This is a genomic window from Faecalibacterium sp. AF28-13AC (assembly GCF_003478405.1).
In the GTDB taxonomy this organism is placed as follows: domain Bacteria; phylum Bacillota; class Clostridia; order Oscillospirales; family Ruminococcaceae; genus Faecalibacterium; species Faecalibacterium prausnitzii_E.
The window spans coordinates 164665-222335 of sequence record NZ_QUFG01000005.1 but is presented as its reverse complement, the minus strand read 5'-3'; the positions used below and the strand labels follow the sequence as shown (position 1 = coordinate 222335).

58 protein-coding genes (1 of these 58 running past the window's edge) are annotated in these 57671 nt (G+C 49.3%); 26 read left to right on the top strand and 32 right to left on the bottom strand.

Annotation, left to right across the window (positions count from 1 at the left end):
- Nucleotides 1–13: 13 nt before the first annotated feature.
- From spoIVA to DWY95_RS09165, 6 genes are all read left to right on the top strand, one after another.
- Nucleotides 14–1510 carry a stage IV sporulation protein A gene (gene spoIVA / locus DWY95_RS09190; protein WP_097792082.1) on the top strand — a complete coding sequence of 499 codons (1497 nt, stop codon included), beginning with the start codon at nucleotides 14–16 and terminating at the stop codon, nucleotides 1508–1510.
- A 132-nt stretch (nucleotides 1511–1642) separates the two neighbouring features.
- Nucleotides 1643–1789: a six-cysteine ranthipeptide SCIFF gene (gene scfA / locus DWY95_RS09185; protein WP_015563834.1), complete on the top strand. Its 147-nt coding sequence runs from the start codon at nucleotides 1643–1645 to the stop codon at nucleotides 1787–1789.
- A gap of 68 nt (nucleotides 1790–1857) precedes the next feature.
- On the top strand, nucleotides 1858–3309 hold the full coding sequence (scfB, locus tag DWY95_RS09180) for a thioether cross-link-forming SCIFF peptide maturase (RefSeq protein WP_118553293.1): 1452 nt from the start codon (nucleotides 1858–1860) through the stop codon (nucleotides 3307–3309).
- Nucleotides 3306–4724: an amino acid decarboxylase gene (locus DWY95_RS09175; protein WP_118553292.1), complete on the top strand. Its 1419-nt coding sequence runs from the start codon at nucleotides 3306–3308 to the stop codon at nucleotides 4722–4724. The genes scfB and DWY95_RS09175 overlap by 4 nt, the downstream gene beginning before the upstream one ends.
- 156 nt (nucleotides 4725–4880) lie before the next feature.
- Nucleotides 4881–5600 (top strand): ABC transporter ATP-binding protein, encoded by a 720-nt coding sequence (locus tag DWY95_RS09170; protein ID WP_118553291.1) that lies wholly within the window; start codon nucleotides 4881–4883, stop codon nucleotides 5598–5600.
- Nucleotides 5590–7194, top strand: a complete 1605-nt coding sequence (locus tag DWY95_RS09165; protein ID WP_118553290.1) for a hypothetical protein — start codon at nucleotides 5590–5592, stop codon at nucleotides 7192–7194. Before DWY95_RS09170 ends, DWY95_RS09165 begins: the two co-directional genes overlap by 11 nt.
- A gap of 70 nt (nucleotides 7195–7264) precedes the next feature.
- Here the strand turns inward: DWY95_RS09165 and DWY95_RS09160 are convergent, their stop codons facing one another.
- The 6 genes from DWY95_RS09160 to rpmB form a co-directional block, all read right to left on the bottom strand.
- On the bottom strand, nucleotides 7265–9838 hold the full coding sequence (locus DWY95_RS09160; RefSeq protein WP_118553289.1) for a heavy metal translocating P-type ATPase: 2574 nt from the start codon (nucleotides 9836–9838) through the stop codon (nucleotides 7265–7267).
- A 41-nt stretch (nucleotides 9839–9879) separates the two neighbouring features.
- On the bottom strand, nucleotides 9880–10281 hold the full coding sequence (locus DWY95_RS09155; RefSeq protein ID WP_118553288.1) for a metal-sensing transcriptional repressor: 402 nt from the start codon (nucleotides 10279–10281) through the stop codon (nucleotides 9880–9882).
- 294 nt (nucleotides 10282–10575) lie between these two features.
- A complete protein-coding gene (locus DWY95_RS09150; RefSeq protein ID WP_118553287.1) occupies nucleotides 10576–11412 on the bottom strand; it encodes a sugar phosphate isomerase/epimerase in 837 nt (278 codons plus the stop codon).
- Nucleotides 11405–12175, bottom strand: coding sequence for an alpha/beta hydrolase-fold protein (locus DWY95_RS09145; protein WP_118553286.1), 771 nt, complete (start codon nucleotides 12173–12175; stop codon nucleotides 11405–11407). The genes DWY95_RS09150 and DWY95_RS09145 overlap by 8 nt, the downstream gene beginning before the upstream one ends.
- 18 nt (nucleotides 12176–12193) lie before the next feature.
- Nucleotides 12194–12370, bottom strand: a complete 177-nt coding sequence (locus DWY95_RS09140; RefSeq protein ID WP_097792091.1) for a DUF4250 domain-containing protein — start codon at nucleotides 12368–12370, stop codon at nucleotides 12194–12196.
- A gap of 68 nt (nucleotides 12371–12438) precedes the next feature.
- Entirely contained in the window at nucleotides 12439–12627 is a 189-nt protein-coding gene (rpmB, locus tag DWY95_RS09135) for a 50S ribosomal protein L28 (protein WP_005932647.1), read from the bottom strand.
- Between the two features lie 192 nt (nucleotides 12628–12819).
- On the opposite strand from rpmB, the gene DWY95_RS09130 reads away from it, so the two are divergent.
- The 15 genes from DWY95_RS09130 (at nucleotide 12820) to DWY95_RS17080 (ending at nucleotide 21508) form a co-directional block, all read left to right on the top strand.
- Nucleotides 12820–13494, top strand: a complete 675-nt coding sequence (locus DWY95_RS09130; RefSeq protein WP_118553285.1) for a site-2 protease family protein — start codon at nucleotides 12820–12822, stop codon at nucleotides 13492–13494.
- Nucleotides 13495–14223: a ScpA family protein gene (locus tag DWY95_RS09125; protein ID WP_118553284.1), complete on the top strand. Its 729-nt coding sequence runs from the start codon at nucleotides 13495–13497 to the stop codon at nucleotides 14221–14223. It begins immediately after the preceding gene.
- Nucleotides 14220–14753 carry an SMC-Scp complex subunit ScpB gene (gene scpB / locus DWY95_RS09120; protein ID WP_118553283.1) on the top strand — a complete coding sequence of 178 codons (534 nt, stop codon included), beginning with the start codon at nucleotides 14220–14222 and terminating at the stop codon, nucleotides 14751–14753. Before DWY95_RS09125 ends, scpB begins: the two co-directional genes overlap by 4 nt.
- On the top strand, nucleotides 14750–15409 hold the full coding sequence (locus DWY95_RS09115) for a DUF2953 domain-containing protein (protein WP_118553282.1): 660 nt from the start codon (nucleotides 14750–14752) through the stop codon (nucleotides 15407–15409). Before scpB ends, DWY95_RS09115 begins: the two co-directional genes overlap by 4 nt.
- 112 nt (nucleotides 15410–15521) lie before the next feature.
- Nucleotides 15522–15941, top strand: coding sequence for a GerW family sporulation protein (ytfJ, locus tag DWY95_RS09110; protein WP_118553281.1), 420 nt, complete (start codon nucleotides 15522–15524; stop codon nucleotides 15939–15941).
- A 177-nt stretch (nucleotides 15942–16118) separates the two neighbouring features.
- Nucleotides 16119–16970, top strand: coding sequence for a pseudouridine synthase (locus DWY95_RS09105; protein WP_118553280.1), 852 nt, complete (start codon nucleotides 16119–16121; stop codon nucleotides 16968–16970).
- 505 nt (nucleotides 16971–17475) lie between these two features.
- On the top strand, nucleotides 17476–18426 hold the full coding sequence (locus DWY95_RS09100; RefSeq protein WP_118553279.1) for a helix-turn-helix transcriptional regulator: 951 nt from the start codon (nucleotides 17476–17478) through the stop codon (nucleotides 18424–18426).
- Between the two features lie 42 nt (nucleotides 18427–18468).
- Nucleotides 18469–19506, top strand: coding sequence for a hypothetical protein (locus DWY95_RS09095; protein ID WP_118553278.1), 1038 nt, complete (start codon nucleotides 18469–18471; stop codon nucleotides 19504–19506).
- Nucleotides 19503–19718 (top strand): hypothetical protein, encoded by a 216-nt coding sequence (locus tag DWY95_RS09090; protein WP_118553277.1) that lies wholly within the window; start codon nucleotides 19503–19505, stop codon nucleotides 19716–19718. Before DWY95_RS09095 ends, DWY95_RS09090 begins: the two co-directional genes overlap by 4 nt.
- A 25-nt stretch (nucleotides 19719–19743) precedes the next feature.
- The gene (locus DWY95_RS09085; RefSeq protein ID WP_118553276.1) at nucleotides 19744–19992 is read left to right on the top strand and encodes a hypothetical protein; all 249 of its coding nucleotides are present in this window, start codon (nucleotides 19744–19746) and stop codon (nucleotides 19990–19992) included.
- Between the two features lie 29 nt (nucleotides 19993–20021).
- Nucleotides 20022–20222: a hypothetical protein gene (locus tag DWY95_RS16875; RefSeq protein WP_147365962.1), complete on the top strand. Its 201-nt coding sequence runs from the start codon at nucleotides 20022–20024 to the stop codon at nucleotides 20220–20222.
- A gap of 29 nt (nucleotides 20223–20251) precedes the next feature.
- Nucleotides 20252–20575 carry a hypothetical protein gene (locus DWY95_RS09080; protein ID WP_118553275.1) on the top strand — a complete coding sequence of 108 codons (324 nt, stop codon included), beginning with the start codon at nucleotides 20252–20254 and terminating at the stop codon, nucleotides 20573–20575.
- Between the two features lie 162 nt (nucleotides 20576–20737).
- Complete coding sequence (locus DWY95_RS09075) at nucleotides 20738–20926, top strand: hypothetical protein (RefSeq protein ID WP_118553274.1); 189 nt, start codon at nucleotides 20738–20740, stop codon at nucleotides 20924–20926.
- 32 nt (nucleotides 20927–20958) lie between these two features.
- Nucleotides 20959–21246, top strand: a complete 288-nt coding sequence (locus DWY95_RS09070) for a hypothetical protein (protein ID WP_118553273.1) — start codon at nucleotides 20959–20961, stop codon at nucleotides 21244–21246.
- A 106-nt stretch (nucleotides 21247–21352) separates the two neighbouring features.
- Entirely contained in the window at nucleotides 21353–21508 is a 156-nt protein-coding gene (locus DWY95_RS17080; protein WP_158577554.1) for a hypothetical protein, read from the top strand.
- A gap of 207 nt (nucleotides 21509–21715) precedes the next feature.
- Here DWY95_RS17080 and DWY95_RS09065 read toward each other — a convergent pair whose 3' ends face one another.
- The 19 genes from DWY95_RS09065 to DWY95_RS08985 form a co-directional block, all read right to left on the bottom strand.
- Nucleotides 21716–22018: a hypothetical protein gene (locus DWY95_RS09065; RefSeq protein WP_118553272.1), complete on the bottom strand. Its 303-nt coding sequence runs from the start codon at nucleotides 22016–22018 to the stop codon at nucleotides 21716–21718.
- A 138-nt stretch (nucleotides 22019–22156) separates the two neighbouring features.
- A complete protein-coding gene (locus DWY95_RS16870; RefSeq protein ID WP_147365961.1) occupies nucleotides 22157–22408 on the bottom strand; it encodes a hypothetical protein in 252 nt (83 codons plus the stop codon).
- Nucleotides 22405–23055 (bottom strand): D-Ala-D-Ala carboxypeptidase family metallohydrolase, encoded by a 651-nt coding sequence (locus DWY95_RS09060; protein WP_118553271.1) that lies wholly within the window; start codon nucleotides 23053–23055, stop codon nucleotides 22405–22407. Before DWY95_RS09060 ends, DWY95_RS16870 begins: the two co-directional genes overlap by 4 nt.
- Before the next feature lie 11 nt (nucleotides 23056–23066).
- The gene (locus DWY95_RS09055) at nucleotides 23067–23387 is read right to left on the bottom strand and encodes a hypothetical protein (protein ID WP_118553270.1); all 321 of its coding nucleotides are present in this window, start codon (nucleotides 23385–23387) and stop codon (nucleotides 23067–23069) included.
- A 54-nt stretch (nucleotides 23388–23441) separates the two neighbouring features.
- Complete coding sequence (locus DWY95_RS09050; protein WP_118553269.1) at nucleotides 23442–23936, bottom strand: hypothetical protein; 495 nt, start codon at nucleotides 23934–23936, stop codon at nucleotides 23442–23444.
- Nucleotides 23933–24154, bottom strand: a complete 222-nt coding sequence (locus DWY95_RS09045) for a hypothetical protein (RefSeq protein ID WP_118553268.1) — start codon at nucleotides 24152–24154, stop codon at nucleotides 23933–23935. Before DWY95_RS09045 ends, DWY95_RS09050 begins: the two co-directional genes overlap by 4 nt.
- Nucleotides 24155–24304: 150 nt before the next feature.
- Nucleotides 24305–24739, bottom strand: coding sequence for a hypothetical protein (locus tag DWY95_RS09040; protein WP_118553267.1), 435 nt, complete (start codon nucleotides 24737–24739; stop codon nucleotides 24305–24307).
- Nucleotides 24736–25353, bottom strand: coding sequence for a hypothetical protein (locus DWY95_RS09035; RefSeq protein WP_118553266.1), 618 nt, complete (start codon nucleotides 25351–25353; stop codon nucleotides 24736–24738). Before DWY95_RS09035 ends, DWY95_RS09040 begins: the two co-directional genes overlap by 4 nt.
- A gap of 33 nt (nucleotides 25354–25386) precedes the next feature.
- Nucleotides 25387–27867: a hypothetical protein gene (locus tag DWY95_RS09030; RefSeq protein ID WP_118553265.1), complete on the bottom strand. Its 2481-nt coding sequence runs from the start codon at nucleotides 27865–27867 to the stop codon at nucleotides 25387–25389.
- A gap of 70 nt (nucleotides 27868–27937) precedes the next feature.
- A complete protein-coding gene (locus tag DWY95_RS09025) occupies nucleotides 27938–29044 on the bottom strand; it encodes a hypothetical protein (protein WP_118553264.1) in 1107 nt (368 codons plus the stop codon).
- A gap of 16 nt (nucleotides 29045–29060) precedes the next feature.
- Entirely contained in the window at nucleotides 29061–29423 is a 363-nt protein-coding gene (locus DWY95_RS09020) for a hypothetical protein (RefSeq protein ID WP_118553263.1), read from the bottom strand.
- Between the two features lie 30 nt (nucleotides 29424–29453).
- Nucleotides 29454–30086: a hypothetical protein gene (locus DWY95_RS09015; RefSeq protein WP_118553262.1), complete on the bottom strand. Its 633-nt coding sequence runs from the start codon at nucleotides 30084–30086 to the stop codon at nucleotides 29454–29456.
- 3 nt (nucleotides 30087–30089) lie between these two features.
- Entirely contained in the window at nucleotides 30090–30245 is a 156-nt protein-coding gene (locus tag DWY95_RS17075) for a hypothetical protein (protein ID WP_158577553.1), read from the bottom strand.
- On the bottom strand, nucleotides 30242–30556 hold the full coding sequence (locus DWY95_RS09010; protein WP_118553261.1) for a hypothetical protein: 315 nt from the start codon (nucleotides 30554–30556) through the stop codon (nucleotides 30242–30244). The genes DWY95_RS17075 and DWY95_RS09010 overlap by 4 nt, the downstream gene beginning before the upstream one ends.
- Before the next feature lie 13 nt (nucleotides 30557–30569).
- Nucleotides 30570–37361 carry a DUF6273 domain-containing protein gene (locus DWY95_RS09005; protein ID WP_118553260.1) on the bottom strand — a complete coding sequence of 2264 codons (6792 nt, stop codon included), beginning with the start codon at nucleotides 37359–37361 and terminating at the stop codon, nucleotides 30570–30572.
- Between the two features lie 25 nt (nucleotides 37362–37386).
- A complete protein-coding gene (locus tag DWY95_RS09000) occupies nucleotides 37387–39843 on the bottom strand; it encodes a DUF5048 domain-containing protein (protein WP_118553259.1) in 2457 nt (818 codons plus the stop codon).
- Nucleotides 39840–41612, bottom strand: coding sequence for a hypothetical protein (locus DWY95_RS08995; protein WP_118553258.1), 1773 nt, complete (start codon nucleotides 41610–41612; stop codon nucleotides 39840–39842). Before DWY95_RS08995 ends, DWY95_RS09000 begins: the two co-directional genes overlap by 4 nt.
- A 25-nt stretch (nucleotides 41613–41637) precedes the next feature.
- Nucleotides 41638–42954 carry a hypothetical protein gene (locus DWY95_RS08990; protein ID WP_118553257.1) on the bottom strand — a complete coding sequence of 439 codons (1317 nt, stop codon included), beginning with the start codon at nucleotides 42952–42954 and terminating at the stop codon, nucleotides 41638–41640.
- Between the two features lie 78 nt (nucleotides 42955–43032).
- Entirely contained in the window at nucleotides 43033–49401 is a 6369-nt protein-coding gene (locus DWY95_RS08985) for a hypothetical protein (protein ID WP_118553256.1), read from the bottom strand.
- Nucleotides 49402–49541: 140 nt separating this feature from the next.
- On the opposite strand from DWY95_RS08985, the gene DWY95_RS08980 reads away from it, so the two are divergent.
- The 3 genes from DWY95_RS08980 to DWY95_RS08970 all read left to right on the top strand — a co-directional run bounded on the left by DWY95_RS08980 (nucleotide 49542) and on the right by DWY95_RS08970 (nucleotide 51409).
- On the top strand, nucleotides 49542–49955 hold the full coding sequence (locus DWY95_RS08980) for a hypothetical protein (protein ID WP_118553255.1): 414 nt from the start codon (nucleotides 49542–49544) through the stop codon (nucleotides 49953–49955).
- 17 nt (nucleotides 49956–49972) lie between these two features.
- A complete protein-coding gene (locus tag DWY95_RS08975; protein WP_118553254.1) occupies nucleotides 49973–50617 on the top strand; it encodes a hypothetical protein in 645 nt (214 codons plus the stop codon).
- A gap of 585 nt (nucleotides 50618–51202) precedes the next feature.
- Nucleotides 51203–51409: a hypothetical protein gene (locus tag DWY95_RS08970; protein ID WP_118553253.1), complete on the top strand. Its 207-nt coding sequence runs from the start codon at nucleotides 51203–51205 to the stop codon at nucleotides 51407–51409.
- On the opposite strand, the gene DWY95_RS17070 is transcribed toward DWY95_RS08970, so the two are convergent.
- From DWY95_RS17070 to DWY95_RS16865, 3 genes are all read right to left on the bottom strand, one after another.
- Nucleotides 51393–51545 carry a hypothetical protein gene (locus DWY95_RS17070; protein WP_158577552.1) on the bottom strand — a complete coding sequence of 51 codons (153 nt, stop codon included), beginning with the start codon at nucleotides 51543–51545 and terminating at the stop codon, nucleotides 51393–51395. The two genes, DWY95_RS08970 and DWY95_RS17070, sit on opposite strands and share 17 nt — an antisense overlap.
- 167 nt (nucleotides 51546–51712) lie before the next feature.
- A complete protein-coding gene (locus DWY95_RS08965) occupies nucleotides 51713–52324 on the bottom strand; it encodes a hypothetical protein (protein ID WP_118553252.1) in 612 nt (203 codons plus the stop codon).
- Nucleotides 52296–52493 (bottom strand): hypothetical protein, encoded by a 198-nt coding sequence (locus DWY95_RS16865; protein WP_147365960.1) that lies wholly within the window; start codon nucleotides 52491–52493, stop codon nucleotides 52296–52298. The genes DWY95_RS08965 and DWY95_RS16865 overlap by 29 nt, the downstream gene beginning before the upstream one ends.
- Nucleotides 52494–52675: 182 nt before the next feature.
- Between DWY95_RS16865 and DWY95_RS08960 the strand changes: the two genes are divergently transcribed.
- Nucleotides 52676–52876, top strand: coding sequence for a hypothetical protein (locus DWY95_RS08960; RefSeq protein ID WP_118553251.1), 201 nt, complete (start codon nucleotides 52676–52678; stop codon nucleotides 52874–52876).
- Nucleotides 52877–52935: 59 nt separating this feature from the next.
- Here DWY95_RS08960 and DWY95_RS08955 read toward each other — a convergent pair whose 3' ends face one another.
- Nucleotides 52936–53268 (bottom strand): hypothetical protein, encoded by a 333-nt coding sequence (locus tag DWY95_RS08955; RefSeq protein ID WP_118553250.1) that lies wholly within the window; start codon nucleotides 53266–53268, stop codon nucleotides 52936–52938.
- 287 nt (nucleotides 53269–53555) lie between these two features.
- Here DWY95_RS08955 and DWY95_RS17545 point away from each other — a divergent pair, with 287 nt between their 5' ends.
- Nucleotides 53556–53681 carry a hypothetical protein gene (locus tag DWY95_RS17545; protein ID WP_279220021.1) on the top strand — a complete coding sequence of 42 codons (126 nt, stop codon included), beginning with the start codon at nucleotides 53556–53558 and terminating at the stop codon, nucleotides 53679–53681.
- A 604-nt stretch (nucleotides 53682–54285) separates the two neighbouring features.
- On the opposite strand, the gene DWY95_RS08950 is transcribed toward DWY95_RS17545, so the two are convergent.
- From DWY95_RS08950 to DWY95_RS08940, 3 genes are all read right to left on the bottom strand, one after another.
- Nucleotides 54286–56727 (bottom strand): phage tail tape measure protein, encoded by a 2442-nt coding sequence (locus tag DWY95_RS08950; RefSeq protein WP_118553249.1) that lies wholly within the window; start codon nucleotides 56725–56727, stop codon nucleotides 54286–54288.
- Between the two features lie 130 nt (nucleotides 56728–56857).
- Complete coding sequence (locus DWY95_RS08945) at nucleotides 56858–57391, bottom strand: hypothetical protein (RefSeq protein ID WP_118553248.1); 534 nt, start codon at nucleotides 57389–57391, stop codon at nucleotides 56858–56860.
- Between the two features lie 10 nt (nucleotides 57392–57401).
- Nucleotides 57402–57671, bottom strand: the 3' portion of a protein-coding gene (locus tag DWY95_RS08940) for a tyrosine-type recombinase/integrase (RefSeq protein ID WP_118553247.1). The gene runs 720 nt beyond the window's last position; 270 of the gene's 990 nt are visible here — the last part of the coding sequence; its start codon lies off the right edge, out of view; the stop codon is at nucleotides 57402–57404.

Sequence of the window (57671 nt, the reverse complement as noted above, 5' to 3'; positions counted from 1 at the left end):
GGAGGAGACCATTTTGGAAAAGCAGGAACGTTTGGAAGCCACGGTCTGCCGCGAGATCGGTGCACGCACCGGCGGCGAGATCCTGATCGGAGTGGTGGGCCCGGTGCGCACCGGCAAGAGCACCCTCATCAAGCAATTCATGGAGCAGCTGGTGCTGCCTGCCATCGAGGAGGACGACGCCCGCCTCCGTGCGCGGGACGAACTGCCCCAGTCGGCGGCGGGGCGCACCATCATGACGACCGAGCCGAAGTTCATCCCGGAGCACGCCGTCCCACTCCAGCTGGAGGGCGGCGGTGAGTGCCGCATCCGCCTCATCGACTGCGTGGGCTATATGGTGGAGGGGGCCATGGGCCACGAGGAGAACGAAAAGCCCCGCATGGTCAAAAGCCCCTGGTTTGAGGAAGAGATCCCCTTTGACCTTGCCGCCGAGACCGGCACCCGCAAGGTCATCCGGGATCACTCCACCATCGGCATCGTCGTCACCACCGACGGCACCATCAGCGAGATCCCACGGGAAAACTATCTTCCCGCTGAACAGCGGGTCGTCGAGGAGCTGGAAGCGCTGGGCAAGCCCTTTGTCATCCTGCTCAACAGCACCCACCCGGACGCCCCGGAAACGCAGGCCCTTGCGGCGCAGATGGAGCAGGCGTATGGGCGCAGCGTGCTGCCTGTGAGCTGCATCGACCTGGACCGCGCCGCTCTGCACGAGATCCTGCGGCGGGTGCTCTACGAGTTCCCGGTGCGGGAGCTGGATTTTGCCATCCCGCGCTGGGTCACCATGCTGGACCGGGGCCACTGGCTCCAAACGGAGATCTACACAGCCGCGCTGGATTTTTCGGAGAAGATCTCCCGCATGAAGGATGTCCCGGCCCAGAACAGCGCCGGAGCCCTTGCCAGCGATTCGGTGGAGCGCTCCACCCTCAGCGGCATGGATCTCTCGGAGGGCATCGTGCGGGTGACGGTTCTGCTCAAGCCGGATGTGTTCTACCGGGTGCTCAGCGAGCAGACCGGCCTTGCCATCGGCGATGAAGCGGGCCTGATGCCCTGCATCATTGAGCTTTCCAGAGCCAGACGCGAATATGAAAAGATCCGCAGTGCGCTGGAACAGGTGGAGGCCACCGGATACGGCATCGTGATGCCCACCATCGACGAGCTTTCGCTCGAAGAACCGGAGATCATCCGGCAGGGCGGGCGGTACGGTGTCCGTCTGGAAGCCAGTGCGCCCTCCATCCACATGCTCAAGGCCGTGATCCACACCGAGATCAACCCCATCGTGGGCACCGAAAAGCAGAGCGAGGATCTGGTGCAGAGCCTTCTGGGCGACTTTGAGTCCGACCCGGAACGGCTGTGGGAGTCCAACATCTTCGGCAAGAGCCTGCATGAACTGGTCAACGAGGGCTTGCAGAACAAGCTCCTGCACATGCCGCAGGAAGCCCGCGGCCGCCTGCAGGATACGCTGGAAAAGGTCATCAACGATGGATGCAGCGGCCTCATCTGTATTTTGCTGTGAACATTTCACTTCCCGCCAAACTGTGACAAAAATCTTGACATCCAGCCCGGCCCGTGGTATTATACACAAAGATAATATCGTGCGTGGGTGGTTCTGCGCATCAAATCTTTTGAGCTAGAGAGGTTATATATTATGGAACGTATCAAGACGATCGCTACTCGTGACCTGACCAAGAGCGTTGTGACCGGTGGCTGCGGCGAGTGCCAGACTTCCTGCCAGTCCGCCTGCAAGACTTCCTGCGGCGTGGCAAACCAGAAGTGCGAGAACAGCAACAAGTAATTTCTGCAAATCGGATGCCGCCTTTGCCGGGCGGCATTTTTTTATGTAACAATGGAATGGAGACTAAAATGGTACATCAGTATCAATTGAACGGCTATAACATCGTGCTGGACACCTGCAGCGGCTCGGTGCATGTGGTGGACGATGTGGCGTATGACGTCATCGCCCTGTACAAGGAGCGCTCCGCCGATGCGATCGTAGCGGCCATGCTCGAAAAGTACGGCGACCGCCCCGACGTGACCGAGGCCGACCTGCGCCAGTGCCTGGAGGATGTGGCCGCGCTGGAACAGGCGGGCAAGCTGTGGAGCCCCGATACCTACGCCGACATGGCCTTCGACTTCAAGAACCGCAACACCGTGGTCAAGGCGCTCTGCCTGCATGTGGCCCACACCTGCAACCTGAACTGCTCCTACTGCTTCGCCTCGCAGGGCCGCTATCAGGGCGACCGTGCGCTGATGAGCTTTGAGGTGGGCAAGCGCGCCATGGATTTCCTCATCGAGAACTCCGGCACCCGCCGCAACCTCGAAGTCGATTTCTTCGGCGGTGAGCCGCTGATGAACTTTGAGATGGTGAAGAAGCTGGTGGCCTACTGCCGCGAGCAGGAGAAGATCCACAACAAGAACTTCCGCTTCACCATGACCACCAACGGGATGCTGATCGACGAGGATGTGATCGACTTCTGCAACAAGGAGTGCCACAACGTCGTCCTGAGCCTCGATGGCCGCAAGGAGGTCCACGACCGCTTCCGCAAGGACTACGCGGGCCGCGGCAGCTATGACGCCATCGTGCCCAAGTTCCAGGAGTTCGTCCGGAAGCGCGGCGACAAGGGCTACTACATGCGCGGCACCTACACCCACTTCAACACCGACTTCACCAACGACATCTTCCACATGGCGGACCTCGGTTTCACCGAGCTGAGCATGGAGCCGGTGGTCTGCAAGCCGGACGACCCCAGCGCCCTGACCGAGGCCGACCTGCCCATCCTGAAGGAGCAGTATGAGATCCTGGCCAAGGAGATGCTCAAGCGCGACCGCGAGGGCCGCGGCTTTACCTTCTACCATTACATGATCGACCTGACCGGCGGCCCCTGCATCTACAAGCGCATTTCGGGCTGCGGCTCCGGCACCGAGTATATGGCCGTGACCCCCTGGGGCGATTTGTACCCCTGCCACCAGTTCGTCGGCGACCCCAAGTACCGGATGGGCGACATCTGGAAGGGCGTCACCAACACCGCCGTGCGGGATGAGTTCAAGCACTGCAACGCCTACGCCCGCCCGGAGTGCAAGGATTGCTGGGCCAAGCTCTACTGCTCCGGCGGCTGTGCGGCCAACGCATACCACGCCACCGGCAGCATCACCGGCGTGTACGAGTACGGCTGTGAGCTGTTCCGCAAGCGGATGGAGTGCGCCATCATGATCCAGGTGGCCAAGAACCAGGAGCTGGCCGCACAGGGCATCGAGGTGCCCATCGAACTGGGCAGTACCTGCAATGCCTGCGCGGACGGCGAAGCCTGCGAATGAGCATGACCACGCCCATCGTGGACTTTGTGCAGAACTACGCAAAGTCCGGGACTTCCCGCCTTCACATGCCCGGCCATAAAGGGCAGGCCCTGCTGGGGTTTGAAGGGCTGGACATCACCGAGATCCGGGGCGCGGATGAGTTGTACGAGGCCGACGGCATCATCGCCCAGAGCGAGGCCAACGCGACCCGGCTCTTCGGCACGGCCCATACCTATTACAGCACCGAGGGTTCGTCCCAGTGCATCCGGGCCATGCTCTGCCTGGCGATGCAGGCAGCCCCCGCCGGGCAGCGCCCGGTGCTGCTGGCGGCTCGCAACGCCCACAAAGCGCTGCTCTATGCCGCCGCGCTGCTGGATCTTGACATCCAGTGGCTCTGGCCCGCGCCGGACGCGGCCGGGGCGCTGTGCAGCTGCCCCGTGACCGAAGCTCAGCTTGCCGCTGCGCTGGACCGGCTGGCCGGGCAGGGGAGAACCCCCTTCGGCGTCTACCTCACCAGCCCGGACTACCTCGGCGGGATGCAGGACATCGCGGCCCTTGCAAAGGTCTGCGATGCGCACGGTGTGCCGCTGCTGGTGGACAATGCCCACGGTGCCTACCTGAACTTTCTGGTGGGCGGCAGCCGCCACCCCATTGCATTGGGGGCGGCGATGTGCTGCGATTCCGGGCACAAGACCCTGCCTGTCCTTACCGGCGGCGCCTACCTGCATCTGGGGCCGAAAGCGCCCGTGCAGGAGGAAACGGCAGTCCGCAATGCGCTGGCGCTGTTCGGCTCCACAAGCCCGTCTTATCTGATCCTGCAATCCCTCGACCGGTGCAACCGGTATCTTTCGGAGGGGTATCCGCTGCGGCTCTACTCCTGCTGCGGGCAGCTGACCAGGATGCGCCGGGTGCTGAACGAGCGGGCCGCTGCGGCAGGCTGTCCGCTCCCGCTGGCGGTGGACGCCCCCGCCCGTGAGCCGCTCAAACTCACGCTGGATGCGGCGGCACTGGGCATGACCGGCACCGCGCTGGCCGAGGCTCTGCGGCAGGACCGCATCGAGTGCGAATATGCCGACCCCCGGTATGTGGTGCTGATGTTCACCCCCGAAAACCCGGCGCAGGATTATGAGCGGCTGGCAGCGGCAGTGGCACGGCTCTGCGCGGCTCTGCCGTCGGCCCCGGCTCTGCCGGAACCGGAAGCAGATGTCTTCACGGAACTGGCGGCGGAGGCTGCGCCGGTCTGCACCGTGCGGCAGGCGGTGTTCGCCCCGCAGGAGCTGATCCCCGCCGAAACGGCGTTGGGCCGCGTCTGCGCGATGCCCACCGTCTCCTGCCCGCCGGCGATCCCCATCGTGGTGAGCGGAGAACGCATCGGCCCGGCAGCACTGAAACTTTTTGCACGATACGGCATCAAAAATGTCGCAGTCCTGAAATGAACAGAAAGCGGCACCGGTCTGTAAAGCAAAACGGCTTTGCGGGCTGGTGCCGCTTTTGCATCCCGACTTGCGCCGAAATGCTTGACAGGCACTTCCGCGGATGATACGATTTGGCTATCAAACAGGAGCGCATCAAGACCGAAAGGAGAGATCCGAATGCTGGAGATCCGGCATCTGACCAAACAGTACGGCGAGAAAACGGCGGTGGAAGACCTCACACTGACCATCCGGCCGGGAGAGATCTTCGGCTTCATCGGGCCGAACGGGGCGGGCAAGACCACCACCCTGAAATGCTGCTGCGGCATCTTGCAGCCGGATCGCGGCGAGGTGTGGGTGAACGGCTGTTCCATGCGGGACGACCCGCTTGCGGCCAAGCGTCAGCTGGCCTATCTGCCGGATGACCCGGCCCTTTATGGCTACATGACCGGTATCCAATATCTGGATTTCATTGCGGATGTGTTCGGCGTCCGCGAGGCTGCCCGCGCCGAGCGGGTACGGGTGTACGGCGAGCGTTTTGCGCTGACCGAAGCGCTGGGCCAGCCCATCAGCTCTTACTCCCACGGCATGAAGCAGAAGCTGGCCATTCTGGCGGCACTGCTCCACGCGCCCAAACTCATCCTGATGGATGAGCCGTTCGTGGGGCTGGACCCGCTGGCCTCCCACCAGCTCAAGCAGACCATGCGGGCCTTCTGCGATGCAGGCGGGGCCATCTTCTTTTCCACCCATGTGCTGGAAGTGGCCGAAAAGCTCTGCGACCAGGTGGCCATCCTCCGGCAGGGGCGGCTCGTGCGGGCTGGCTCCATGGCCGAGGTGCGGGGCGATGCTTCGCTGGAATCGGTCTTTCTGGAGCTGGAAGGGGTGCAGGATGGGCACTGAGACCAGACGTCTGTTCCGCGCCCTGTTCCGGAAACAGCTGCGGGAGCAGGGGGCCTTCCTTGTCCGGAGCGCCAGCACCGGCAGACACCGCACCAGAGCGGGCCGGTTTGCGTTCGGAGCGCTGTATGGGGGCATCGTGCTGCTGGTGATGGGCAGTTTCTTCTCGCTGGCGTGGCCGCTGGGAGAGCTGCTGCTGCCCGCCGGGCAGGAGGCGCTGTACTTTCTGACGATGGAGCTGCTGGCGCTGGCCGTTGGTGTATTTGCGGGAGCATTTTCCAGCTATGGGAGCCTGTTTCAGGCCAGAGACAACGACCTGCTGCTGGCGATGCCTATCCCGCCGTGGATGCTCTTTGCCGTCCGGATGAGCGGGCTGTACGCGATGTGCCTGTTCTATCTGCTGCTGCTCTGGGTCCCGGCAGAAGTGGTGTATGGGCTGTATGCAGCTTCTCCGCTGGGCGGGTTGCTGAGTGCAGTCCCCATGGCGCTGGTGCTGGCCGGGGCAGCGACCCTTCTGGCTGCGCTGCTGGGGTGGGCGGTCGCTCTCTGCACTGCGCGGGCCGCACACAAAACGCTGGTCACGATTGCGGCAACCCTGGGGCTTGCGGTGGTGTATGCTCTCGTCTACCAACGGGGAATGGCTCTGCTTGAACAGGTGCTGGGGCAGGCGGCGCTGGGCGGAAGTGACACGGCCCTAACGGGCGCGGGGCACTTTTTGGGAGGTGCCGCCTGCGGGGAACCGCTTTTGCTGCTGGTGCTGGCCGTTGGCATCGTGCTGCTCTGCGCGGCGCTGGGCAGGGCGCTTTCCGGGCCGTATCTGACCTTGATGACGACCCGGCGCGGGGCTGTGAAACGGACGCGGGCGCGGCTGGCCCGCCGTTCCTCGCTGCGGCGGACGCTGTTGCGCCGGGAACTGCTCCATCTGGGCAGCAGCGCGTCCTATCTGCTCAACTGCGCCATGGGTTCGCTGGCGCTGCTGCTTCTCAGCGGCGCAATGGGATACAAGGCGGACGCACTGCGGGCGTTGGCGGCGCGGCTGCCCGCGCGGGAGCTGGGCGTGGTGCTGCTGACCTTCACGGTGGTGCTGGTGGCCGGGATGAACCTCCTCACCGTGCCGTCCGTCTCACTGGAAGGGGAACAGCTGTGGCAGCTGCAAAGCCTGCCGGTAACACCATGGCAGGTGCTGCGGGCGAAGCTGGACCTGCATCTGCTGGTCACCCTGCCGCCCGCGCTGCTCTGCCTGGCTTGCGGGCTGGTGCTTCTGCGCGCGCCGTGGACTTCGGCCCTGCTGGCGGGTCTGCTGGTGGCATTGGATGTTGTTTTCACAGCTGCAGCCGGGTTGATGCTCGGCGTGGCGATGCCGCAGTTCCACTGGACGAGCGAGATGGCCGTCATCAAGCAGAACCCCAGCGTTCTGCTGGCACTGCTTGTCAACTGGGCTGCTGGCTTTGTGCTGGGCGTGGGGGTGCTGGTGCTGGCGCAGTTCGTGCCGGCTGAGGCCGCATGGATGGCAGCATTGGGCATCCTTGCCCTGGCCGATGGGGCTGCGCTCCGCTGGCTGAAGACGAAGGGCGCAGAACGATTGCAGAGATTATAAAAGATAAAAAGACCCTCTCCGGGCATTGCAGCAAAGCAAGGATGGAGAAGGTCTTTTTGGCAGGTGCGGCTTATTCGATGCCGGTCACTTTGTAGTCCTGGTCTTCAACGGCCTTCTTCAAGGTCTCGTTGGCGACATCGGCGCTCAGGGTGACGACGGCGGTGCCGGTCTCGTGGCTGACCACGGCCTCGTGGACTTCGGGCAGAGCTTCCAGTGCCTTCTTCACGCGGGCCTCGCAGTGGCAGCACATCATGCCTTCAACGTGCAGGGTCTTTTTCATGAAACGTTCCTCCTTGACAGTGGATTCCGAAACGGGTTCGGTCGTATCTTCAGCCTGCGGCTGCGCGGCAGCGGGCAGGGCGGAAGTCTTGATCTTGTGGTCGTGTTTAGTGCTGTGCAGGTCGAACAGGTTCAGGCGCAGCGCGTTGCTGACGACACAGAAGCTGGACAGGCTCATCGCGGCGGCACCGAACATGGGGTTCAGCGTCAGGCCGAAGGGGATGAACACACCGGCGGCCAGCGGGATGCCGATGATGTTGTAGATGAAGGCCCAGAACAGATTCTCGTGGATGTTGCGCAGGGTGGCGCGGCTCAGGCGGATGGCGGCGGGCACATCGGAGAGCCGGGAGTTCATCAGCACCACGTCCGCCGCATCAATGGCGACGTCCGTTCCGGCACCGATGGCGATGCCGGTGTCGGCGCGGGTCAGGGCCGGTGCATCATTGATGCCGTCGCCGACCATGGCGACCTTGCCGGAGGCTTGCAGCTTGCGGATGACGGCCTCCTTGCCGTCGGGCAGGACGCCAGCGATGACCTCATCCACGCCTGCCTGACGGCCGATGGCGTCGGCGGTGCGCTGGTTGTCGCCGGTGAGCATCACGACCCGGATGCCCATGTTCTGCAATTCACGGATGGCGCGGGGGCTGTCCTCCTTGATGGTATCGGCCACGGCCACTACGCCCAGCAGACGGCCGGCGCCACCGAAGTAGAGCGGCGTTTTGCCCTCGCTTGCCAGCGCGGCGGCTTTTGCCTTCAGGCTGGCGGGCACAGCGGCCTTTGTCGCAAGGAAGGACGCATGGCCTGCGTAAACTTCTTTGCCGTCCAGCGTTGCAGTCAGGCCGTTGCCGGGCAGGGCTGCAAAGTCGGAGATTTCCGGGGCCTCGATGGCGTTGGCCTCGGTGTAAGCGAGGATGGCCTTGGCCAGCGGATGCTCGCTCCTGCGCTCCAGCGCGGCGGCAAGGGTCAGCAGCTCCGTCTCGCTTACCCCCTCGGCGGGCAGGATGTCGGTGACCTTGGGTTCGCCGCTGGTGATGGTGCCGGTCTTATCCAGTGCCACGATCTGGGTGCGGCCTGCGGCTTCCAGCGAAGCGGCCGTCTTGAACAGGATGCCGTTCTTGGCCCCCAGACCGTTGCCGACCATGATGGCCACCGGTGTGGCCAGACCCAGCGCACAGGGGCAGCTGATGACCAGCACCGAGATGCCGCGGGCCAGCGCATAGCCGAACTCCCGGCCCAGCAGCAGCCAGACGATGGTGGTGACTACTGCGATGGAGATGACCGCCGGGACGAAGAAGCCCGACACGGTGTCGGCGATCTTGGCGATGGGGGCCTTGGTGGCGGCGGCGTCGCTGACCATCCGGATGATCTGCGCCAGAGTGGTATCTTCGCCCACGCGGGTGGCCTCGCACCGCAGGAAGCCCGACTGGTTGGTGGTGGCGGCTGAGACCTTGTCGCCCTCGGCCTTGTCCACCGGGATACTCTCACCGGTCAGTGCGCTCTCGTTCACGGCGCTGCTGCCTTCCAGCACGATGCCGTCCACCGGGATGTTCTCACCGGGGCGGACGACAAAAACATCGCCCTTGCGCACTTCCGCGATGGGGACGCTGACTTCGGTGCCGCCCCGCAGGAGGGTGGCCGTTTTGGGGGCCAGCTTCATCAGGCTCTTGAGCGCGTCGGTGGTCTTGCCCTTGGAGCGGGCTTCCAGCATCTTGCCCACCGTGATGAGGGTCAGGATCATGGCGGCCGACTCAAAGTAGAACTCCATCATATAGTGCATGACGAGGGCGTCGTTGCCATCCACCTGCGCGCGGGTCATGGCGAAGAGGGCGTAGGTGCTCCAGAGGAAGCTGGCAGAGGAACCGAGCGCCACCAGTGTATCCATGTTGGGGGCGCGGTGGAGAAGGCCCTTGAAGCCGTTGATGAAGAACTTCTGGTTGATGACCATCACGATGCCCGCCAGCAGCAGCTGAACGAGGCCCATCGCAACGTGGTTGCCGTCGAACCAGTGGGGGAGCGGCCAGCCCCACATCATGTGCCCCATGGAAAAGTACATCAGCACCGCCAGGAAGAGCAGGGAGGCGATGAGCCGCTTTTTCAGTTTGGGGGTCTCGTGATCTGCCAGGGCGTCGAGGTCAGCGCTGGGGTCCGGGGCGGCGGTGGGCCCGCCCGCCTTGGGGCTGGCGCCATAGCCTGCATCCTGCACCGCCTTGACGATGGCGGCGGCACTCGCGGTGCCCTCCACGCCCATGGAGTTGGTGAGCAGGCTCACCGAGCAGCTCGTGACGCCGGGCACGGCGTTTACGGCCTTTTCCACCCGTGCAGAGCAGGCCGCGCAGCTCATGCCGGTAACGTTGTATTGTTCCATAGTCTCACTCCTTGCGATGGGTCAGCTTGTCCGAAAAAGGGTCATTTCATGAGTTTGGGCAGCAATTTCAGCAGCTCATCCAACTTTTCGTCGCTGCCCGCGCGCAGGTCGTCCGCGACGCAGGTGCGCACATGCTGGCTGAGCAGCTCTCTGGAAAAGGCGTTCAGCGCAGAGTTTGCCGCCGCCACCTGCACGAGGATGTCGGCACAATAGACGTCTTTTTCGACCATGCCGCGGATGCCCCGGATCTGGCCCTCGATGCGGTTCAGCCGGTGGATGAGACTCTTGTACTCCTCCTCGCTCCGCTTTTTGTGGCGGCAGCAGCAGGCGTTCAGGGTCTCTGCTTCGGCCTGCGCTGTTTCGGCAGCTGCATCTTCGCAGCAGGGGGCAGGGGACGCTTCGTGCAGGGCACAGCGGGGGCAGGGTTCCATCTCGCTGCTCATGGGAACCACTCCTTTCAAATTACCCCTTGGGGGTATCTTTCGTACAAAGGCATTGTAGCACAGCTTGTCCTACAGAACAAGTAGGAAATGAAAATTCAATTGTGAATTTTTTGTGAACACAGAAGACAAAAAAAGAAGGAGTTGCTGCAAACTCCCTCAGTCACAGCGTCGCTGTGCCAGCTCCCTCATGGAGGGAGCCTTGGCGCAAGGGTCAGCTGTAAAAGGCCCCCTCTCAGAGGGGGCTGTCACCGTAGGTGACTGGGGGAGCATCAACAACTCCTGAAAGGCAAGCGCTTATTCGCAGAATTTCCGCATAAAGGCGATGTCGCTGGCGGCGCGGGCGGGGACGGCTTCCTCGCGCAGGACCGGGAAGGCGGCCTGCGGCATCTGCTTCAGCATGGCGAAGCCGCCTGCATAGTCCACGCAGGAATCCTCCAGGCTGGTGGAGTACAGGGTGCCGTCCGGCCGGAAGTTCTGGCCTTTGAAGTGGACAGCGGCGATCTTGTCGCCGTACCAGCTGCCCACCTTGTCCCAGATGCGGCGCTGCGCGTCCAGCGAAGCATCCTCCGGGCCGACGTAGTTGGCAAAATCGCAGAGGACGCGCAGATTGGGGCTGGCGATGGTGTCCAGCACCATCTTGACGGCCTCCGGGGTGTTCATGGCGTGGTAGTAGACGCACTCCACGGCGAACAGCACCCCCTGCTCCTCACAGACGGGCAGGATCTCGCCCAGGCTGCGGAGAAGGGCTTCCTGCGCTTCCTTGCGGGTGACACCGGGCTGCTTGGCCATGTTGGTGGTCTCGCTGCCCATGCAGCCGGCGTGCAGCACTTTGGCGACCGGGATCTGGCTCAGCACCTTGGCGACCTCGGCGCGGCGCTTGTCCTCGTCGGCATAGCTCAGCTCGACGTAGGTGCCGTTCACCGCGATGGAAACACCGGCAGCGGTGGCTGCAGCGCGGGTGGCTTCGACCAGTTCCGGGGTGACATCGGCATAGCTCTTCACGCCCTCAATGGCCTTGGTGTAGGCCAGCTGGGTGCAGGCAAAGCCCGCCTTGCCGATGGAAGCGAACAACTCATCCGGGGTGTGACGGCCAAAATCGTGCCCGCGGGCACCGATCACAAATTCAGGCATGACTTCCTCCTTCTCCAAAGATGCGTTCTGCGAACAGGTGCAGCTCCTTGCCCCACCAGTACCAGTCGTGGGAGACATCACTGCCCCAGAACTCGCAGTGGGCGGGCAGCCCGGCGGCGGTCAGGGCCTCGGAGAGGGCGCGGGTGTCGGCCTGTGCCTCTTCCTCGTAGCTGCCCTGCCCGGCGCAGAGGATGAGGTCGTTCTCCTCCGCCTTGGCAAAGGCCTTTTTGTCCACGAGGCCGGTCTCGGTCAGGTAGGCGAGGGGGGCATTGCGGAGCACGAGGTCGTCCTCGGCGCTGCCCAGAAAGCGGCTCATGTCGTACAGGCCGGACAGGCCGATGGCACCGCCGAACACCTCCGGGCGGCGCAGGCGGCAGTTGACGGCCTGACAGGCACCGGTGTCCACGCCGACGCACCAGATGAGCTGGCCTTTCTTGGTCTGGTTCAGTTCCCGGATGTGGGCGGCCAGCTCGGTGGACAGGTAGTTGAAATACTTTTCCTGCATCTCGGCCCGGCGGCGGGGCGCAGCATCCCCGGCCAGCAGGCTCTCGGCGTCGATGCCGTCGGCGGTAAAGAGCTGGAGTTTGCCGCTGCTCAGCAGGGAAGCCACTGCTTCGGGCATCCCGTTGTTTTCCCAATCGTAGAAACGGCCCCCGCGGGCGGGCAGGGCCAGCACCGGCACACCGGCCGTGCCATAGACCTTGAACTCCATTTCGCGGCCGAGCATCCGGCTCCACTCTTTATAATAGGTACCTTGCATCATGAAAGCATCCTCCTGAATTTATACGAATTGATTCCGCACCGGGTCGTATCCATACCCGGCGGCAGCGAGCGTTGCGCACAGCGCGGCCTTGTCCTCGTCCAGGTCGTCGCACAGTGCGTCGAGGCTGGGGTAGAAGTCGCGCAGCTTCAGGTTCACCATGCTCAAAAGCATGATGGGGTCATGGGGCAGAGCCATCTGAAAAACCTCCTCCTGGAAAACAAAAAAGCCGGTCACTCGACAAAGTGACCGGCAAATGCAGCTACTTAGACAGCGCGGGTAACTTTGCCAGCGCGCAGGCAACGGGAGCATGCGTAGATATACTTGGGAGAACCCTCCACGACCGCCTTGACACGACGGACATTCGGCTTCCAGGTACGGTTGGAACGGCGATGGGAGTGGGAGACCTTGATACCAAAGGTAACGCCCTTGCCGCAGCATTCACACTTAGCCATGATACTTGCACCTCCTAGCAGTGAAGTAAGGAATTCAAAATAATCAGCTTGACTATTGTACCAGAGTCGGGCAGAAATTGCAAGCATTTTTTTGAAATTTCTGCAACCTTTTTTATCTGTGGGCCAAACCCTTGTCTGAAATCGAAAAACATAGTACAATAAGACAAAATAATCCACTGTTAGGAGAATACGATGACCTCACGCGGACTGTACTATCTGATCCGGGCGCTGGTGACGCTGGTCGCCATCCCGTTCCACGAAGCGGGCCACGCCCTCGCGGCCTGGCTGCTGGGCGACCCTACGGCCAAGCGGGAGGGCCGGCTGTCGCTGAACCCGTTCCGCCACTTTGACCTGATGGGCACCCTGTGCATGGTGCTGGCGGGCGTGGGCTGGGCAAAGCCGGTCTCCACCGACCCGCGCAATTTCAAGAACCCCAAGGCGGGCATGGCGCTCACGGCGCTGGCAGGCCCGGTGGCAAATCTGCTCCTGGCTTACCTCGCGATGGTGGTCTGGAAGCTGCTGTATTACTGGGCCCCGGTCACGGTCGGAACCGTGTTTGCAGCCCGCTTCCTGCAATATCTGGTCATGATGGACGTCAGTCTGGCGGTGTTCAACCTCATCCCGGTGCCGCCGCTGGACGGCAGCCGGGTGCTGCTGGCGGTGCTGCCCCAGCGCATCTACTTCGGCATCATGAAATATGAGCGGGTGATCCTCATCGTCATGCTGGCGGTGGTCTGGAGCGGCTTTCTGGACGGCCCGCTTACCCTGTTGAACGATGCCGTGTGGGACCTGCTGGATCTGGGCACCGGCTACATCGACCAGATCGCCTATTCCATGTATTACGCATCCATCGGGACGGTGATCTGAGTGGCAGAAGAGCTGACGTTCCATCTGGCGGACTTCGAGGGCCCGCTGGAACTGCTGCTGACGCTGGTGCAGAAGCACAAGATGGACCTGCACAACATCCCCATTCTGGAACTCATCGACCAGTACACCTGCACTGTGGCGGCGGACGCCGGAGCCGACCCGGAGACGGCCAGCGCCTTCATCGAGATGGCGGCGCATCTGGTGGAGATGAAGAGCTATCTGCTGCTGCCCCGCAGCGAAGAGGGCGAGCGGATGAAACAGGAACTGACCGGCCAGCTCATCGAGTACGACCAGTGCCGCCGGATGGCCGGGGCATTGCGCGCAAAAGGGGAGCAGGCCCCGGTCTTCGTCCGGAGACCGCTGGAAGTGGAGCAGGACAACACCTACGACCTCTTCCACTCGCCGCAGGTGCTGGCGGACTGCTGGCAGGCGCTGGCGGGCCGGAAAGCGGCCGTCGTCCGGCAGCCCACCCAGCAGCAGTTCGAGCCGCTGGTGTCCGCGCCGGTGGTGTCGGTGAACAGCCGGGTGGTCTATATCCTGCGCCAGCTCATCGGGGGCAGTGCCCGGAAGCTGGGGCAGCTGTTTTCCCGCCGCCAGAGCCGGAGCACCCATGTGGCCACCTTTCTGGCCCTGCTGGAACTGGTGCGCGGCGGGCGTGTCACCCTCGGCCCGGACGGTGCGATGACCATGCGCCGCGGGCGGCTGGAACGCACAAAGGAGAACGAATGAACCAGAAAAAACTGCGAGCCGCCGTGGAGGCGATGCTCTTTGCCTATGCGGAACCCATCGGAGCCGACAAACTGGCCCAGGCGCTTCAGATGCCGGTCTCCAGCGTGGAGCCGGTGCTGGAAGAGCTGCGCACCCGCTATGCCCGCGAGGACAGCGGCCTGTGCCTGCTCCACCTGAACACCCACTGGCAGCTGGCTACCAAGGCCGACTTTGCCGAACCGGTCCGCCGGGTGCTGGATACCCGGCGCTCGGTGCCGCTGGGCCCGGCGGCGATGGAGACACTGACCGTCATCGCTTACAACCAGCCGGTCTCCCGCGCATTCATTGAGCAGGTGCGCGGCGTAGACTCCTCGTCCAGCGTGTCCGGCCTGCTGGAAAAAGGCCTCATCGAAGAGGCCGGGCGGCTGGACCTGCCCGGACGGCCGGTGGCGTTCCGGACGACGGATGTGTTTCTGCGGTGCTTTGGCCTGTCCAGCCTGGACGACCTGCCGCCCATCCACAGCAGGGAAGAAAGCGGGGGAGAGGTATGAGTGTTCTGAGCGTTTTGGGAGCGGTGCTGCTCGTTCTCTTGAAAGGGATCGGCGTCCTGCTGCTGGTGGTGCTGATCCTGGCGGTGGTGCTGCTGTTCTGCCCCTTCTGCGCGGACGTGCAGTGGGAGAACGATGTGCTGACCATCCGGGCCGGTGCGCTGGGGCTGACCCTGCCGGTGTTCCAGTATCCTGCACCGGAAAAGCCGAAAAAGAAAAAGAAGAAAAAACCGGCCGAACAGAAAGCGGACAGGAAGCCCAGGCCGGAGACCCCGCCCCGCAAAAAGGCCCGGCTGACCCTGAACATCCTCTGCACCATCCTGCGGGGGGCGGGCCGGCTGACCAGAGCCATCATCGGGTCGCTGCGCATCACGAAGATCGACGTCGTGCTGGGCGTCCGGGGTGAGGACCCCGCCGAAGCTGCCCTCAGCTATGGCAGCCTGAACGCCTGGCTCTATCCGGCACTGGGCTTCCTCGACCGGTTCGTCTATCTCGATTTTGAGCAGCTGCGGCTGCTTCCGGATTTCGGCTCGGCCCAGCCGACGGTGCAGGACCGGGTGTCCTTCCGGGTGTCGGCACAGGCGTATGCCATCGTCTTCACGGCAGTGCGTGTGCTTTACGAGTTCTGGCGCGAAAAAGTGCTGGACGTCTTCCTATAATTTGGTTATAATATAACTGTATGGTGTGTTCTGCCTGTCCGCTGCGGCGGGGGCAGTTCCGGAGAAAGCGTTCCCGCTTTTTCCCACTCATTGAAATAAGGAGGCCGATTTTATGGCTGAGCATCCGATCCAGGGTTTAATGAACGTCACGATGGACAAGGTCCGTCAGATGGTGGATTCCAACACCATCGTGGGCAAGCCCATCACCACCGAGGACGGCACCACCATCCTTCCGGTGTCCAAAGTCAGCTTTGGCTTTGCGTCCGCAGGCACGGACTTTGACGGCAAGAATGCTGCCAACAAGGACCTGTTCGGCGGCGGTTCCGGCGCGGGCGTCAACATCCAGCCGGTGGCCTTCCTTGTCATCAAGGACGGCTGTGTCCGCACCATCCAGCTGTCCGACGGGGCCAACACCGTGGACCGCGCCCTGACCATGATCCCCGAACTGGTGGAGAAGGTTAGCGTCCTCATCGACAGGAAGGGCGGCAAGGCGGCCCCCGCGGAGACCGGCCCCGAAGCGCCCAACGCGTAAGAAAAGGCGCATGAGCTTCCCCTTGAGGGGAGCAGCCGAATGAAGCAAGATGGATGAGGCAAACGCGCGAACATGCGCACCCTCATCCGGCACTGCGTACCACCTTTCCCGCAAGGGCAGGGCTCTTCAGCGCGGTGCATTTTGAGCGCCGGGAGGCGCACAAGGAGTAAACGAACAATGGCAGAAGAACGTATTCAGAAGATCATGAGCGAGCAGGGCCTGTGCTCCCGCCGCGCGGCCGAGCAGATCATTGCTGAGGGCCGCGTCAAGGTCAACGGCCACCCGGCCAAGGTGGGCGACAAGATGGACCCCAACCGCGATGTGCTGCATGTGGATGATGAGCGCATCTACATTCAGAAGAACCAGCAGCTCTACTATCTGGCGCTGTACAAGCCCCGCGGCTACGTGACCACCGCCAGCGATGAGCTGGGCCGCAAGACCGTCATGGAGCTGGTCAGCGACATCCCCGCCCGCCTCTACCCGGTGGGCCGCCTGGATAAGGACAGCGAGGGTCTGCTGCTGATGACCAACGACGGTGCCTTTGCGCAGGCCGTCACCCATCCGTCCGGCGGCATCTCCAAGCTGTACTGCGTTACCGTGCAGCCCCGTGCCGACGAGAGCCAGATCCTGAAGATGAGTTCCGGCGTCGTGCTGGACGATGGCACCAAGACCATGCCCTGTGCCATCAATGTCGTGACCGACGAGCCGGGCCGCACCGTGATGGAGATGACCCTGAAAGAGGGCAAGAACCGCGAGATCCGCCGGATGTGCGAGGCCGTCGGGCTGGAAGTCGTCCGCCTGAAGCGGAACGCCGAGGGCGTCGTCAAGCTGGGGATGCTCAAGCCGGGCACCTACCGTGAGCTGACCAAGGCAGAGATCAACGGCCTGCGCGCCGCAGCCGCCAAGGGCCGTGCCCAGACCCGCAGCGCTACGCTGCAATCCAAAGCGGCCGAGCGCCGCCCCCGCGGCCCGGTGGGGCAGGGCGCAAAGCGCGGCGAGCGCAATGCACCCGCAAAACGGAGAAAATGATGGTCCCCACAGCATCTTTGTCGGGCAGACCAAGGCGGCCGGGCCTGAGATGGAAAAGATTGTGAGATTTTCCCTCAAAAATGGGGCGTTCGGCACTTGAGAATCCTGACAAAATATAGTATAATAAACCTAATTTTGAAAATATAGATCAAAAACGTCGTATCATCGTATAAAATATAGGTTCATACATCGGAAAATTACTGGTTTTACACCACTACTACACCAATTTCCGCAAGGGCACACAATTTACACCACAGCGGTGCACGCAGCGCAGTAGTCGAATCCGATTTTGAGTCTTAAACTAAAGGGCTACGATGTGACAATCTAAGCGCTATCAGCGAAGTATTAAAATTGAAAATCGCATTTGAAACCATTAAGGCGTAGGGCAACCTGCGCCTTTTCTTGTATACTTCCTAATATGATAAAAGGAAATCCACTTCCTCTGTTGACAATAGGAAACGAGAAGTGTATAATGAAATCATAAAACAAACAGGAGGTATCAACCATGACTTACAGAGTACACAGATCCGGCGCTTCCGAATTTAACATTGAAGGCACGGACATCAAAGACGCAATCGAAAAAAACTTTAAGATGCTGGCGAAGCAAATGAACATCGGCAACGTAGCAGGCTATACTCTTGACCGCGCTACGATCGAATATAAGCCCGGTATACTCGGCGGACAAGGCGGAATCGAATTGAGTGTCGTGGCACATGGTTCGGATTCTCTTGTTAATTATGACCCGTACAACGATAATCCGAAGACCAGCACGATTTGGATCTATGCGAAAAAAGAGGATCTCCCAGAGGGATTCTACGAATTTGAAATCAATCATGAAAAGAAGATTGAAACAACGCCATTTGACGTTCCCAATTCTGCTGGACAAGCATTGGGCTTTTTCCGTGCCGTCTGTGAAGAAATCGCATCCAATCATTCTCGTTTTCCGGTTGATGGAACGACTTTCTCTGGCGTCTGCGCAAATATCGAACTTCGTTTTCCGACTATTAAAATCGTCAACCCCCATAAATATGTGGAGCTGATTCAGCAGGAAGTTCATCGTTGCCGTCCCAAAGAAGATGCTCAGACAAAAAAGTTGGTAGAAAGAGCAAACGAACTGGCTCTCATCTTGATGGATTACGATAATAAAGAAATCATCAATGACGCGAATAAGGGAATAGATTTACTTGCTTCGGTTCGTGCTTCTAAGTGGTTCCAGGACAAAAATAAGATCACTGCCCTCGCATATTATCGCAAAAAGGCTGGCCTCACCGGGAAGCAGCTTGCTGAAATCGTTGGCCTGTCTGACCGGCAGATTCGAAATTATGAAGCGTCAGATTCGAGACTTTGTGATGCGAAAAATATCGTTGTAGAAAATATCGCGAAGGCTTTGAACGTCAGGCCGAGCGACCTGGTTGAAGATGGTGTTGTTGTTATGGTAGACGGTAATAAACAATAAATATCCGCGAAGAACCTATTTTGTAATCCCGGAGATTGACTCATGAAAAAAGAAATCTATCTTCCTCTTTTTGTACTAAAGAAAATATCAGAACAATATCCCAAGGCTTGGGAGCAGATGGAGATGTTTCATAGTGAAAATGGATCTCCACAACTTGGATCGTGGCCTGATTGGTGTTATGCTCCTATGAGTGCTGCATTAGCAGTTGCATCTAAAGGATATGACCTAAACAAACTTCCTATTGATATAAGAATGGGAATGACATCTGTGGCTCAAGCAATCTTTGCAATAGCTCCGTGGAGACTAAGTAAAGAGGTCTACGTTATCGACGAAGATCTGAAAAATCTTTTGTTTGAGCAGGATGGAGAACTTGATGTTCCTGACGAAATATTATTACAGCTTCCGTATCCATGCTTTTATGTGGAACTCCCAAACACATATTATAAGGCAGATAAAATCCATGGATTCTTTGTAACGCTAGAGTATGATGTTAACAACGGAGATAAAGAATTAAAGCCAGTTTTCCTTACGGACGACGGAGATGTATTCAGCTATTCTATTCATATCGGAGCAAAGACTATAGAAGAAAGTGTAGATATGCTCGATAAACAGGCGCTTGAAAATACAAACGGGGATAAGGAATTAAAGCGCCTGGCATTAAGAGCAATGCAGGATTCAGCAGAAACAAAAATATTCCTAAAACAAATCCTTCAAGTGATATTATATATTCTTGCACAGAACGCAGAAATCACGCCAAGTTCTGAACAGTCTTTTATCACAAAGAGAGGGAAAACGGTCAAGGATAAATATTCAGAAATTCGAAAGTGGGACGTTGGCATTCGTGTCGGAGCAGCGATTCGTCAACAGAAAGCAAAAGAACAATCCAGGAAAAAAGAATACAAAGAATCTGAACATCAGTCGCCGCGTCCTCATATGCGTCGTGGCCACTGGCATCATTTCTGGACAGGACCCAAAGCGCAACCAGAAGAACGAAAACTTATCTTAAAATGGCTATCTCCGATGGCGATTGCAGCCAATCCGGAAGATATGCCTATCACATTCCACGAGGTGAAACAATGAACAACCCAACGATACTTGATATCGCACTCGGCTTCATTCTTCACAAACACAGCAAGGATGAATTTGGGCGTCGAAACAATAAAGCACAGGCCATCCGCGAAATGAGCGACGAAGAACTCGCGGCAACATTGAATGAAATTGTGGCTCAACAGGATAATTGCCCGCAAACCGTAAGTGGCTGGAAAGAATGGCTGTCTGAGAAAATAAAATGATTGAGTTCTAGTAGGAGGATTTTATATGCTGATATTTGAGAAAAACCTGTTCTATGATTGTACGAAAAAGGAACTTGAAAAGATTGTAGAAGCAATCAAAGAAGATAAGAATAATGGAGTGCTTACCTTTGGAATGGAAGCTATGAAAGTTCAGATTAAACGAATCAGAGAGCGTTTTAGTGTTTCCGGAAACGTATTTGATTGCGTTTCTGCTTATAATCTCGCCAAAGAAGAACTGTATGACGAAATCGCGGAACGATATTTTTCAATCTGATGAAAGTTAAGACTTAATGAGGTTTTGTAATGAAAAAAGCGAATGGTAGATATATGCAAACAGAATGTGACCGTTGTGGGGTTACTGTTCATATAGATGATACAAACAGAGCTCTGCTTCATGGATGGGGTTGGAGGAAAGATACAGGCGACCTGTGCCCGGAGTGTTATGCGGAGTACAAGAAGATGGTGCTTGAATTCAATGCGAAAAAACGTCGCATCATCCGATAAAAGCTGAGATAAAAAAGAGGTGAAATGCCATGGGAAGAATTATTGACGCAGATGCCTTTTATCAACAAGAATGGATTCGCTGTGGGATGTATGAACCAATGATTGGCGTTGATAAAGTGGATTCTAACAAGGAGACATTATACAGAACCTTGCGAAGCCGATTAAATAAAGTCCCAGAGGTGGATGCAATCAAAGTTGTTCGCTGTAAGGATTGCAACCTTTGGAACACATGGGATAAGCAAGGAGAATCATGCAGCTGTGCTCATTTCACTCTGGATGATTCTAACGCCGTATATACCAAGCCTGAAGATTTTTGCAGCTATGCTATTCGTGAATATTATTGGGAGAAATAGGAGAAAGCTATGTGGTATGAGCACATCAGATGCAAGGAATGTGGTGGAATCATTGGCTCTTTTGACAGAATTGAATATGATACTGTGTTTTCAAACCCCAAAACAGGATGGCTGTTTCCTGTGATAACGCTTGATAAAAGCTGAGCTTTAGGAGGGTTCGTAATGAAATTAAACTATAAATGCTTAGAAGCATCCGACGAATGGGGCAGCCCTGTGGAATTTAGCATCCACAAAGAAAAAGAGACGAATCGTGTCGTGTTTTTCGTTGACGTTGAATGCCAAGAGGTTCATCTTACAGTAAAACAAGCGAAAGAACTTGCCAAGATGCTTCTGGACGCTGCAAAAGAGTAATTTGATAAAAGCTAAGATTTAAGGGAACGATTATGCTGGTTGTTGTTGATGAAGAAAAAACTAAGCGAGCACTAAAATATGTCAATGAAATGAGCAACTCTGAATTTCTTGAACTTTGCTATGACTTTTATAATTATAACCATGGTGGGAACAACAAAGAGAATGGGGCTTACAACAAGGCTCTTGAATACCTGAACTTATGGAGTGAGCCATCTGCGCTTGAAATTGCTATCTATAAAAAGGCACATGAGACATTTGATAAAATTGTGTTAATGCTCCTTGAGGATGATATCAAACGCTATTTGAATTATGAGGTGTAAAAGGTTCAAGCATAACGCTGAGTTATAGTAAAGCGTTTGAAATTGAGCCATCTCTGCACAATAAAGTGATCTGGCATGTGTTTTAAGGAAGGAGGATAATGTAATTATGGGCAGTATGCTTATTGATCGGAATACAGCTAAGAAAGTGGAATTTATCTTCGAGCATCCTGATGAAATCTATTCGGTATATCTGAAATCCGGCGACGATGCCATCTGGTTACAAGGCAAGATTGAATTGTATGAATTTTTACGGAGCTTATAAAGCCAGGCTTTATGGGCGCTATGTGGAAAATCATTGATGCAGATGCTTTTTATCAACAGGAGTTGGTTCATTGTGGGATGTATGAGTCTATGGTTGGAGTAGAGAACATTAAAGGCGGAAGAGAAATGCTAAAAAATGGGGTACTGGTCCAATTAAGGATCAATACCCCATCTATTTTTATTATTCGTAGTCTAGTAAACCAATCAATCAGTCATTGTTATCTTTCTTTCCATTAAACATTTCCATGAAGTAGTTGATCCACGAGCTATCTTCTGACACATTGCATTCAATATTATCCTGAAGGAACTCTTCAACATATCCGATAACCTCATCAATAGAACAACCGTATTTTTCTTCAATCCAGTCCGCATTAAATTCGAGCTGATTCTTAGCATTATCAATACGATACTGAAGTTCTCTATAACGGTAAGCTGCTTCAATTTGTTCTGGCGTCATCTCCCAAGACTTTCCCGTCCAGCTAGTCACAACAATCTTGTTTTCGTTATTCATATTGCAATCTCCTACACTCTATTTATAGTTTTGATTCGCTTGTTTCAACGATTGAAATTATAACCTTGGACTGACATTCACCGATATAGCATCCGCGAATAATAACAGATATGGTATCTTCTCCTTGGAATAATAATATCAATATCCATTCGCGTTGTCAACTAATTTAATATCGCTAGGTTCAACATATCCAGATACGTTCACTGAAATAGGATACTTACCAATGCGGCTTTCAAGATTTGTCACCCGATAGCGCCCATTGACGAGTTTCCCATCGTAGATGAACCATTCACCAAAGCGGCGCATTCCGCAGTGTGTCTGGCTGTTTGCAAATAGCGTTCCGTCTAATTTGATTTTATCTCCTGCGTGTAACTGTTGCATAGTCATCAAGTGAATGAACCCCATGTGCCAGGCCCACAGATTCCATCCGCAGTCAGACCATGTGCTTTCTGATATTCGATCAGTTTTGCTTTTGTCCCAGCCCCGAAATTTCCATCCGCTGTAATACTAAGATGCCGCTGTAGTACAGTTACCGCGTAGCTGATTCTACCCACACAGTCTTTAGCTCCCTGCTTGATGGTAGGCATGATTTTGCTTACGCTCACATAAGCAGTACCAGCCTTACTGATCCAGCGAGACGACCAGGATCGGACATCAACATGCACAAACCCATCTTTCAGGCCGACACGGCTGTAATAGCCGATACCGCCACGCTTAGCATAAAGGGGAAGAGAGGCCGCATAGAGCGCAATCTGAATCGGGTCAACTCCAACGATGCGAATGTCTGCTGCAGTTCCAAGGCAATGTTGACTGCGCGGGCTGCCACCAATTGAAATGTTATATGCAGGAGTGCGATAAGCCGAATTGATTTTTACAGGCTTTCCAAAATGAGCCCGAATCTGTTCCAACACTTCAATCAATGAGGTGTCAACCAGTACCATATCACTCTTATCAGAACAGGCGAACTCATAGACGGAAAAATGAGCCGACACCTTTTTATTCCAATCTTTCTTCATTGAATATGTATTTACTGCCATAAGGAGTCACCTCAGTCTTTCTTCAGTTCATTCTTGACTTTGTTCTCCTGAGTGTCCAGCTCCTTGACGGCAGCTTCAATCATTGCTTCGATCACAGGAGTGACCTTGATACCAAGCATACCGAGAATCTCTTTTGCCTTGGCGTTCTTATCCACCTTGGGGATTGCCCCAGACTCGGCCAGCTTCTCTGCGGCCATAACACCGATCTGAACCATCTTGTACAGACCAATCTTCTTCAGCCAGGGAAGACCGTATGCAATCAGATAAGAACCGCCAGCAGTAACGACCAGCTTCACGAGGGTAGTAAGCAATTCATTTACAAGTTCCATCATAATAAGCACCTCCAAAATAAAAGCCCGGCGGCATACAGCCAACCGGGTTATGTATCAAGTATTCTTTGAACTTTGTCCATCGATCAGATAGCTTTCCAGAGCAGCTTTCGCTTCTTTCATCGGGTCGATTGCGTTTCCGTCAATACCATGACTGAGCAGAGCCAGCAGAGCTTTCATCATTACATTGATTCCATGTTCGCTTCGATTTACACGCTGTTCAACGCCAGCGATTTTACGACTATGTTCCTCGACAATGATGTCCTGTTCTTTCTGGTGTTCTTCCAGTGACAAAATTTTAGAACGATATAAGTCCAGAACTTCCTGATCATTCTTGAGTTTGCGGTCTACATCTTCGAGATGTTTGTCATGGTCGTCCAGCTTTGCATTCTGTTTCGTGTCCGGTTCTTTTGCCTTCTTGATTGCGCTGAGAATAACGGCGACGGCAGCTGCAATTGCTGTGATCCCTCCACAAACACCAAGGATTGATGTCCATAACTGCTCAATGGTAAAAGTATAAACGTGCGGACCAGCATTTAACAATCCAATCATTCTGTAACACCACCTCCTCCAGCAGTAGAGCCGCCAGTGGTATCATTTTTAGGCGTCAGCGTTTTATTCAATGCGGCCAGTTGCTCGGCAATTTTCTGCAATGCAGTCACGATGGATTCTGTATTGGTCGTACAGTTCGTATCAAATGTCTGGATTGCTGCGGTAAGCTCCTTTCCGGTCTCATCGAGGATAAAGGGTTTTAGTATTTCCTGTGCCATATTTTCTCCTTTCTGTTGACAATTTCTTGACGATATGATATATTCCAAGCATGCTAGTTTTTCGTCGAGCTAGTATGTCGATTAGGCAAGGGAAGAGTCTCCGGTGGTTTTCCATCGGGGATTCTTTCTTTTTAGCTTAGAGCTATCGCATTACCAGTGATATTCTGGCTTCTGTTCGTGGAATAACAAATGGCGCAGCCAATCATCAACATAGATGCACAATAGCGCAAGGAAGAACCATAGCACAGTGAATGGGAGACAGATTTGGCCCAGTAGATTGAAGGGTAGGGAAGAGTAGTCCCAGATATGCAAGCCCATCATCAGGTTCAACGGGATGCCTACTACCAGTTCCATGCCGGTTACAAATAGTGCTCCGACGAGACCTTGTTTCCACATCGGCATTTCCCACGGAATGTAATTGTTCAATCCACCGATCACGACGAAGCAAATGCCGCCCACAACAGCCATCGTCCAGTGCGAATAACCACGCCAAAGAATTTCGATGCAATAATAAAGCGCCCCTCCAATCAGGAAGAGCGCGATACACTTTGCTAATTCTTTGTATTTTATTCTGACATCATTCATGAGACGACCTCCTTACCGGCTTCGGCCAAGTATGCGGTCAGCACAGGATCGTATGTAATTTCAATGGCGTCCAGTTCTGCCTGGGTCGTACATTTCTTAATGGCAAGCTCCAACTCCTGCTGACGAGATACAAATGGCTTTACATAAGTTCCAATTGCCAAAGCAAGTGCGGCCAATTCTTCGTAATTCCACTCCACGCACTCGTCACCAGTCGAATTCCACGTCAGCTTGAACGATTGCCCGGCGGTGGCGGAGATTTGATACAGCGCCAAATTCGAGGTCAGCAATGCCTGTTTCTCAGTCGTAACACTGTAATACTTGCCGTCTGACCACTGAATCGGGTGCGCAGCCAGATATGCAGACAGTGTCGTTTTTGATTCAGAAATTTTGTCTTCTTTACGAGGTTTGAGAGCTTCTTCTTCGGTTGGAACCGTACCTGATTCAATAATCTCATAGCGGTCTTCTTTGTCATCAATGGCCCAAAGAACACTACCTGGCAACGCAGAACTATTATGGTCGTTTAGCTGTGTCGCCATCGTAGAATATTGATCGCATTGTTCTTGAGTTTCGACTGGTTTCATGATAAAATATCCAACTTTAATTTCTTCGTTCAAATTTTTCACCTCTTCTTTCTAATAAAGCAACACTCATTTCCAAGTACCGACCGCGATCCACTGAACATCGTTATATGACATGCCGTGTCTTGCATAGGAAAAGCTAGTTGTAGAGCAACCAGTTATATATGAGGCGTTATTTGATGATGTAGTTGCAGTCAGCGAAATACTATACTGTGAATTATTGAATGCAACCGGGAAACTTGTACTGCCAGAATGATCGGATTCTTTATAAAAACCCCAACACATTTGAGTACCATTGCCAAACCTAACATAATAAATACCAGCACCAGTTTTGCCCGATGCGGTGACACCGTTGCCTGCGCTATTAGCAGTACCGGCGCTTGTAGCTTTACCATCGAATGATGCCGCGGTTACTTTTGTGAGACCACCACTGCCGTTACAGAACCTGTAATCATTTATAGTTGAATTGCGATATCCAAAATAGACAGCATTATTTGTTGGCGTCCCTGTAAAGTTGATTTCGTTACCTGCTGTGAAGTTGAGATAATCGGCAGAGTTTGCTTTATTTGCTACGTCAGCACTAGGGTGATAGTTTTCTGTATAGATGCGCTGCCAACCATACCAATCGTCACAACAATCTCGCAATGCTCTTGACCATAAACCTTTACCACCTGTCCATTCGCCACAGATTTCAACAGTACCGGATGCGCCTTGACCGAATCCAATTGTTGAAGTATAAGTAGTTGGCATTCCAGTATGAGCCGATGCGTTTGAATTGTAGCTATACACATTACCATATATTTGATTCCTGCCTGTTTGTGCGTTTTTTACTCCAACGGAATTTATAAACGAATGAGAATGTCCTGCGATAGCAAACTGACTCTTATGAACAGCTCTCAGTTCATAACCATTCCAACCGGCGAGCCAAGTATAATCTGCATAACTCATACCGTCTTTTGAGTAGGCAAATGTGGTAGTTCTGCCATCTCCGACATCTTTTATACTATTATGTGTGTGTCCAGCAACCGCGTAATCTCCAGTATTTTTAGTCACGATTGTTCCAAATCTACCACGGTCACAATACGATAAATTCGATGCACCGTTAGAATTATATGCACCATCCCAATACGCCATAAACGACATAGTAGGTACAATGGCATCGTCTGTTGCATTATTTGTCCAGTCTGTGCTGCCCTTGTTTGAACGTGATTTCGTATTCTTATATGCAGAATCTCCAAGACCAAGCCAACTACGAACTCCGTCTTTTGAGGCGGGGTGTATTTTCTTATCGGACGTATAACCAGCAACATAAGCAAGAGTTTTGGCATCAAGGTCAGCACCCTGCCAACCGATTTTGATGGTATTATTTGCGTTATTATAATCTCGGACACCTGTGGTAGCTATACCGGCAGTCGCAACATTCTTGTTTTTATCTGCGGTGTTGTCCACGTTCTCTAGGCCGACATCATTTTTGTCCAACTTGCGAAAGGTTGCTATACCATCTTTATCTTGAGGACTTGCCAATACTGTATCAGCTTGCCGAACGATCGTTGCATCCCAAACTCGCGTTGTATAGTCCTCTAAATTTTGAATTTTATGGTTATGACCAATGGCAGAATATACACTGTCTGCTTTGGATTTAATATAATCCCACAGAACAGTCAAAGGACGCCGATAATATTTTTGATTTGCGGTGTTTGTATCTTGTGTGATAATTTGGACACTATCGTTTAATGTGGTAGAATTTCCTATGCTTAACCCACTTATAAGTTCACTCAAATCATGCGTGTGGTCTGTGGGACTCTTTTTCTCAAGCTTCCCGTCCATTTCAGCCTCGGTATAATACCTGTCGTCGTGGTTATGCGCTTCAACAGGGAATGTCGTCGGCTTATCTCTCACATTTCCCCATGCAACACTATTTGCACTGTCTGCTGTTCCGGCAGTAGTTGCCCGCTTAACTGTTTTATCAGCATCCGCAATATTATCTACCTTTCCCAGTCCAACCTCTGCTTTTGTATAACTCGGCTTTGTTGCCGCCTTTGCCCACGGATATACATCACTTGCAGGCATCGAGGTAGGAAAGTCAGTGATATCTGCTTTTCCGTGCTGGTGGTTTTTCGCCGCAAAGAAATCTTGCGCCTTTGTTTTGATGTATTCCCATAGCACTACTAACTTGCGCCGGTAATAATGCGACTGCGTAATGTCCGTATCCTGTGTGATGATCTCCACATCATCATTCAAGGAGGTCGAATCTCCGGCAGGCAGCTTTGCGATAGCTTCGTCTAAATCGATAGTTTTATCATTCAGCAGTGTCCAGTTCCCACCCAAGAACACATACAGTTTATCAGGCTTCAAGTAATAAAGTTTTTCGGCTAGAGGAGCCAATGGTAAGTCACTCACAACCTCTAAATCGCTTCCGATTTTTACGTGAGCCGTAGCAGTGTCTCGATAGGCGTTTCCCGTGTCAAGGCAAACAATAAGCTGTCCATCAATTACAGGAGTCGAATCGAGCTGTGATTGCGCAATTTCGCGCAGAGATAAATTTGACATCAGAAAACTCCTTTTCGATAAAAAATAACCCTGCACTCCATTACAGAATGCAGGGATTCATATTAGATTATTATGTCTCAGCGCTTGCACCGGTATCATCAATCGGTTTCCAAGTCAGAGCCTTCTCAACCACCTTCACGCGGCCATCCATTGCAGTATTCAAACCATCTGTATAGGTTTTAGCCCCAGCGAGAGCAGCGTCAGCCTTCTTGGTAGCATCCGCAGCAGCCACAGAAACAGCATCATCATGAGAATTCTTCAATTCGGTCTGCGACACTTTTACGTTCCATGCTTCACGTTCTGCTGCAGTGATATGTACGGTAGTATCCTTCGCATGAGTATTAAGTGCATCCTGAATGGTTTTGACCTTGGTATCAACTTCGGTCTTTGTGTACGCATCAGGCACAGAAACATACAGACCATCTTCCTCAAGCGTTAGCGTATTATTTGCTTTTGCAGAAACCTTCACTGCGACACTGATCTTATTATCTGCAGAAACAGTCACCTCAGCGGACGGGGTTGCAACACCTGTATAAATATCAATCAGTGAGCCAACCGGAATCTTGATGACATCGCCACTGGTAAGTGTCAGTTCAATGTTCTTGTCCTTGGTATTATAAGTACCGTTCTTTACCACCAGATCCTTACCCAGCGCAATCGTCAGTGTATCACCACCAAAGACGGGCAGTTTGATTGTGCGAGTCTCTGCGTCATAGGTGGGCTCATGAACAACACCAGTCAGAGTAGTGGTAACAGGTTCATCACCCTTTGCCACACTCAACACACCAGCATTATAGGTAACATCTGTAACGAATTTACCCTTGATACCTTCCACTGCGGCAACCTTGGCATTGACATAATCGGCGACAGCCTTGGTGGTCGGAATATCATTGTCGGTTGCATCTGCCGGGATCTGAGTTACTGTGGATTTATTCAGCTGCACAAATTCCACGCCGTTCCAGATGTGCATACTATAATCTGTCATGCGGAAATAGATGATACCCTGAATCTGACCAGTCGTCGGCAGAGCAGAGACCATCTTACTGGTTTTCGTGTATTCAGCAGTGCCTTTGAATAACTGTAATGTATCAGTCGTAAAGTACAGCGTGTCCATATCCTTGGGGGATAGGGCATCATACCGTGCTTTCGTGCCATATGAAAATTTTACTTGTGCCATTTGTTCCTCCTTCTTTTTAGAATTCCGTCCACTGGAAATTTGTCTGACTCACAATAAACGGTTCAACTAAAAAGCGCCCCGTGGACGCACTTTGCTGTACGACCCACGGAGCGTATTTCCCTTTATTGTCTTTTATCATCACGGTCTGCCCAGCATATGAATCATCTGCAGCATTCAGCGCCTTGTTTGCTTCCGAAACCGTATTGAACATCAAATTTCGCGGACGAATCGTTTGAACGGATAAATCATCGCGCACATACTTCAGTTCAGAAGTGTCTTTTGTAATGATCATGTCACGTTCGTCAATCAGGCCAAGAGCAATGGCAGCATCAATATCTTCGTCATTGCCGTAGCCGAGTTTCGAATATTCTTTTGCCATCGTTGCCTCCTTATTAAGAGAGCGGATGGCTTAGAACGGAACCACCCGCATCGTATGAGAATCTGCACCAGAACCGCCGCCTGCAATTTCGACAGCATTGCCGATCTCTTTACCATTCGAGGTAAGCTGTAGGATGTTGTTCTGATATTTGATGTTGTCTGCCTTACCATCCAGATTGATATTCAGCTGGTCATACATACTCTTGTTCAGAGCAATCAACTCGATAAGGCGCTGGTCAAGCGAACTCAAAGCTTCATCGGGAACCACGTCTGCCCAGTTGCTAATCGGGATGATATGTACCACGCCTGGGCCAACCTTGCGCACATGTTGGATCGTTTCACCCTCGGCAGTCATCTCAACATCAGAGAAGGTCAGCCAGAACTCAATATCGCCAGCTTCGCTTGTCAGGTTCGTATCAAATGGCAGTTTATACTCCAACTTGTTTTTGTATAGCTCTGTAGATTTTTTTAGAATCTCAGTTTTATAGCTTTTGCTAACAGGGAGCTTGTACTCCAGCAAAACTGTATACTCAGTCATGTCTACGCCACTATAAATCGTATCAGCCAGAAAATGGAGGCTATCCACCAACTTACTGCGTTGCATAATACGCTCAGTCAGACTTGCGGTAATACTGTTATCTGCATTGATCAAAAAAGTGTACATGGCTTACACCTCCTTTCCGTTCACGATATACTCATACTCATCCAGAGAGATACGCCCTTCATCAAGCTTCTTCTTCAAAAATGAATTCTGCACCTTGTGGTCATGATAGAGTCGATGCAAACTTTCAACGAACTCGTTATATTTCTTCTCCTCGCTCATAACAGCCCTCCTTCAATCAGTGTCAGAGTATAAGCATCAATAATAGCCTCAGGCGAGGTTCCACCCAAGGCTTTGATCTGGTTATATTCGTATTTGTCAATTTCCTGCAACACAACAGTATCGTAACCATCAACAGGGATGTAATAGTAGCCATCTACATGCCAGATATACTTGCCATTGCTACTGATGATACCCTGTGCATCGTCTTCCGTGCAGTTCACCATAATGCCATGTTTCGGCTGGTATTTCACAAACTGAAGGCGGTCAAGAGCATCGATCGCTCGACCGTTTTTAAGTACCTTGTAATACACTCTCAACACCTCCTTAAATGCTGAACTCAACAGTTACACCCAGCGACTCAGACGGATAATGGAAGCCATACAGCTCGCCAGTTTCCTCAATTGCGTAGAAGTAGCCATCGTAATTAACAAACGGAGAGCGCAGCCAATACTTGGTCGGTTCACCATCTGCGTTATGCTTAATGCGGGATTCATTGCCAGTCAGGTAGCTGATAGTCTGACCTTCGTAGATGTATGGTTCATCGATCATAGAAGAGCTCACTTCAATCGCAGACGGAATGAAGAAGTAGCAGTCCGAAGTCACAATCTCCTTGCTCTTACCACCGGCAGAACTCGGCACCTTGACTTGCTTGACCAGCTGTTTCCAACCAATCGGAAGCGCATCAACCAGACGAGAATCCAGATATTCGCGCAGAGAAGTGTTCGCCCAGCCACCCGCATTCGAAGAGGAACTGTTCAGCGGCATATTCTGACCCAGCGTGTCTTTCTGCAGGAAGGTAATAGAGCAGCGCTTGTTGGAGTTGTCACTCAGATAGAAGTTCTTGAAGCTTGCAACCTCAACAACCAGATCATCGTGTGTCCATGCGGCCAACTCACGGCAAGCAGCATCACCAAGGTCTGCGTACCAAAGCTTAGACCAATAAACAGTACCTTTAGCATGGCTCTCATAAGCACCATCGTCTGCTTTTGCACATCCAAACACCAATGTAGCGTTCGTCTTAGTAATGCGAGTACGAGCGATTTTTGTGTAGGAAATGCTGGAACCATAAATATTAGAAGAGTAGACATACAGCCCGTTGTCTCCCTTGATGTGTCGGATAACGATCATATCGCGGGAACCAGCAGAAGCGCCGTTTGCAGAGTCAATACCCCATGTCATCTTCACACCATTTGAGTTCCAGAGCTTGATACCATTCATGCCATTCTGCTCAAAGCACTGCATCAGAACGGTGTTATTTGCATTAGCTGAGTCTATCTTGTAATCAACAGCCAGCACAAAATCTCTGTCCTCATCAAACAGGGTGACGTCTGTATCAACGTAGGTCTTTCCGTCAAATACCTTCGGCTCATTGAACAAAACCTTTTCAGTGATATCGTCATAAGAGAAGTCATTGCCAAGCTGAATTGTAACCTCATCCTTTGCTTCAACAACAGTCTGTTCTACGCCAACCTTATTCATTGCGTAGATTTCAACCGGGCGCAGTTGACCGATTTCCTTTCCGTCAAAGTAGTTGGAAACATACTCACACACGTCATAAACAGCGTTGATATCCTTGTCGCCAACAACATAACCACCCTTATCCCAGCCGCTAAACAGGTAATACTTGAATGCAGTCTCTTCTGCGGTATAGACCGGAGTGTCGCCGGTATAAAGCACCATAGAACCATACGGGGCAACAGTTTCCTGCAGCACAGCGCCACGGTTCATATAGCGGACAGTGTACTTGCGCACAGATTCGGTATAAGTTGCGGTAACAGTCTGATTGCTGAAAACAGTCGTAAACTCAGTATCCCAGCCGCTGAAAGTAAAGTCCGTAGAGATGGTGCTCTCAGCAGTAGGTGTCGGAATCGGATTCTCTTCACGGGTAACAGGGTCAACTGCCTTACCACCCTTATCAATGTACTGGATGTCCAGAACAGTGCCGTCTTTATTCACAAACGTCCACTTGAACTGCTGAACCAGCGTGTTATAAGTGATATTCAAATCAGGCCACTGTGCCGTAAACTCTGCCAACTGACGCTCACGCATAATGGGCACATGGACACTACCTTCAACAACAGAATGGTCAGTGTTATAACCGTTTTCATCCAAGCCGGTCATCTTCAGCAGACGATCCAGCAGGGAAGTATCATCCAGCTGCCAATCAACGCCGGTCAGACGCACACGGTTCAAACTCGTGCACTTTGCCAGCATTCCAACTAGGTCAATAGTCGGGCAGTTCTCGGCAGTCAGAGTGGTAATGTTCTTATAATCTGTAATCTTTAGGTCAGTCAGATAATTCAGATTCTTAGCGCTCAGGCTTGCAATCGCAGGCAGTTCGGCCTTCTTGATCTTACCACCTTTAGCGAATGCGACACCAGTAATCCCAGAGCCACCAGCGTAGAACTCTTCCAGATTCGTACAACCAGTCAGACTAATAGATTTCTTCAGGTTCGGCACGTTCTGCAGGTTCAAATGCTCCAGCAGAGTGTTGTTACCAACTGCGAAATCCGTCATGTTCGTATTCTTGTAACCCTCGACAGCAGAACCAATCTTCAGGTCGGTCAGCTTTACGCCATGGCTGAAATCAACATAGCCAGGGTAGAAGCCAGAAATGTCACCAATACTCTGGATGATAGAGGCGTTATAGACATAGACCTCAGTATCATTCATAGCCTCGATCGGGCACTGGATTGCATAAGTCTGGCCACGCTTGCCACGCACCTTCACAGGGTTAGAGCCGTACCGCACAGAGACGTAAGTGTCAGCATAAGGAATAATATGGAAAGTGCCATCGGGCTTCACGCCCGTCCAGTTGGTCGGAGTGTAACCGCGAATGGTCATATCATCCGAAGTACAAGTAGCACCTGTATATTTAGATGCCATGTATTTTTCCTGATAGCGCTGGAATTGACGCCGCTGATGACGTTTGTTACCGTGCATCATAGGCAGATAGCTGGTCGTTCCATTGTCCTCATAAGTACGGAAATACTTGCGCCGCATGTCCATGATCCACAGTTTCTCAGGCTTTACGTCCTGATAATCCTCAAATTTCTTCAGGATACGGGTAGAACTCCATGCCAGAGCACTCTCACGATTCAGGAACATCTTTGCAAGGTCATCCGCAAACAGGTCGCGAACCTTACACCACAGCTTCGAGTCATGTGCGTTAAACACGCTCTTTGTGCCGATGGTGTCAGTGTCCTCGTAGCCGTAGCTCAGAGTCAGACCACCCTCGTTATCGTTGCCCATAGCGGTATCGTTATCATAATCAAAGCAGAAATCCCAGTGAATCAGGTCAGTCGTGTGCGGGAATACGTTCTTTGCACGGTTATCCACCATGGTATGGCGCTCTGTAAATAAATAATGGAACAGGGTGGAATCCTTGACAAAGTAATTTTCAAAGTTCTTCTTGAACTCCTCGTCATCAGCATTCACGACCCAATTCTGCACACGAATCCATGCGTTTTTCGCATCTTGAACTTCTTGCTCACTGCAGTTCTTGTTGATGTAGCGGAATTCAAAACTGTGGTCGCCGTTCCAAGTTTCCTCAGAAAAGTCTCCACTCAAGAAGCGAGTCTGTGCATCGGTATTGTTGTCGATTTCAATGATGACTTCCTTGTGGTTGTTCGGGTCCATGCCCATCGTGTCACTATTCTTCTTAGAGTTACCAAAATCGCCACAAGCATAAAAGTGCCACTGACCATCCTTAAAGACAGTTGCATTAGCGGTATCGGTCTCCTGAATAAACACAACACAGGGATAGAATGCCATGGTGTCGCGCACCTTCGGATTATCCTTGCGAGCCTGACGAATGTACGGATTAAACTCGTTGAACTCATCTGCCAGCAGAGCATTATTTGCATTCTCAGAGGAGGCAACATTGACTTTGATGTTAAAATACTTCTCGCCAACGCTGTTTTCTGTAAATGCATATTTGCTGCCAGTGCTCTCGTTACCAAAGGTAAAACCGCCAGAGCAGTCAATGTCAATATTACGACCGGATTCGCCATAAGCATTAGAGCTAGTACCTTGTCCTTTGTGAGAGCCGGTAGCGATCCAGTTGTCTTCCACGGCGCGACCATTCTTATAAATGTGCTGAATAGTCGTATTCGGCACTTCGTTCTTCTTGCCAGTCGTAAAGGTCGGAGCAGAGATCTTGATAATGCGCAGGTCTGGACACTTCTCAGCCAGCAAGTCGGGGTTCAACTCGCCGCTCACGTCCGTAATGTCGTTGCGGGTGTAACGTTCAATCATTTCCTCTGCGTTCTTTGCGTCTGCAATAAAGTTGTCAAGGATCTCATCGTCTGTCAGGTTCATCATGTAGGACTTCATGCGGTAAACCTGTACGTCGCAATCAGGAGAACCAATCGTAATGCCCACAGGAGATGTCTGTGTAAAGTTATCGCTCGCATCATACAGCTCAACACGGCAGGGAATACCATCCAGCCACAGAACCATTTCCTTATACTGACTATCGGGCAGAATATTAAACTCGAACTCCATGAAATCATCTTCACAGGTCGGTAGAGAAATACTGTTCTGCTCACTGGTCAGCGTGATTTTCTGTGCCTGAATATTCAAGCCAATGCCGCCATTCAAACAAGTCAGTGCCGTAGCATCGTAGTTTTTAACATTCGTGGTTTTAAAAACAAGCTTGAAATTCTTGCCCAGCTTCTTAGCGTCGTTACCAAAAAGCTTATAGCTGATAGTTGCTGTCGTGCCAGCCTTAACACAGAAGTAGGTATCGCCATCTTCGTCCAGCTGATAACCGCCATTAGACCAGTCAAAGTTATCGCTGACAGTCAGGCTGTTATTGCCATCCGTCCACAAACGAGTTGCATCTGCGTTCGTTTTACCGGCAGGGTTAAAATCAAATGCCAGATTCGTCTTGACAGGCTCAATGGTAATACCAAGCTCCTCGATGGTAACATTGATTGTCTTGCTTACAGAGCCGCATACAATTTTTAGCACATGAGAACCAACGTTAGCAGATTTCCAAGTCCATGTCTGCATTGTGCGACCAACAGTCAGGGTACCAGTCTTTACACCGTCAACTTCCAGTGTTACAGTGGTCGTAGAACTGGAAGGGTCATAAACGGTGTAATTGATTGCGACATTACTATATTGTTTTACGCTTGCCATCTTTGTAGCACAGCTGATAATAGGTGTTGTATTGCCCTCAGTTGCCCACATGATGTCTTTAGCAATCTTATTACTTGTAACCTGTTTCCCATTGATCTCAGCGGTCATGGAAACTTCCACAAGATGTGCACCATGGGCTTGAGCAGGAATCGCATAAGTCATCTGTCGGCCAGTAACAGCGGTCGTAGTAGAGCCAAGCGGCGTTCCATCAACCGTAAAATTGATAGTTTTGGAAATATTGCCATACGGAGTGTAACGGAAAGTAACCTCGCCGTTGTATACCAGCGTATCATCAAAAGAGCTCTCCAAGTAGAACTCAACGACATTGACTGTCCATGTCTTTGTTCCGATGCTGCCAACGCTATCTGTGACTTGCAACTTGACCGTATTATCACCGCTGTGCAGATACTGAGTCACATCAAAGCTATTCGTTCCCTGAATGACGGTCTGTGTTCCGACTTTTGTGTTGCCAACGTACCAGACGCCAGTAGCGGAGCCAGTATCGTCACCAGAGTTGTCCACAGAAGTGAACTTATAATTGATAATAGCGGGGTCGCCTGCAATAACAGTCAACGCAGAACCATCCAAACGCTCGATGGTAATCACGCTGGAGTTTCCGCCACCGCCGCCACCGCCTTCAATGATGACCTGTGTTTTCACCGTGCCATTTTCCAGCAGACTCAGCTTAGAGTCCTCATAAGTGATATCATACTCGCGGCCAGAATTCGGATCGGGTTTCACATTGTTTAGTTGCTCTCGAATGTCAGAAATGTCACCATTGATGGTGTCAATAGAGGTCTGTAAGCCAGAAGTTGTATTTTTCACCACCGTCAGGTCGTTCGCCACAGTCGTAACGCTGGTTTTTTCGGCCTTCGCTTCCAGCAGCTTGTCCGTTGCTTCCTTATTATAATAGTCGCTCTGCAAAGTGTTCGGCAGATCCCCCACTTCAGTCTTCAGGTCATCCAGAGCGCTTTTTGTATTTTCCAGTTCTGTCTGAACAGGGGAGAGCTTATCAGCGATTTTTGCTTCGACCGTCTTATTGTATGCAGTCACCCAATCTGCACTAGGGTCAGTATTCAGGGTGATGGTTTTAATGACTTTGTCTCCATTCAGAAACTTGATTGTCTGTGTCTCGGCGCTATACTGAACATCAAATTTAGCTAGACCGTCCACTTTTGCAATCTCACCACGGAGCAGAGCCGTAAATCCATCGACTTCTTCCTTGGTGTAATAGTTCGCTAATGTATCAGCCAGACCATCCACAACAGCCTTTGCTTCCTGTGCACTTGCCGCTGCTTTGCTTGCCGCTGTCTGTGCTTCACCAACCTTCTGACTCATAGTAGCCAGGAACTGGGTATACCAGTCATCGCCGGTCGGGTCTGTCATTCCAGAACCAGAAAGGGCCTTCAAAACAGTCAGCTTATCATTCGGACGAGTACGCCACAGATAATTCTTGGATTCGCCAGAGTTGGGAACCGTAATTGCGCCTGTCGCAATGATCTCAAACTTCAGTGCTCCTTCTTTGGCCGTTGCATAGTTGCTTACCATCCAGTAGAAACGAATCTTGTCATTGCTATATGACACGTTCACGGGCGCAGTATAATTCTCATTGTTGTCAGCGTTCACATAGTGGATCTGGATCGTCATCTGCATCAGGTCTACGCCATCGTAATAACGCGGCATTTCAAACGGAATGACCTGACTGTTGTTTTCCTGAGTAATATTTATCTGATTCGGATTCAGCGTAATATCTTTTCCAGAATCGACCGTAGAATAATCATTGTCCGAAAATGTATCATACCATGTGTAATTGCCGCTCCGTGTGAAATTTGATTCCACCTGGTCAGCTTCCAAAGTCGCGATTTCATCATTGGAGTCAACGACCGGACGCTCAGCCTTCACAGAAGCCTCCATCGTCATTACAGGATTCGCAGCGGCCATACGTCTGGATTTGTTAAAAGAAAGTGCCATCTACTCACTCCTCTCGTTTATCTCGTTAAGATTCTGCCGTCAGACTCGGAAAATACCGGTCCATCAGAGAATCCATGTAATATGTGTGCTTGGAATTTTGTGCATTGCCTTCGCCTACAATGTAGGGATAGTATGGGTAATACCGGCTCAAGCTCAAAGACATCGTTCCTTCTCCCAGATTGATACTGATGCTCTTGATGATCCACTCGACCGGTGTTCTTGAATTCAGATATTTTGCCGCATATTCGATCTTTTCATTTACGTCAAGCCAGGGGACCAGCAAGATCGTAATTGAAAGACCATCGGTCAACCGTGCGCGTTTCCATAGCTCATACTCTGCTACTTCCATAGCTCGTGCATCGGTGGTATATCCTTCATAGTCTCCGCCCGACAACACTTCATTGCGCCGCCCGATTTTCTCCACTGTCATTTGCGAATTATACAAATCATCGATATTATTCGGGTCATTCACACAGATGAATTTCAAATTGTCACAATTTTCTTCCTCTTTCTGTGCTGCAATTTCTGCGGCAGTCGGGATAGTATCAACTAACTTCACCATCGCATGAGATTGCTGCTGTCCGATAAAATAAAAGCAGGATGTCGTCGCGTTAAATTGGATGACATAATATTTGCTACCCTGCATAACAGTCGCATCCTGTTCGTTATCGTTTCCATCTGGGTCTGTAGTTGAAGCAAACAGTTTGGATATCTTTTGCGTTTGACCAGCTTGAACGCTTCCGTCCTCTAACTTAGAGTTGTAAGTAATACTCCAAATAATGTTCAACGCGCCTTTTTGTGTAATGGTCACAGGGCATCTGAATGCAATTTTTTTGTCCGATGTAATGGATGGGCCACTGCCACTTGTGCCGGCAGGAAAACCAGCAGAATCAGCTGACACTGTAAGAGACAGCGTATGAGTTGAAGCATCGTAACTTGTGTTATCTGGCGTTGCGTAACAATCCGCGTCAATCGTCGCGCCAAATACCTCAACGACATTGCGTACAGAAGTATAATCTACGCTGGCCGATTCTCCATCCGATGTGACAAGACTTGCAAATAAGTCGCAATCCAAAACCGGTGGGTCATTGAATCCGCTCGGAATCTCCTTGCACACAAAAACATCATCATCAAAATACATTTCAAATGGGTAGTACAAATCCCGCAGTTCTGTGAGCATCTGCCAGATCGTTGTGCCAGTGTCGTAATCCAAATCATGTGGGACTTTACGGCTCCAATAATCAATGCAATATTTTGAGAATTCGCTTTCCTTCATTACCGCTTCAATACTTTTGTTGATATCTGCTTTTTTGTCGATTCGATGTGCTTGTCCTGCCAGCTGCCCAGCCAGGTCGCCATTCAGTCGGGATACCATATCCACACAAGAAGCACTCACTGTATTCGTTGTAGAATTGTATGTGAACCCATTGGAACTGAAACTAAAACAGCCCTGGTTATACCAATGGATCGAAGAAGTATCAAAATAACTGCTAGAAGCGTTTCTTGAATACTCGTCAAAGACCTCTCCGTAAATTCGGGTAACTCGTTTCCGTCCTTCGAATACGGCAGATTGAATATCGTGCATCGAATGGTCAACATAACGGCTGGTCTTTCCATATTCCTTGCGCAGTTCCGCCTCGCTCCAACCAGAGATCGCGCTCACATCAACTTTTTCCAATGTCGCGCCATTCAATTTCATACCTTCCACTGCGGCAATCATACATTTAACGCGAACCTTCTGTCCGTAGATTGTTTCATCAATGCCGGTCGCGTCCGCTGTTAAAATATTGTCGGGTGTCATACCACCAGGCATTGTTTTTATCTTTGCAACAAGAGCATCAAAATAATTCCAAAGGTCATTATCCAATAGTGGAATCAGTCCGTTATTTGTTTGCAATAGGGGAGTAAACGCTATATAAGGCCCAGTTTCACTATCCGTCTCATAAAGCGGGTCGTCTGAACCAAGAACCGTGGAATACGTACCAGCTTCGATTTCATAAGCTTTCGCAAATTCGCTGTATCGCAGCATATTACTGGACGTCCAGTCGATCTTGTCGCGGTTCAAATTGTCGATATTGCCGTATTTCGCATAGCCGTAAGTCTTAAAATTCTGAATCTTCTGGTTGTAATATGTCACGGCATTGATGTATCGGATGTCTTGTTCGGTCAGTAGAGCAGGAGATTTATCGCTGATTTTTGCTTTGGATCTTCCTGCCAGACCGATGTAGACTCGCACATTTCGACTCAGCCATTCTTCCTCTGTGATGTTAGAAAGATTGCTGTTCTTCCCTAGATACATCGTCACATTAAAGGTTCGCCGCACATCGGACTCACTGTCAATGGAAATCGAGCCATCAATCGCAACACCTTCCAAAGAATCAATCGTCGCAAAATCTTTGTTTAACAAGTCGATTCGGCAATATACGTGAGAGGAATGATTCTTTAACAGAGCGAGGTCTTCATCTGTCGGAAGATATGTCATACGCTACCTCCCGGTTCATAAGAACTCAGTCCATTGTTGTACATATCTGCTTCACTCTCGATACTGCCGATCTCCACAAATTCGAATTCGATCATGCCCTTATCAACATGCTCTGGGCAGGAGACAGTCACGTTCCCATTGATGCCAATGAGCCATTCGCGGCCATCTTCCATTTTGAGCACTTTTGCCTTGGTATCTGTCAGCCAGGCACTCAGTTCGTCGCGGAACGCATTTCCACCGTCGATATCAAAACTATCATCTGTATGCTGGAACCGAATACCAACGCCACTAAAACTACCAGTGTAATAATTCGCTTCACTGCCAGAGAAGAGGAATGGATACTTATTGCTCATCGTCTCAACCACTGCGGCAGAACGCACTTTATTTAAGCTATTAACCTTTGGCTCAAGTACGATCCGATAAGTCTTATCCCCATCGGTCAACATTGCACCATTAAAAGAGCTCTTTACCGTTGTCTTGATGTAACCAAGCTCGATTCCATTCGCGACAGGGGAGAGTGCGTACTCATATTCCGTGCCACGTCCTGCTGCATACAGGTCCGAAAATCCAACCGTCACATAACCATTGTCGGATGTATAAACGGTAAGGTCGTTAAAATCAGAGGTCGAAAGAGCCGCGCCGGAAGGGGAGATTACCTCGAATCGGTAATAAGCAACTTTATCAGCGAAAGAACCGGATAACCATGTGAGTGCCTCACTCGATGCCCGGAACTCGCTGCCGCTGCTATAGAATTTTGTTGCTCCAAGAAACGACTTTGTGCTGGAGTATGCGCGGAGACCGAATTGTTTATCTGTCGAGCTAAAATGGTATGAGTTGATTCGTCCAATGCTGAGATAATCCGACAAAACAGAACTATTCGATGCACTCACAGTGCCCGATTCGTTGATGTGTTGGTTTGTCCATGCAACTTTCACGGCCAGTCGATTTAGCGCAATGCTTTCCTGATAGATCGTCATCCACTGTGCCGTGCCTTTTTTACGTCGCTTGAACCGAACTGCATTCACACCGGTGCTCTGCGTCAGATAATACTTTGCATACAAATCGATCTGTGCGCCCCATTTGTCATTGGTGGCGGTGATTTGTGCGTCTCCAATGGCTTCTGTATAGTCCGTATAGATCTGCAAAAATCCAGTATCCAGCTGGAAACCACCCACCGATTCCGCTTTTGCCCGTACATAATAGGTCGTATGATTGTCCAGTCCGTTCACATCAAAACTCTTCATGGAGTCACGATAATAAAAGCAATTCGATTGCGTAATCAATTCCTTGTTTTCGTCGTACAGGTAATACTCGTAGCGATTGATGACTTCACCCTCCGCAATGGGGTAGTTATAACTAAAATCAAAGGAATAAGAAGGAAAATTGATGGTCTTAACCTTACCAAGTGTCAGTTCCGTAGAGGCAAGATACGGCTCAGAATGGCAGTAAAATAAAATGCGGTCACTGTATTCAGAGAACATATTTGTCCCAGCTAAACGGCATCGAATCACGATATAATACGGGTCATGCCGGTTTTTCATCAGATTTGCCGAGAGCGTAAAATTTCGCGCAAGGCCAGAACCAGTAGGTGCCACCGTACCAAACTTATAGATGCCCTGGTCTGTCATGTTCGGAGCAGTTGGATTATAACCAGTAGCCTTATCGAAGATGATAAAGGCGACAAGATCAATGTCCGCATAGGCCGCAAACTGGAACGTGACCTGCTTCGAGCCATCAAATACTCCAATTTTAGATAAGATAGGTTTCATTTTATCACCTCCGACGTGTGTTTATTTAAGATTTCATAACAAAGCAAAGTGCGCCGTCTTCATTTACGGCCATCCCAAGCTCTGCGAGAAAATTTTTCAATGTAATAGCAGCCACTGTTTCATTCAGCGCAGTGACAGAATCATTTGTGTCCGAAATACTCTGTGTCAGTTCACCGTAATGGTCGGATTCCGTTGACTTGGCATTGTTCAAATCGGTCGTTAAAGTACCGATATTTGTTTTGTTTGTCTTTACCTGATCGCTTGCCGTTTTCAAATCGGCCTGCAACGTTTCAATGTTTGATTTGTTTGTACCAATCTGAGAATTTGCCGTCTTGAGGTCGGTCTGCAAGGCTTCGATATTCGTTTTGTTTGTACCGACCTGTTTCTTTGTCTTATTGTAATCCCATGCAGTAAACGAGCCGACATTTCCTTGAATCTGTTCCACTGAATCTTTTACTTTTTCAATTGCTGTTTTATTATCCGAAACACCCTGCGACAGTTCATTATAGTGACTGGTTTCAGTATCGATCTGAGTATTCAAAGTTCTATTGACTTCTTTTGCAAAGGTGTCGTCTGTATATTTAGTTGCTAAAATCCAATCGTCCTTGCTGTATGACTCTGTATCGCCGCGTGATTTGATGCAGACATACAGGTCTCCAGACGGGCCCTCTGTCCAAATATCTCCTGCGTTATACATCGGCGTTGGTTTTTGTGTGAACGTCTGACTTTTTGAGTTCGCCGTATCACGAGCATAGATTGCCATGGAGAGAGCATTGATTAGGCCAGAATCCGTGATTCGCACCCACTCATAACCTTCGCCGGTGTCTGCCCAGCGGAAGCAGTGATTCCTTCGGACATTCTGATATAAGTCACCATCATGGGCTTTCTTTTGCTCATCAGTTGTCCAATTTACAGAGGGGTCATTCGAGCCTTTTTCATTGGGGTCTTTGTATCGATAATACGTTGTAATCGTGTTATTGATCTGGGACTGAACTTCTTTCTGTTCAGAATTCGCTTTGTCTGATAATTTTTCCAAGTCGTTGCCGAGCTGTCCGACAACCGATTTGATATTCAATAGTTCAACATTGGTATTGCCTTCCGTCACAACGATGTTTCGGAAGTTCTTCTGCAATGCCGTCACAACAACTTTCTGTCCAACGCTATATTCGTGAGAACTTGTAAACCGATACACACCGCCAAATGCGGCTACTTTATATGCGGTCCCCGCCTTTTCGGTGATTACACCATAAGTTGATGTATCAAATTTTGCTTCGTCTACGGCTTTTCGTGCGGCAGAAGCAGTTTCTTCAACCAAGATATCAAGTGCTGATTTTTCTGACATGTTCTGCCTCCTGAAAAAATAAAAAGCCGACCCGCTGGGCTATCCCAGTGGTATCGGCATTGTGTGTAGATATTCGATTTAGCGCTTATTCCATTCCTGCGCCATCCGGGTCGAGAAGTTCTTCTTGATTTCAGAAGCCAGATCCTCAGAGTTGCCAACAGGATTGTTGATCACAATATTACCAGTCGAGAAACTGGTGTTGCCAGTGCTCTTCGTAGTAATCGCCTGAGAACCATACTTAGCCATCTGTTCAGAGAACCACTTGTTCGGGTTGCCACCCATCTCAAACAATTTCGATGTAATATCAGCAGGCACCACACCATCACCAGTTTCGAGGTAAGTGTAACGACCAGATTGTGGCTTACGAACCAGAAGCTCAGGGCCAAGCTCGTCAACATTGGCGAAATGACTCTTAGATGCAGACTTTAAGCCGGAAGCGTGTTTGCCAAATAGACCACCAAAGAAATCCTTTGCAGCATTTCCAAGGTATTTTACTGATTCTACAACCGAACTGATCGGATGTGTGACTGTATGAACAGCATTTTGTAAAAAATTGTTCTTTGATTTGTCTTCTGTGTTATATTTTGTAACCGTGTCAAGCAAAGTGCCAACTGGATTCAGCACCCATTCATACCATGCGTGTCCTGTATTCTTTGCAACTTCTTCCGAATCGGATGCTTTTTTGTTGACAGCATCAATTGCGCTGGCAATCGCACTGAAACCTGCTGACGTCGAATTAAGGTTTGTATTGACAGAATTGACGGTATCAGAGCAGCCCTGCTTTGTAGCGAGGTAAGCCTGATCCATGGTCCACTGCATATTCTTCGACAAGTTCGTAGCGCCCGGCTCCACATTCTTCCAAGCATTGTCTGCATCGGTCTTCAGTGTACCTTCCGCACCAAATGTAGCATTACTCTGAGAAGTAATTTCTGCCCAAGCTGTTGAAAGCTTGTCTTTCGGGTTATTTGCCAAACTGCTGACACCCTGTTCCACAGCACCCCAGCCAGAATCAAAGCAGGCACGGGTATCATAGAGCATCTTCTCTGCGCTTCCGCTGGAATCTGCCCATGCTTTACTCAGTGTCTGGTAGGTACCATTTGCCAAATTCTGAACGCCACCGCCGCACTGCTCCCAGCTGCCGACCATCGTGTTACGGATGGTATCCATTGCCTTGGTGCAGCCATCAGAAGAGGACTTATATGCGGAATTCAGTGTATTTGCGGTTTCCTGAGACATGCCAGTAGAAGTAGCATAGACGGCATTCCAACCAGAAGTGTAAATGCTCTGCATCGACTGGAACAAACTCTTTGTGATGTCATTCAGTTGGTCAGAACTCATACCGGCGTTGCTGTCGATCGCATCGTACGTCTGATTCACCAAGGCTTCCATCTTGCTGAACATTTCAGAACTAATCGAAGTGATCTTATCTTTGCTTACGCCAGTCTCTTTTGCCACAGAAGCCCACGTACTTTCAAACGTAGACCGCATCTTGTTCATTGTGTCGATGGTTTTGCTCTTTGTACCACTCAACAGTTCCGTAGTAGAAGAATACTCTTTTGCGCTCTTTGAGATAGCGCCAGAAACACCGGAGCTGAAGCTGCCCAACAGTTTCCCCATATTGGCCTTGCCAAACATGGTCTTGACTCGGCTAAGAATGGTGCCAGCAGCCGTCGTAACACTTGTTGACCCGCCCTGGAACGAGTCATTCATGGAGTCAATCAGGTCTTCTGTGCTCATCTTCACGGTATTCCATGCAGAAGAGAAAGTGTTCACAACAGAGCTTGCAAGAACCTGAGAAGCTTTTGTGACAGCCCCTTCATCGACCTTGCCTTCTACGACATCTTTCGCGGCAGAAGCGCCAAGAATCTTACCGACATTTTCAGTCAACCACTTGAGCGGGTTTTTACCGATCGTCATCAGATTCTCAGTCTCATTTGCAGGAATAACACCGTCGCCCTTTTCGAGATAGGTCATCCGGCCAGTCTGAGGCTTACGGACGATAATTTCGTCGCCTTCTTCATCAACATTGTACGGAGCAGACTTCTTGATTTTCTTATCGCCTTTTGCCTTTTTGCCCCAGTTCCACGGCCAGATCTTCCACGAGCCAACACCCTTTTTGCCAGAAACAGAACTAGATGTGCTGACACCATCGCCACTTTCCTTGAACTTCACACCGAAGACTTTGAGAATACTCTTGATGGTGTTCCAGATATTGTCCAGCATCGTACCAAGGCCAGTCGCATAGTATAGGGATTTCGCACCATATTCTAATTTTTGCCACAGACCTTCGCCCTCAGCGGCCATCTTAGCATATTGAACCGACTTATCCCAACCCTCAACAGGGGAGAGGTGATAGAGCACGTTACCAACACTGCTTACGATCTTCTCACCAGTCGTGCTATTTTGATCTGCCCAGATCTTGGTGTTTTCTTTACTGATCTTACCGAATTGCTGAACAGCGTTATTTACAGCGACCGCAATAAGTGCGCCAACGACAGGAATAGAAGAAATACCAGTAGTTACCGTGGCAGTTCCTGCTCCAGTTGTCGCCGCTGTAGATGCTCCAGTTGTCGCCGCAGCTCCACCGAACCGTGTGAGTAGATTGCCAGCGCCTTTTTGAACGACTTCTTTTTTCGCCAAAGTAGCCAGAGTCTCGTCCACACCAGCTTCAACGCCTGTCGCTACAATTTTACCAGAGAAAATTCCCTTTAACTTATCCCATAGACCAGTTGCCGCTTTAATGATAGGATTGTCTGCATTCGCTTCGAGTGCCGCACCGGTATTGTCTAGGAATGTTCCAATTACTTCCTTCGCTGCTGTTTCGAGCCCCTTTGTTTTCGCTGTACTTATGAAATTACCGATATTGCCAAACAGACCATTCTTGCTAAACAGACCAGTCAGTCCGCCACCGTCTGTGCTCTTTCCAAGCGTACTAATCCACGTCAGCACATTATTCAGAGTCTCAAGTGTCGTAATCAGCTTCTCAATTTTAGTGATAATTTCGTTGACATTCGTGACGACCTGTGTGGATTTCATATTGCCGAGGATAGAGTTTTTCCAATTTTCATTGTAAGAAATCATATCATCGTAGGTCATCTTGTCGAACTCTGCGAGATATTTCTTCTTCTTCTCATAATCCTCAAAACTGGAGCCAATCAGCTCGTTATTTTCCTGGACGGCCTTCTTCAGTTTGTTCAGTCGATCAATCTCGTCCTCTTTGCGGTTCTTTCGAATCGTGTCATCCAGTGTAGACTGTGCATCACGAACGGCGTTCTGGTCAGCCTCCCACTCGAAGCCACTTCCGCCGGCATGATAAACATGGACAGTCTTATTAGCTTTGGCTTTTTCGAGTGCGTCCTGAGCTTTGGAGAGTTCAATGGCTCGTTCCTGGGCATCATTCTGTTCATTCAGTGCATCGATTCGCTTGTCAATCACGTCAAGCCATGCGTCGCCCTGAATCTTGAGGTCATTGGACTTGTCCGTATTGAACTGTTCAAAGACACCAATCAAGTCAGATAAAAGTGATTTGATATTCGAAAGGGTGTCTTCGAAATTCTTGGCCTTATCAGCCGCACTGGTAAATCCATCGCCAGCCTTATCAACTGCCGCAAGTAATTCACGAAGTCGTTGAGCAAGAGCTTTTGTCTGGTCAGCCTTGTCATACTCGTCAATCATTGCTTGAATCTTTAATTTGAAGAGTTCTTTGTAAAGCTGCGTATCAAACTTGATCTGGTCGCCTTCAAGTTTCAAGCATTTGATTTGGTCGTCACTCAGACTCATGAGCTTCTGATAATTATCAATGCTCAGACCACCATAGGTATTATACTCTTTAACAATGTCTTGGATGTCAGAAAATGCGCTCTGGAACCCATCAATCTGATTGTTGGCACGTTCAATCGAAGAACCAATACCGTCGATGTACTCGCGAATGCTCATCACATTCTGAGAGATCTTAGCCGCAGCGTCCTCAAAACCTTGAGCAAGATATTCTCCAGCCTCACCACCAGTCTCACGAGCAGTTGTTGCAAGCCCTGCGAGATAATCAGCAAACATCTGCTTGAATGCATCGCTATTGTAATCAATCTCACCGGTTTCTGGATTCAAAGCATCTTTATATGCTTGATTGGTAAACAAATCTGTGTTACCATATAAATTACGGATAGCTTGGAATTTCTTCTCGATATCATCCGAATCTAAGAACCCAAAATCGTTGTCTTGCTTATTCAAGCCAACACTGTATAAGTCAGAAAATGCGGATTTTATAGCGTCCGTCTTTTCCTTGGCTTCATCCATCGCAGTGCCGTAACCCTTGATAGCGTCAGTCAGCTGCTCAAAAGAGATGGTTGTTGTATCTACATTCTGATCAAGATAATTCAGAATTTTATTCATCTCATCAGCTGATTTTCCGCCATCTTTTGCGGCATTCGCTTCTTTGAGTTGTTCTTTCACAAACTTACGGAACTGCTCTACATTGATTTGGAGCTTATCGCCTTGCTTTGTTAGGCAAGCCGTGAACTTATCATCCAGACCAATCAAAGACTTTGCTGTGTCAGCACACAGATAACCATACTGGTTATACTCCTTCATTGCCTTATTTAAGGTATCGAAGGCAGAAGCTACATCAGTTACAGATTTGGCAGTATTCTTATTCCGGTTCTTGGTTTCCTTATCAAAACCATTCATGTGCTGACGGAACTTATCCGAATTGCCCATAATTTGGTCAACAGTTGCGTCCAAAATATCTAAACCAGAAGCAAGGCCAGCATAGACCTCTTTAGTCCTTTCTGGGTCAACAGACCATGCTGCATCTCCATTTGCCAAGAACTCTTGTGCTGCAGCGGCTGTCATAGATGCTTTTGCAAACTCGCCAAGGGCAGGACAGACCCGTTCAGTCAAAGCTGTTGCTTGGTCTTCTGTTGCCTTGGTTGCATCCTCGACTGCATCCTTCTTTTCGCCCTGAGCAATCTTTGCAAGCTCCGCATTTGCTTTCTCAACAAGAGCCATGGCCGCAGACTGATACTGAGCGGCAATCATACCCTGATACTTCTCGGTATTCACCTGAAGCTGACCATCAACGAGTTCGAGACAACTCAGATACTCGAAGTCTTCATTAAGAAGAGTTTGGAGTGTGTCCGCACTCAAATAGCCATATTTATTGTACTCCTCAATAGCGGTGGTCGCATTCTTATAAGCAGTCTGAATCTCATCAATCTTAGAGGAGATATCCTCCATCTTCTGAGAAGCTTGTGCTACCGCATCAACATCATTTGCAGAAGACTGAGCTACAATACCAACTTGAACAAGTGCTTGGATAAACGCATTCACGCCGTTTGTATCAGCGGAGAAGTCCATGTCGGTTAGAGCCTTACGAAGATTTGCGAGAGCTTGAGCTTGCTCATCAGACAATCCTTCGTTTGTACCCCATAAGAGTTCATTTAGTTTACTAGCATCAAACCCATCAATTGTATCTTCCAGTGTTTGAACGGCAGAATTTACTTTATCAAAAGTAAAGCTAACATCCATACTGTTATTATTGTCATTCTGCCAAAAATCTACAGCTTGAAGCTTTCTACGAGCATTCGTATTATTGTTGATGGCATCGGTAGAATCATTGTAAGCATCCACATCATCATGAAGTGCGGCTTCTTCATCCATTAAATACTGATAAACAGTATGATACGCACCTCCGGCTGCTCTTTGTGCTTCAGTTGTATTTTGAACAATATAATCTAAAGCTCTACCAAGTTCGGAATAATACTTTGCAATAGAATCTGGACTATTAAGGTCTTTTACGCCAAAATCACCGCTCTTATTGAATACATCAATCCCCGCATCCTTTAACTCATTCATAATACCAAGGTTGGCATTTGCAGAAATAGAACTAAAGAAATGAGAGCGATTGTTATCTTTTGCTGTTTTAACTAGCTTATTGCTTTGAGCATCCTTGGATTGCATCAACTTCGACTCGGAATCTTTGAGCTGTTCTTCCGTGATATCCTTCAGCAAACCAAGTTGTTCTTCATATTTTCCATTTTGAAGATCAAGCTGATTTGCTTTGTTTTCGTCAAGAGTGCCTTGTTCTTTTGCAAGAGCCAAAAGCTCCTCTTGGATATCCTTTGCTTGGTCAAAATCTTCTGTACTCCAACCAGACTTGTCACCAAGTTCTTTGTAGGCATCGACTAAATCCTTCAAGGAAGAAGTCGTGTTGTTGGCCGCATCAGCAGCTTCTTTCGTTTTTGTAGCTGCTGTATCAATCCGCTGTGTATAGCTTGTAATCGCACCAATAAGAGAGGAAACTACAAGCCCAGTAACAACACCAAGGGCCATATTCAAAAGTAACGCAGCACCACGAAGAGCCAAAATCTTTAACTTCGTAGCATCAATTGGGGCTTGACCAGAGATTAGCCATTTGATAAAATCAGATATGGAAAGATTTGTCTCGCCCAAAGCCTTTTTGTATGCTTTGTATTGCGCGATTAAGTCAACAAGAGACGCTTTTATTTTAGAAAATGTCTGAATTTGTAACTTTTGAATGTTAGCATCTACCGTGAAGAAAGTTAATATCGATTTCGAGGAGAAGAGAAATCATGGAAGAATATGTACGGTATTGCCCATTTTGCGACAAATATTACCATAAAAGAGATTTGTTGTGCGCGTTTTGTTTGAGAGATACTATTCTATTGCCTCAATGGAACGGAATGAGCGAGCAGAAAAAAATCAATTGGAGGTTTACAAACAGACCCAAAAGAGATATCTCAGAATTAGACCCGAATTTTGTTAAAGAGATGCAAGATAAAGCCAATGCCTTTGACGCTCAATATAGAGCCGATTTGGAGGAGAAAGAACATCCGAAGTATGTGCCTACCTGCCCAACCTGTCATAGCCCCAACATTCACAAAGTATCAACCACGGCAAAATTAGTTGACGCCGCCGTTTGGGGACTGCTGGCGCGTAAGCCTAGAGTTCAGTTTCATTGCGATAACTGTGGTTACGAATGGTAAGAGGGAAGTGAATTAGAATGTCTCTAGCACTAGCTGTCTGTAACAAAAACGGTATTGTTGTATCCACTGATGTGTGTACAACAATTACACTAACGGACCCTGATACTAATAAAATAGTGGAAGAATGGCACGACAACTTTGCTCAGAAATCTTACCTAACCAAACAAGGTCACGCAGTTGCATTCACCGGAGCTGGCGAATTAGATAATAAACAGAAAACACATATTGTAATTCTTGACCTCTTAAAAATTTCTGACATGATGTTAATGTCCGTAAAAGAAGAGCTCAATTTTCTCTTACAGGAATTATCAGCAAGAACCAGCAAAAATATTGTTTACCTAATCGATGCGGCTATTGAAGATGGAAATAACGTCATTCTTTATACAGACACAAGTAGTAAAATAGTTCACCCCAATATTGGGATAGACTATGCTGTGGCATCTGGAATGCACGACGTATACACAGAAGAGTTTCATAAAGGCAACTACGATATTAGTAATATGGACTTCTCTAATATGGTTGACTTCGTAAAGAAAATGACTTCTTTGACCGCAAAGAAATATGACTCCGTAAGTGAAGAAGTCGATTTAATCGTCATAGATGATACTGAATCTTACCGCGTGACAGAGATCCCTCGTCAGCCATACATAGTTGATCCGTAAAAGCTTTGAATTCTTCGAACGCAGAAAAACATTTCTGCTCCCAAGAATGAGTTCCTTTGTTCCAAATTTTAGCTTCAACACTTCCGTCCTTTGAGTTATTACAATCAGACGCAAAATAGTTTTGATCTTTTTCGTAATGTGCAAAATAATACATAAATACCTCCAAAGAAAAGGATGTGAATTAACGTGTCTCTGATTATGGCTCTGGCGAACCAAGACGTGTGGTAACAAATCCGTTTGATGGTGATAGCCAACTCGAAAAAGACTTTAACGATTTTGACGCTAAGGTGAGAGCCGAGAGGGAAGAGGCGCTGAAACCAAAACTCCAGAAGTAGCAAAACCTGTTTACACCCCAAAATGCCCCGTCTGCGGATGCCCCCATCTCGACAAAATAGGTGCAGGCTCTAAACTGGTTGATGTAGCAATTTGGGGATTTGCGAGTAAGAAACCTGGAAAGCAGTTTAAATGTAAGGCATGTGGGTATGAGTTCTAACATTCTACGTCAAATGTGACCTCCCGTTCTCTTTACATTTTGTCTTTTTATGGTAGACTTAAATAAAGACTAGAAGAAAGGAGGAGACTACAATGACTAGAGAAGAATTTAATAAGATTCTTCAGGACGAGATCGAGAAGAATCTGAATGATTTTGCCAACGTTCTGTCGGAAAGAGAAGACAAGAAGATAACAGTTGAGCAAATGGTCGCCGCTGCGTACAATATGGCAGTCACAGACGCCACCGCATCTCTTGTTGCTACTCTCGAAAAAATTGGTGTACTCAAGTACGAAGATTGAGTTGTGAAGTGATTTTTTGAGGCAGTCCCTTAACAACTTCCTCAGCTAATACTTGAGTGTTACCAATAGGTTCTCGCTGCCCCTTGATATAGTCAAGAAAGGCAGTGAGTTCTTTTGTTTCAATTTCAATTTTCATATACGAATTCACCTCGATTAAAAAATGCAAAGTTGGTTGATGTAGCAATATGGGGCTGGGCAAGCAGAAAGCCCGGCAAACAGTTCAAGTGTAAGAATTGTGGGTATGAGTGGTGACAAAAGAAAAGCCCTGCTACACAAAGTAGCAGGGTAGTGGTCGTATTTGTTTTAACGCAGAACATACTTTGCAGTTTTGGACTCAGGGTTTGGATACAAAATTTCAAATTGCTTAACTCGCTTTGTTGGAACGCATAAAACAGCATCAGTGTATGGCTTTTGTGCAGCCTCATCCATATCTTTTCCAGCAGGCGTTTTTGCATAGCAATAATTCGTCAGTGTAATATACTCATCGTCTGCATTCTCAAACAATCCAAGAATATATGTGTCATCATCCATATGGAGTGTAAGCAAGTTTCCTTCTGGATCGAGATGCCTTGTCCAAACATTGTCACCAGAGTCAACACCAAGAAATTTCGACACATTGCGTCTTACACAAATCGAATTCTTTCCTTTATAAAAAATGATAGCTCCGATGATTCCAACTAAAACGTACACAACAATTATCGGAAATCCAGCAATTGTAAACCGTCCTAGCAAACGGTCAGCGTAATCCACACAGTATTTAATTACGAAACCAATGGCAATACTAAGAGTGAGATATCCTTGGTATTCCATTTTCCGCAAGGATAACTTAGAGTAACACCATACGCAAATAGCACCTGGAACAAAGATATTGAAAAGTGTCTCTACATTATTTATTAGTTTGATTATCTCTGTCATCTGCTCCTCCTTCTTGATTATAATTTGAATGATTGTCGCTATGATTTCTCAAATATGTTTCCAGTGGATTTGCAGAACTACCATTCCCTGAATATGTATATTCAGTCGGTTTCCGATTACTGTAAGTCGAAATTTCATAATCCGGCACATGCTTCTTATTGTTTTCCATGATTTAACACTCCTTTTACAAGAGTGTATCACGGTTCAGAGATAGTGTCAACTAAACTTTGCTACACAGGGCTCCACAATAATCCAAAACAGAGATTGACAAGATATTACGATATATCCTATAATAGATAAGCAATCACTATGTACTATGCTAAAATTCCAACTGAAAGGAGGTCGCCAGTTATGACGCATAAAGAATTTAATGAAATCTTAGAGACTGAAACGAACAACGGTATCGATCTTTTAATGCAAAAAATGCGAGGACTCGAGGGAAAATCTCAAACTGAGCAGATAGCCAATATGATTTGTTTAAGTATGGGCGCTACAATTAAAATTATAATAGCCATACTTAAACAGTGCGGCGTTATCAAATTCGAAGACTAAATAGCAAAAGCCCGGCCTCCCAGTAGTAGGGAAGTCGGGCTTTGTTTTATGATGATACCTTACTTCAAAAGTTCAGCGATATCTTCAGCAGTCATGCCATTGGCCAGTGCGTTGGCAACAATGTCTTCTGCCTTTTTGCGATTCAACTCTGCCGCAATCTTTTCATCGGCATCAGCCTTTTTCTTTTCGAGTTTTGCAATCTCTTTATTGAGTTTTTTCAGCTCTGCTTCTTTTGCTTTTTTCTCAGCATTCAGTGCAGCAATATTCGAGCCGAGAGATGCGATTTCTTCAGCGATAGATTCCGCTGCGGCATTCTTCTCAGCGATCTGCGCTGCATAATCAACGCCATCAAGAACCTTTGCTTTGTTCTTGCTTCCTTTGGGTCTAGCCATAATAAAATACCTCCATATATTTTGGATACACGATTGTACTTATATTATAGCCAGAAAACTTCAGGAAAGCAATCTCTTTTTTATGTATTATAAATTACATTATAGTGATATTGACAGGATATGACAGACGGGTGTATAATAATCTGGCAGTCAAGGATTCCGCGTTTACTTTCTTCCTTTCATAGACGTGTATAGGCGAACGTCCTCCCATTCAGCCGAAAGGCGAGAAGGAGAATGCCATATCTTTTACTCCCTTTCGGTGAGTCTACCGAGAGGAGTGATGTGTAATGACTATTGAGATCACTACGGTCTACTATGTCGCAATGCTGATTTTCGGCTTTGCTGGCTTTGTCAAAACGCTTCTTGAGATTTTCAAGATGTTACATCATCATAGCGAAAGCCGTGATAAGTAAAAGAGCCGCCTATTAGCAGTAGGTGGCTCTTTCTGTGATGTGAATGTGTCCAAGCATTTACATTGCATTTTAAACTGTTCACCGAGGGCTTCGTCTATAGGAGTCCTTGGCTGTTTTTATTATACACTTTTTAGAGTACGCTGTCAACGAACAACAGTGTACTTTTTCTTTTTGTTCAATTATTCAATCATTTTTCTCTTACTTGTATCGCGCCAGAGAACAGCGTGTCTCCTCATTCCACCTACTTCTTTAAGTCGTCTGGTTACGTCTGAGGTGGACTTCTGAACTTTCGTCCAGAACTGACTATCCTTCCAGTGGTTGCTCACTGACCCTTTTTAGTCGATGAACCTTCCGCTCTCCTACATTATATAATAGGGGAGTGGATCGGCTGCTGACCGCCCATTGTAAATACTACTTAGCACTCAATTATTACCATATTTTAACAATACGATAAAACCGAGCTTTTATCTCAGCATATAGCATCCATATCCTTGTTTCTATCTTTCGATTCCTACATTATATAAATATAGGCGATATGGCTCTTAGGGTTTCCCAGCACTCTAGGGGCTATTTTATTTTTACATGGTGCCGCATCCTATATTTTTTATACACAACAAATATAAGAGGGCATATTAACTTTACCCGCACCATTCTTGAGCTTTCCGCTCATCTGCATTACAGACAACACGCCAGAGATGGCAGCTGTAATGGCCGGAATAGAACCTGCAAGATTAACCATCCCGTCTGCTGCGTCAACAATCTTCGTAGCAAGAGTCACAAAGAACTTGACTAGATCACTACTTAGAACGTCGTTTGAGAATTTCTCAAAGCTGGCGTTAAGCCGCTTTAAACGACCCTCAATTGAGTCCATCATACGCTCTTGTTCGGTCATTGCCGAATTAGAACTGTTAGCGGCATCCTCCATTGATTTTTCAGCAATGGAGAATTGCTCGATCACGGAAAGTACCGCATTCGAGTTTCTTTTGCCACCAAGCATCTCTGTGACGTTAGCTTTACTAACATCAGTAAGTTTATCCCATACGGCAGAAATCTCTTTTAGGATCTGATATGTACTCTTAAATTCTGTACCGGCGGAATCCTTCATAATGTCAACGCCAGTCAGAGACTTCAACTCGCTTCGAAGTTCCGAAACAGAATCTGCCATGTCATCAACTGAAACACCAAATGCCTCCGCGTCTGTCTTACTGGCTCGCAGATACATTGAAATTGTTTTCAAAGTTGTGCCTACGGTATCCGGGTCCTGAAGTACAGAGTTGGCTGCACTAATCAACGAAACGGACTCTTCAAACGAGTTCCCGGCTGCCGATAATGCACTTGCCGATCTTACGAGTGCCTCCGCAATACCACTTTCGGAGATGGGTTCGTTGTTACCCACCGAGTTAAGAACATTGACGACGTGTTCTACTTCGTCAGCTTCCATTCTAAATCCCTTTAGAATAGAGACTAGATAAGAAGCTGCGTCAGATGCACTATCAATTCCATCACCAATGTTACTTAGGACAGTGGACCACTTTGCAAGCTCTTGTGATTCGTCCAGTGTATAGCCTAGACGAGACCATTCTGCTGTACTATCAATAACATCCGAGATAGAAGCGCCAAGCTCACGCGCCTGACTTGAAGCAGACGACAAAAAGCTTGAGTATGCCGATTCAGTTTCATTTGTGACTTTTTTTAAGTTAGTCATAGATGTGTCTATCTCTACGACATTATTATAAACCTCTCGCAGACCCTGCTTAACCATAGCAACGCCATACATTGCAACGGCAGTCTGGAAGTGTTCCTTAAATAGACGAGACAGCTTTTGACTTAAAGTTTCAGTTGTCGCACCACATCTGTTGGCTTCGACCTCAAGGCTTGATAGTCTTGCGCTGAGTTCGGTCACATCGCCTTCACAACCAGATGCTGCCGATTTTATGCCATTTATGCTATCAATCAAGAAAGAATATTTGCTTTTATTTGAAATCGAGTTTTCTAACTTTGTTGCGCGTTCGTAGACACTTTTGAATTTTGTCATGTCAACATTGGCTTGCTTTAAATCTCTAAAATCAAACCCAAGCTCTTTCAGATGTTGACTCGTAGAATTGAGCGTTCCATCAAGTGCTTTACAATTTTTATCAAAGTCTTTAACAGCCTTGCTCGGATCTGTATTTTCAATAAGAGATAACTGTTCTCGAAGCTCTTTTATTTTGCCAGATGTATTACCAGTGCCGTCTTCACCATATAAATAAGTTTGAATATTGGAATTTTTATAATTGGAGTTATTCTTGGCATAATTCTCAAGAGCCTGAATTTGCTTTCTACGATTTTCATAAATAGATTCTTGCTGCTTTAGGGTGCGTTTTAAGTCATCTTCGGTTGCTTTTTGCTGTTTTTTTAGCTCTTGAGTTGCATTATCTGTGCCATTCAATGTTTTCCTGCTTGCCTTGAATTGCGCATCGGAATCCATGTTTGTTAGCTGTAATTTTTGTTTTTCAGAAAGAACATTTTTTATATTCTTATATAGTTCTTTCATCTGAGTATTTGTTTTAGTCAGCTCATCATTTACAGCTTTAAGTTCTGATTCTTTCTTACCATTTGCAGTTAATGCGGCTGAATCGACCAGAAGTTTTGCTCGTTTCTGTTCAAGCTGATAAAGTTTTTGAAATTCATCATCTGACGAATTTGCTTTAGCGCTATTTTTTACGCTCCCAGTGTTGACCTTAACCGTCTGCTTGGCCGCAGAAGCCATAGCTTTCTTTAACTGTGCGGTTACTTTGCTCTGGTCAATCTTGACATCAAGCGTTACCTTCGGGGTGATGATTTTTCCGCTTGAAATCATACTACGCAAAGCGGTATTGATGTTCTTTGCGGTCTCATTCTGATTCAACCCAAAGGCCAGCTTAATCGGACTATTTTTATATTTTTCTTTGACGGACTCGAATTGCTTATCGAGTTCTGCTTTACTCGTATCAAGAACGACCTTGACCTTTATGGCCGTTACAGAGGAAGTATCAGCACTACTTACGGTGTTTGTGTTATCCGCCATACCGTTGGTCACCTCTCTTTTCCATTTTCAACATTCCTTTCAAAACAAAAAAGAGAAGCGGCCAGCTCCTTAAAGCCAGCCCTCCTCTCATTGAATTTTATTCCAAATAAATTCTCATAAAAGATGGCTTTTACAATCCATGTAAAGCCGTCTTAACAATCATTGCCGCCTCGAGTTGAACAGGTTTAATGAATTCTCTTTTTGGACGTTTCATTTTTGCACCTTCGCTTCTGAAATACCATTCCAAATCCATCCACAATCCATGCTCAATCCAATTTGCGAACATGGTTCCACCAACAGCCTCGTCTTCTTCATCATTGAATCCAATATTAACGGCTCTTGGGTCGTCATTAAGCCCATTTCGCTTATCTATTCCATACTGAACCTCAGAACGATCTGTGCTATGATTAAGGAAAACTGATGGCTCTGGTTTGGCAATATCCTTAACAATTAGTGAAATTACGTTTCCATTACGAGAAACATTGCTAACAATATTTTTGGCATCAGTAATACCTGATATCCCGTATTTTGGATGGATGTTTTGTTTTGCACTTTCAAGCAAACGTGCTTCTAGCTGTGGAGCAACATCATCACGAACAATACGTTCCACACCATCTGCCACATCGCTCAATATGTCATCGAAGTTTGTGTATGACTGTTTCATTCACTCCACCTCAAATCTCAAACCGATCCTTTGCAGACTGAATTTTTGTCGTATCCTTCTTGATGTAATACTTATTGGTCACATCTGTACCGGCATGATTGAGCAGGGAAGAGACGTCCTCCAGACTCATACCAGCATTCTTCAGCAGGGTAGCACCACTATGCCGGAAGTCATGCGGGTGCAGCGTAGGCTCATCGATCATCTCACCAATCTTCTTACACCAGTCGCCAGCAGTGCTTGAAGTAATCGGCATCCAAGCTCCATTGATTTTTGTACCAAC

Excerpts from the sequence above, each read along its gene's own strand:
- scfA (WP_015563834.1), top strand. The coding sequence starts at position 1,643 with ATGGAACGTATCAAGACGATCGCTACTCGTGACCTGACCAAGAGCGTT.
- scfB (WP_118553293.1), top strand. The coding sequence starts at position 1,858 with ATGGTACATCAGTATCAATTGAACGGCTATAACATCGTGCTGGACACC.
- DWY95_RS09175 (WP_118553292.1), top strand. The coding sequence starts at position 3,306 with ATGAGCATGACCACGCCCATCGTGGACTTTGTGCAGAACTACGCAAAG.
- DWY95_RS09170 (WP_118553291.1), top strand. The coding sequence starts at position 4,881 with ATGCTGGAGATCCGGCATCTGACCAAACAGTACGGCGAGAAAACGGCG.
- DWY95_RS09165 (WP_118553290.1), top strand. The coding sequence starts at position 5,590 with ATGGGCACTGAGACCAGACGTCTGTTCCGCGCCCTGTTCCGGAAACAG.
- DWY95_RS09160 (WP_118553289.1), bottom strand. The coding sequence starts at position 9,838 with ATGGAACAATACAACGTTACCGGCATGAGCTGCGCGGCCTGCTCTGCA.
- DWY95_RS09155 (WP_118553288.1), bottom strand. The coding sequence starts at position 10,281 with ATGAGCAGCGAGATGGAACCCTGCCCCCGCTGTGCCCTGCACGAAGCG.
- DWY95_RS09150 (WP_118553287.1), bottom strand. The coding sequence starts at position 11,412 with ATGCCTGAATTTGTGATCGGTGCCCGCGGGCACGATTTTGGCCGTCAC.
- DWY95_RS09145 (WP_118553286.1), bottom strand. The coding sequence starts at position 12,175 with ATGATGCAAGGTACCTATTATAAAGAGTGGAGCCGGATGCTCGGCCGC.
- DWY95_RS09140 (WP_097792091.1), bottom strand. The coding sequence starts at position 12,370 with ATGGCTCTGCCCCATGACCCCATCATGCTTTTGAGCATGGTGAACCTG.
- rpmB (WP_005932647.1), bottom strand. The coding sequence starts at position 12,627 with ATGGCTAAGTGTGAATGCTGCGGCAAGGGCGTTACCTTTGGTATCAAG.
- DWY95_RS09130 (WP_118553285.1), top strand. The coding sequence starts at position 12,820 with ATGACCTCACGCGGACTGTACTATCTGATCCGGGCGCTGGTGACGCTG.
- scpB (WP_118553283.1), top strand. The coding sequence starts at position 14,220 with ATGAACCAGAAAAAACTGCGAGCCGCCGTGGAGGCGATGCTCTTTGCC.
- DWY95_RS09115 (WP_118553282.1), top strand. The coding sequence starts at position 14,750 with ATGAGTGTTCTGAGCGTTTTGGGAGCGGTGCTGCTCGTTCTCTTGAAA.
- ytfJ (WP_118553281.1), top strand. The coding sequence starts at position 15,522 with ATGGCTGAGCATCCGATCCAGGGTTTAATGAACGTCACGATGGACAAG.
- DWY95_RS09105 (WP_118553280.1), top strand. The coding sequence starts at position 16,119 with ATGGCAGAAGAACGTATTCAGAAGATCATGAGCGAGCAGGGCCTGTGC.
- DWY95_RS09100 (WP_118553279.1), top strand. The coding sequence starts at position 17,476 with ATGACTTACAGAGTACACAGATCCGGCGCTTCCGAATTTAACATTGAA.
- DWY95_RS09095 (WP_118553278.1), top strand. The coding sequence starts at position 18,469 with ATGAAAAAAGAAATCTATCTTCCTCTTTTTGTACTAAAGAAAATATCA.
- DWY95_RS09090 (WP_118553277.1), top strand. The coding sequence starts at position 19,503 with ATGAACAACCCAACGATACTTGATATCGCACTCGGCTTCATTCTTCAC.
- DWY95_RS09085 (WP_118553276.1), top strand. The coding sequence starts at position 19,744 with ATGCTGATATTTGAGAAAAACCTGTTCTATGATTGTACGAAAAAGGAA.
- DWY95_RS16875 (WP_147365962.1), top strand. The coding sequence starts at position 20,022 with ATGAAAAAAGCGAATGGTAGATATATGCAAACAGAATGTGACCGTTGT.
- DWY95_RS09080 (WP_118553275.1), top strand. The coding sequence starts at position 20,252 with ATGGGAAGAATTATTGACGCAGATGCCTTTTATCAACAAGAATGGATT.
- DWY95_RS09075 (WP_118553274.1), top strand. The coding sequence starts at position 20,738 with ATGAAATTAAACTATAAATGCTTAGAAGCATCCGACGAATGGGGCAGC.
- DWY95_RS09070 (WP_118553273.1), top strand. The coding sequence starts at position 20,959 with ATGCTGGTTGTTGTTGATGAAGAAAAAACTAAGCGAGCACTAAAATAT.
- DWY95_RS17080 (WP_158577554.1), top strand. The coding sequence starts at position 21,353 with ATGGGCAGTATGCTTATTGATCGGAATACAGCTAAGAAAGTGGAATTT.
- DWY95_RS09065 (WP_118553272.1), bottom strand. The coding sequence starts at position 22,018 with ATGAATAACGAAAACAAGATTGTTGTGACTAGCTGGACGGGAAAGTCT.
- DWY95_RS09060 (WP_118553271.1), bottom strand. The coding sequence starts at position 23,055 with ATGGCAGTAAATACATATTCAATGAAGAAAGATTGGAATAAAAAGGTG.
- DWY95_RS09055 (WP_118553270.1), bottom strand. The coding sequence starts at position 23,387 with ATGATGGAACTTGTAAATGAATTGCTTACTACCCTCGTGAAGCTGGTC.
- DWY95_RS09050 (WP_118553269.1), bottom strand. The coding sequence starts at position 23,936 with ATGATTGGATTGTTAAATGCTGGTCCGCACGTTTATACTTTTACCATT.
- DWY95_RS09045 (WP_118553268.1), bottom strand. The coding sequence starts at position 24,154 with ATGGCACAGGAAATACTAAAACCCTTTATCCTCGATGAGACCGGAAAG.
- DWY95_RS09040 (WP_118553267.1), bottom strand. The coding sequence starts at position 24,739 with ATGAATGATGTCAGAATAAAATACAAAGAATTAGCAAAGTGTATCGCG.
- DWY95_RS09030 (WP_118553265.1), bottom strand. The coding sequence starts at position 27,867 with ATGTCAAATTTATCTCTGCGCGAAATTGCGCAATCACAGCTCGATTCG.
- DWY95_RS09025 (WP_118553264.1), bottom strand. The coding sequence starts at position 29,044 with ATGGCACAAGTAAAATTTTCATATGGCACGAAAGCACGGTATGATGCC.
- DWY95_RS09020 (WP_118553263.1), bottom strand. The coding sequence starts at position 29,423 with ATGGCAAAAGAATATTCGAAACTCGGCTACGGCAATGACGAAGATATT.
- DWY95_RS09015 (WP_118553262.1), bottom strand. The coding sequence starts at position 30,086 with ATGTACACTTTTTTGATCAATGCAGATAACAGTATTACCGCAAGTCTG.
- DWY95_RS17075 (WP_158577553.1), bottom strand. The coding sequence starts at position 30,245 with ATGAGCGAGGAGAAGAAATATAACGAGTTCGTTGAAAGTTTGCATCGA.
- DWY95_RS09005 (WP_118553260.1), bottom strand. The coding sequence starts at position 37,361 with ATGGCACTTTCTTTTAACAAATCCAGACGTATGGCCGCTGCGAATCCT.
- DWY95_RS09000 (WP_118553259.1), bottom strand. The coding sequence starts at position 39,843 with ATGACATATCTTCCGACAGATGAAGACCTCGCTCTGTTAAAGAATCAT.
- DWY95_RS08995 (WP_118553258.1), bottom strand. The coding sequence starts at position 41,612 with ATGAAACCTATCTTATCTAAAATTGGAGTATTTGATGGCTCGAAGCAG.
- DWY95_RS08990 (WP_118553257.1), bottom strand. The coding sequence starts at position 42,954 with ATGTCAGAAAAATCAGCACTTGATATCTTGGTTGAAGAAACTGCTTCT.
- DWY95_RS08980 (WP_118553255.1), top strand. The coding sequence starts at position 49,542 with ATGGAAGAATATGTACGGTATTGCCCATTTTGCGACAAATATTACCAT.
- DWY95_RS08975 (WP_118553254.1), top strand. The coding sequence starts at position 49,973 with ATGTCTCTAGCACTAGCTGTCTGTAACAAAAACGGTATTGTTGTATCC.
- DWY95_RS08970 (WP_118553253.1), top strand. The coding sequence starts at position 51,203 with ATGACTAGAGAAGAATTTAATAAGATTCTTCAGGACGAGATCGAGAAG.
- DWY95_RS17070 (WP_158577552.1), bottom strand. The coding sequence starts at position 51,545 with ATGAAAATTGAAATTGAAACAAAAGAACTCACTGCCTTTCTTGACTAT.
- DWY95_RS08965 (WP_118553252.1), bottom strand. The coding sequence starts at position 52,324 with ATGACAGAGATAATCAAACTAATAAATAATGTAGAGACACTTTTCAAT.
- DWY95_RS16865 (WP_147365960.1), bottom strand. The coding sequence starts at position 52,493 with ATGGAAAACAATAAGAAGCATGTGCCGGATTATGAAATTTCGACTTAC.
- DWY95_RS08960 (WP_118553251.1), top strand. The coding sequence starts at position 52,676 with ATGACGCATAAAGAATTTAATGAAATCTTAGAGACTGAAACGAACAAC.
- DWY95_RS08955 (WP_118553250.1), bottom strand. The coding sequence starts at position 53,268 with ATGGCTAGACCCAAAGGAAGCAAGAACAAAGCAAAGGTTCTTGATGGC.
- DWY95_RS17545 (WP_279220021.1), top strand. The coding sequence starts at position 53,556 with ATGACTATTGAGATCACTACGGTCTACTATGTCGCAATGCTGATTTTC.
- DWY95_RS08950 (WP_118553249.1), bottom strand. The coding sequence starts at position 56,727 with ATGGCGGATAACACAAACACCGTAAGTAGTGCTGATACTTCCTCTGTA.
- DWY95_RS08945 (WP_118553248.1), bottom strand. The coding sequence starts at position 57,391 with ATGAAACAGTCATACACAAACTTCGATGACATATTGAGCGATGTGGCA.